The organism is Nostoc sp. (assembly GCF_036918015.1).
Taxonomy (GTDB): domain Bacteria; phylum Cyanobacteriota; class Cyanobacteriia; order Cyanobacteriales; family Nostocaceae; genus Nostoc.
Genome location: NZ_JBALEO010000093.1, coordinates 57,672 through 115,342, shown reverse-complemented (window position 1 = coordinate 115,342; position 57,671 = coordinate 57,672). Strand labels below are relative to the sequence as shown.

Annotated in this window: 22 protein-coding genes and 2 pseudogenes (1 of these 24 only partly in view); 3 read left to right on the top strand and 21 right to left on the bottom strand. The window is 42.6% G+C overall.

The window, feature by feature from the left end:
- A protein-coding gene (psbA, locus tag V7K61_RS29395; RefSeq protein WP_335059108.1) for a photosystem II q(b) protein crosses the window boundary here: on the top strand, positions 1-698 show its 3' portion. It extends 385 nt beyond the left edge of the window; 698 of the gene's 1,083 nt are visible here — the last part of the coding sequence; its start codon lies off the left edge, out of view; the stop codon is at positions 696-698.
- Positions 699-1,079: 381 nt separating this feature from the next.
- On the opposite strand, the gene V7K61_RS29390 is transcribed toward psbA, so the two are convergent.
- On the bottom strand, positions 1,080-1,415 hold the full coding sequence (locus V7K61_RS29390; protein ID WP_335059027.1) for a hypothetical protein: 336 nt from the start codon (positions 1,413-1,415) through the stop codon (positions 1,080-1,082).
- Positions 1,416-2,186: 771 nt separating this feature from the next.
- Between V7K61_RS29390 and V7K61_RS29385 the strand changes: the two genes are divergently transcribed.
- Positions 2,187-3,179, top strand: coding sequence for a metal ABC transporter solute-binding protein, Zn/Mn family (locus V7K61_RS29385; protein WP_335059025.1), 993 nt, complete (start codon positions 2,187-2,189; stop codon positions 3,177-3,179).
- 365 nt (positions 3,180-3,544) lie between these two features.
- Here V7K61_RS29385 and V7K61_RS29380 read toward each other — a convergent pair whose 3' ends face one another.
- From V7K61_RS29380 to V7K61_RS29330, 11 genes and pseudogenes are all read right to left on the bottom strand, one after another.
- The gene (locus V7K61_RS29380) at positions 3,545-4,042 is read right to left on the bottom strand and encodes a DUF427 domain-containing protein (protein WP_335059023.1); all 498 of its coding nucleotides are present in this window, start codon (positions 4,040-4,042) and stop codon (positions 3,545-3,547) included.
- A gap of 109 nt (positions 4,043-4,151) precedes the next feature.
- On the bottom strand, positions 4,152-5,750 hold the full coding sequence (locus V7K61_RS29375) for an HlyD family efflux transporter periplasmic adaptor subunit (protein ID WP_335059021.1): 1,599 nt from the start codon (positions 5,748-5,750) through the stop codon (positions 4,152-4,154).
- 87 nt (positions 5,751-5,837) lie between these two features.
- A complete protein-coding gene (locus tag V7K61_RS29370) occupies positions 5,838-8,849 on the bottom strand; it encodes a peptidase domain-containing ABC transporter (protein WP_335059020.1) in 3,012 nt (1,003 codons plus the stop codon).
- An 825-nt stretch (positions 8,850-9,674) separates the two neighbouring features.
- A complete protein-coding gene (locus V7K61_RS29365; protein WP_335059018.1) occupies positions 9,675-12,113 on the bottom strand; it encodes a beta-propeller fold lactonase family protein in 2,439 nt (812 codons plus the stop codon).
- Between the two features lie 267 nt (positions 12,114-12,380).
- Positions 12,381-16,670 (bottom strand): amino acid adenylation domain-containing protein, encoded by a 4,290-nt coding sequence (locus V7K61_RS29360; RefSeq protein ID WP_335059016.1) that lies wholly within the window; start codon positions 16,668-16,670, stop codon positions 12,381-12,383.
- Positions 16,667-19,933 carry a non-ribosomal peptide synthetase gene (locus tag V7K61_RS29355; protein ID WP_335059014.1) on the bottom strand — a complete coding sequence of 1,089 codons (3,267 nt, stop codon included), beginning with the start codon at positions 19,931-19,933 and terminating at the stop codon, positions 16,667-16,669. The genes V7K61_RS29360 and V7K61_RS29355 overlap by 4 nt, the downstream gene beginning before the upstream one ends.
- Before the next feature lie 66 nt (positions 19,934-19,999).
- Positions 20,000-21,142, bottom strand: coding sequence for an acyltransferase family protein (locus V7K61_RS29350; protein WP_335059012.1), 1,143 nt, complete (start codon positions 21,140-21,142; stop codon positions 20,000-20,002).
- Positions 21,143-21,407: 265 nt separating this feature from the next.
- The gene (locus tag V7K61_RS29345; RefSeq protein WP_335059010.1) at positions 21,408-26,351 is read right to left on the bottom strand and encodes an aminotransferase class III-fold pyridoxal phosphate-dependent enzyme; all 4,944 of its coding nucleotides are present in this window, start codon (positions 26,349-26,351) and stop codon (positions 21,408-21,410) included.
- 12 nt (positions 26,352-26,363) lie between these two features.
- Positions 26,364-28,337 (bottom strand): annotated as a pseudogene (locus V7K61_RS29340) (non-ribosomal peptide synthetase); the annotation flags it as partial.
- A gap of 835 nt (positions 28,338-29,172) precedes the next feature.
- Positions 29,173-31,848, bottom strand: coding sequence for an alkaline phosphatase family protein (locus tag V7K61_RS29335; protein WP_335059008.1), 2,676 nt, complete (start codon positions 31,846-31,848; stop codon positions 29,173-29,175).
- Positions 31,849-32,252: 404 nt separating this feature from the next.
- Positions 32,253-37,025, bottom strand: a complete 4,773-nt coding sequence (locus V7K61_RS29330; protein WP_335059006.1) for an esterase-like activity of phytase family protein — start codon at positions 37,023-37,025, stop codon at positions 32,253-32,255.
- A 566-nt stretch (positions 37,026-37,591) separates the two neighbouring features.
- Here V7K61_RS29330 and V7K61_RS29325 point away from each other — a divergent pair.
- A complete protein-coding gene (locus tag V7K61_RS29325) occupies positions 37,592-40,117 on the top strand; it encodes a molybdopterin-containing oxidoreductase family protein (protein WP_335059004.1) in 2,526 nt (841 codons plus the stop codon).
- Positions 40,118-40,496: 379 nt separating this feature from the next.
- On the opposite strand, the gene V7K61_RS29320 is transcribed toward V7K61_RS29325, so the two are convergent.
- The 9 genes and pseudogenes from V7K61_RS29320 to V7K61_RS29280 form a co-directional block, all read right to left on the bottom strand.
- A complete protein-coding gene (locus tag V7K61_RS29320) occupies positions 40,497-45,965 on the bottom strand; it encodes a phytase (protein ID WP_335059002.1) in 5,469 nt (1,822 codons plus the stop codon).
- Positions 45,966-46,074: 109 nt separating this feature from the next.
- Positions 46,075-50,760 (bottom strand): choice-of-anchor I family protein, encoded by a 4,686-nt coding sequence (locus V7K61_RS29315; RefSeq protein WP_335059000.1) that lies wholly within the window; start codon positions 50,758-50,760, stop codon positions 46,075-46,077.
- A gap of 391 nt (positions 50,761-51,151) precedes the next feature.
- The gene (locus tag V7K61_RS29310; RefSeq protein ID WP_335058998.1) at positions 51,152-51,934 is read right to left on the bottom strand and encodes a COP23 domain-containing protein; all 783 of its coding nucleotides are present in this window, start codon (positions 51,932-51,934) and stop codon (positions 51,152-51,154) included.
- A gap of 236 nt (positions 51,935-52,170) precedes the next feature.
- On the bottom strand, positions 52,171-52,896 hold the full coding sequence (locus tag V7K61_RS29305) for a Uma2 family endonuclease (protein WP_335058996.1): 726 nt from the start codon (positions 52,894-52,896) through the stop codon (positions 52,171-52,173).
- A 206-nt stretch (positions 52,897-53,102) separates the two neighbouring features.
- Entirely contained in the window at positions 53,103-53,273 is a 171-nt protein-coding gene (gene psb34, locus V7K61_RS29300; RefSeq protein WP_334842080.1) for a photosystem II assembly protein Psb34, read from the bottom strand.
- A gap of 419 nt (positions 53,274-53,692) precedes the next feature.
- The gene (locus V7K61_RS29295) at positions 53,693-54,862 is read right to left on the bottom strand and encodes a HetZ-related protein 2 (protein WP_335059104.1); all 1,170 of its coding nucleotides are present in this window, start codon (positions 54,860-54,862) and stop codon (positions 53,693-53,695) included.
- A 123-nt stretch (positions 54,863-54,985) separates the two neighbouring features.
- A pseudogene (locus tag V7K61_RS29290) lies at positions 54,986-55,195 on the bottom strand (hypothetical protein); the annotation flags it as partial.
- 35 nt (positions 55,196-55,230) lie between these two features.
- Entirely contained in the window at positions 55,231-55,809 is a 579-nt protein-coding gene (locus V7K61_RS29285; RefSeq protein WP_335058994.1) for a CHAT domain-containing protein, read from the bottom strand.
- Between the two features lie 119 nt (positions 55,810-55,928).
- Positions 55,929-57,557, bottom strand: a complete 1,629-nt coding sequence (locus V7K61_RS29280; RefSeq protein WP_335058992.1) for a mucoidy inhibitor MuiA family protein — start codon at positions 57,555-57,557, stop codon at positions 55,929-55,931.
- Positions 57,558-57,671: the final 114 nt, after the last annotated feature.

The window sequence follows — 57,671 nt, the reverse complement described above, 5'->3', positions numbered from 1 at the left end:
GTCAGTGGGAACTTTCTTTCCGCTTAGGTATGCGTCCTTGGATCTGCGTAGCTTATAGCGCACCTTTGGCTTCCGCTACCGCAGTATTCTTGATCTACCCAATTGGTCAAGGTTCTTTCTCTGATGGTATGCCTTTGGGTATCTCTGGAACCTTCAACTTCATGATTGTGTTCCAAGCAGAACATAACATCTTGATGCACCCCTTCCACATGTTAGGTGTGGCTGGTGTATTTGGCGGTTCATTGTTCTCAGCAATGCACGGTTCTCTAGTAACTTCTTCCTTGGTGCGTGAAACCACAGAAACCGAATCCCTTAACTACGGTTACAAATTCGGTCAAGAAGAAGAAACCTACAACATCGTTGCAGCCCACGGCTACTTCGGTCGTCTAATCTTCCAATACGCTTCCTTCAACAACAGCCGTTCACTGCACTTCTTCCTAGCAGCATGGCCTGTCGTCGGTATCTGGTTCACCGCTTTGGGTATCAGCACGATGGCATTCAACCTGAACGGTTTCAACTTCAACCAATCAATCATTGATTCCCAAGGTCGCGTTATCAGCACCTGGGCAGATGTAATCAACCGCGCTAACTTGGGTATGGAAGTAATGCACGAGCGTAACGCTCACAACTTCCCCCTAGACTTAGCTGCTGGTGAAGTTACTCCTGTAGCAATGACTGCTCCTGCTATCAACGGCTAATACTTAAGTATTAGCTAAATAAAAAGCGCCCTCCAGAAATGGGGGGCGCTTTTTACGGCTTTTGTGGAACATAGCTTAAATAATAGCGTTTTTATCCCTCCCTTAGAAAGTGGCGATCGCTTAACCTGCCACGAATTTGAGCGTCGTTATACAAAAACCTATCCCACTAATAATATTTTGAATATTTTGTGAATCCAGATGTGGATAGTGATGTTATGTGAACCTGACATAATATCATGTCCGTATAATTAGTTATGATTCCCAAAGTCATTGCACCCCACCCCCAGCCCCTCCCCGCAAGCGGGGAGGGGAGACAAAGCGCAGCTTTGGCGGGGTGGGGTTCTTGGGGTTTAGTAAGTAATCAAGCGGACATGATATAACTCATTTTGCAACTTTTCTTTTCCCAGATATTAACTCTAGCTTCGGAAAATAACGCTGCCAGATTTGCCGCCCTAGCAAAAGTAGACTGATAATTTGCCGCACTTGTTGAATTTGTATTTGTAGCGCTTGATTTCTCTGCCGTAAGTTATAAATATTCTGTTGGCTGAGATAAATATTTTCGGGTGCTTTATTCAGTGCTGCATTGGTACAACTTTCATAGGCGGTTAACCTATCTGCTATATATGCTAGCTGCTGCTTAAGTTGCCACACCCGCCAAGCCACATAGAGTAGTACCAGTGAAATCAGGGTGTTAATTATGACAACTAAAATTACCATTGTTTATCTTGACTAATATTAGCTTTGAGGAATTGTTCTATATACTTGATTTGGCTCTTATTTAATCATGAAGAAATTAAAGGATAAAATTTGTGGCACAAAGTACATCTGTATTCTGGCAATAAAAAGTAGTTAGATAATGCTCTAAGCGATATTGAAAGACTTTACTAGGTGAAAATTAGTGTAACAAAGGCTGATGGCTAAAAAATCGCCAATTTGCCAATTTTGTAACAATGATATGTCCACTCCTCGCAAAACCACAGCTACAATTGCCTTAGATTCACGACTTGGTTTGCGAAATCAACCCGTATGCTCCATAAGCCCCATCATTACTACCTCCCACTCCTTAACCTGATAATCCTAGCCAATTTGAGAGCTTTGTGGGATGTAAGCACAATGGTATAGACCCTTCAACAGATGGTGAGAGAACTACACTACACTCCTTGGAGACTCTCCAGCATTGCCTTTATTATTGTGCTTCTACCTCTACCAGTTTTCCAGTCTGTCGTGTGCAGTTAACTAATATTTTGCCTGCAAAAACCTCACTAGTGGTTCACTAACCAAAAATTGCTGGGTGTGAACTTGGGAAACAGATAAGTGATAGAAGAGAAAGTCTCTTAATTCCTCTTCCCTTAACCTTTACCCCTTTCTTTGCCGAAGGCTTCCCCCTCAGCTATTAACCTCTTCCCTGCTGAAGACTTTCCCCTGGTATTTTACTAATACTTTACCAATAATGATTATCTTTTTTTATACATCCAGTAGGAGTTGAGGATGTCAAAAAAATCACCATTGAATAATTTCTTCCCAGCTATTCTTGCTGCCTTGACAATTGGATTTGTTGGGTGTGGAAATCAAGCTGTAAGAACTACATTCACTCAGACTAACACCCAGGTAAATGAGAATCTTCCCCAAGTTGTAGCGACTACAAGCGTACTGTGTGACTTAACCAGGCAGGTTGCTGGAAATACAGTTAACCTCACCTGCTTAATTTCTCCTACCGCCGACCCCCAATTTTATAAACCAAAACCGGAAGATCGTAAAGCCATTGAACAAGCTAATCTTATTCTTTATAATGGCTACAATTTTGAACCAAATCTGATCAAGTTAATTAAAGCGACTAAAAACCCTACACCAAAAATAGCTGTTGCTCAACTGGCAGTGCCTAAGCCACAAAAATTTCAGGCAGGTGGTAAAAATATAACCGATCCTCATGTTTGGCACAATACCAAAAATGCTATCAGAATGGTGGAGGTAATTAATAGTAATTTGAGAAAATTACAATCTAGTGATGCAGAGGCTTATAGCAGTAATACTAAAAAAATTACCAATGAACTCACTCAGCTAGATAGCTGGATTAAGTCAAGAATTGCCAGTATTCCTACCAAAGAACGTAAATTAGTTACAACCTCTGATGCACTGAGTTATTACGCCAAAGCATACCGTATTTCATTGGCAGGAGGATTGCAAAGTATTAATACTAATGAAAAACTGACGGCAGAACGAGTCAGCAATTTGGCTACCAACATTAAACGGGCTAAAGTATCAACGATTTTTTCTGAGGTGGAAATCAATCCTAATTTGATTCAATCAGTAGCAAGAGTTGCTGAAGTAAACATTTCTAACAGAAAGATATATGCTGAGGGACTTGGTGAACCAGAAAGCGACGCGGACACTTATCAGAAAATGATGATTGCCAATACACGCACAATTGTAGAAGGGCTAGGAGGGACGTATTTGATGTTTGAAACGAAAGCTGCTAGGTAGCTAGAACATCAATTCAGTAATCCTAAAAACTCAGTTTATTAGTAGTAAGTTGGGTTGAGGAACGTAGCTTGCTTCCCGTACCACTTCGTGGAAGCAAGCTACGCGTAGCGTCCCGAAGGGAAGGGTAGGGTAAACCAACATTTAATCCTTGTTTATGTTGGGTTTCATTGCCGTACCCCTACGGGGAAGCAAGCTACAACCCAACCTACATTGATAGATTTTATTATCCAAAATTAAAAATCGTTAGACTCAACGCTCACGACAAGTCCAAAATCTAAAATCGTTCGACTGAGCGTAGCCGTAACCCTCTGGGGAAGCAAGCTACGCGTAGCGTTCCGCAGGAAAATCTAAAATCCAAAATCGATTCACCATCCCCAAGTACCAGGAGCGCCTTTAAATGGCCCTACAATATCACTGGTTATCCAACCACCGTAGAAGTTACCTGGTTGTGGTTGCACCTCTTCGCCATTAACGTAGCATTTATCCATTAAATGAGCATAAAAAGCTACATAGTCCTTGATAGATTCAAAGACTGGTGTGGGTTTGGGGTAGAACCAGGCAGCATTATGGACTTCTTTATCACCAACTCGGATTGTGTAGTAACCAGCACTTCCCTTCCACTCACAAAAGCTAGATTGCGGAGTCATCTGTAGATATTCCATTTTGATATCCGCTGGGGGAATGTAGTAAGAAGGAGGATGACTAGTTTCTAAAACACGTTTGGGGCTGTGAGTATCTACAATTACTACTCCGTTAAAGACTATTTGGATATGTTTGCTTGTGTCCTCCAAAAGAGGAGGACGGGGATAATCCCAAACTGATTCTTGTCCAGGAGCGGGTTCGATGCGTTGAAAATTAACCATTATCAAGAGTGTGGAGTGCTGAGAGAGAAAAAAGTAATCAGTACTGATGTACTCAGTGAAGTAGCAACTCTCCTTGTAGAGTCACTGCGGTCTTTTAACTCAACCCTCTTTATCGTACCTCTTTAAGAGCATCAACTTGCTTGGTAAACAACTCCGTGAATAAACTAAGCACAGTCCGTTCTTCGCGCACTTTTATATTGGCACTGATGGACATACCTGATTGCAAGTTAACTTTTTTGCCCTTAATCACGAGGGATTGTTTATCTAATGAGACTTTTGCCGGAAATCTGTAAAACTGATGGGTTTGGTCTGGCGGTAATGCGTCTGAACCTATGTCATTCACTTTTCCCTTAATATCGCCAAACTCGCTGTAAGGAAAGGAGTCAATTCTGACATCTACTTTCATACCTTTTCGCACAAAGCCAATATCTTTGTTAGTGATGAAAACTTCAGCGATATAGTTTTCCTTGGGGACTATTTGCAACAGTTTTGTCGTTGGAGTTGCGACAAATCCAGGATTTTTTGCTTGCAAATCGAAAACTGTTCCAGCTACAGGTGCGCGGAGTTCTTGATATTTAACGTTTAACTGCGATTGAGATATTTTACTATTGACATCTGCCAAACGCTGCTCATTTTCCAGCACAACTTTCATGAATTGGCTATCGATTGTGGCAATCTGCTGTTTGTTTTGGGCTATCTTATCCAAAATGTTTTTATCAGAAACAGCCACCGTATTGCTTAACTCTTGTTGTCCTTTTTCTATATCAAACTGGAGACGTTTCAGTTCTTCACCTAGTTGCGCTACTTCTGCCGTGCGGTTTTGAACTTCTTGTTGCTGATTGAGATACTGAAGTTGAGAAATCCCACCTTCTTCTGCTAATATCTTCAGCTTAGTTAAAATTCCCTCTTGAATAGCTAAACTTGATTTACTATCTTCCAGCTTAATTTGATTTTGAGTCAGTTGTTTTTTGGTCTTTTCTACTTCTAATCGCGCTGCGGAAGACCGAGAGTCTAATTCCTGTTTGGCAACTCGGAGAAGTTGCTGCTCATCAATTCCTACTCCAGAATCTTGACCAGAATTTTTTAATTGAGTGCGGAATAATTCATTTTCTGCTACTAATGCTGCCCGACTTTTCAACAGAAAAGCAGTTTCTTGTGGCAAATTACCGCGCAAATATAACAGTTCAGAGCCAGTGCCCGTGCTTGCACCCATCAATCGGCGATAAATCTGGTTTTCTTTCATTAATGCAAGGCGAATTTTATTCAAAGAATTTAATTCGGCAACAGAGGCTATGGAATCAAAAGTTAGCAGTAAATCACCTGGCTTCACTTCTTGTCCATCTTTTACATTAACTGTTTTCACCACTCCGCTCACAGGAGCCTGAACTTCTTTGACTGTTCCTTGGGGTTTTAATTGCCCGGTTGCTGGCACTACTTGCTCAATTTTTGCAAAATAAGTCCAAGCAATACCAAAGCAGGCTAGCCCCACTAGTGTAATCATGATTGTACGCGACCAAATTGGAGATTGGCGCAAGACAATAGATTGCTCAAATTCCTGATTGTTTAAGTTAGTGAAAGACTCTTGAGCAGCCTTCTGTTGTTTTGTCAGTACCTGTGAATCGTGCTTCACTCCATTTTTGTGATTGCCGTTTTTGTGATTGCCGTTTTTGTGATTGCCGTTGAGGTGATTCCCATTAAGTTGAGTCATAACGATTTTGGATTTTGGATTTTGACTTTTTTGTAGAGTGGGCAATGTTTCCCGATGCCAAAAATCTTTGCCCTCAAGAATGACTAATTACAAGTTTACATCTTGTTGCTGATACAGGTAATAATAATGACCCTTGGTAGCCATTAATTCTTGATGGCTACCTTGTTCTATAACCCTGCTGTTATCCATCACAACAATCATGTCTGCATTACTGACGGTATTCAGTCGGTGGGTAATAAAAAATACTGTATCACCCTTGAATGCTTTGGCTAAGTTGAGACATATTTGCCGTTCTGTGGGATAGTCTAATGCGCTAGTTGCTTCATCTAAAACTAATAATTTTGGTCGTTGTAAAACTGAACGAGCGATCGCAATTCTTTGTCGTTGTCCACCTGAAAGTGCAGAACCCCGTTCTCCCACCCTCGTGTTGTAACCGTTGGGTAAGTTCATGATAAACTCGTGGGCGCACGCAACCTGAGCCGCTTCAATAATTTCTTCGGTTGTGGCATCGGGATTGGTTAGGGCAATATTTTCCTGAACGCTGCCGTCAAACAATAATGTTTCTTGGGGAACTACGCCAATTTGTCGTCGCAGCGAATAAAGTTCTACTTTGGCGATATCATAACCATCAATTAAAATTCTGCCGGACTCAGTTTCGTAAAGTCTCAGCAGTAATTTCATCATCGTACTTTTACCAGACCCACTTTGTCCGACAATGCCGACAAATTTCCCTGGCTCAAATTCGAGGTTGACATTAGAAAGTTGCAGAGGGCCACTTGTGCCAAAGCGGAAGGAAACATTTTCATATTTCACTGCTCCCTTAATGGTAGGTAAGGGTATATTGTAGCGGTCTGTTTCTCCTTCTTGTGGTGTATCGACAATATCGCTTAAACGCTCTAAAGACAAGGCTGTTTCTTGGAAGCTTTGCCAGAGTTGAGCTAAACGTAATATTGGGCTGGTCACGTAACCCGATATAATCCTAAAAGCAATTAATTCACCTAAAGTTAATTGTTGTTGCAGTACTAAATAAGCTCCTACCCACAAAACAAGTAAGCTGCTAAGTTTGTTGAGAAAGTTGCTCGTAGAGTTAGCGAGAGTAGAAGTCACAACTGTTTTAAAACCAGCGGCGACAAATCGGGCGTAACGCTCTTGCCAGGAAAAGCGCGATCGCAATTCGATATTTTGCGCTTTTACTGTTTGAATACCTGACATCACCTCCACTAAATAAGATTGAGTTTCGGCATTGCGTTCGGCTTTGGCACGTAACTGTCTGCTAATGGTGGGAGAAGCAATTAAGGTAATCACAATAAACACGGGAATTGTGCTTAAGCCGACTAACGTGAGTTGCCAACTATAAATCAGCATCACACCGATATAAACCACCGAGAATAGAGCATCTAACCCCACTGTTAAGGCAGTACCCGTGAGGAATTGGCGGATATTTTCTAGTTCGTTGATGCGAGTGGAAAGTTCACCCACCGGTCGGCGTTCAAAATAGCGCAGTGGTAGACGTAGTAAGTGGTCGATGATTTCCGACCCTAAACCCATATCGATCCGGTTAGTAGTATCGACAAATAGGTAGGTTCGTAAGGTAGTCAGCACTGCTTCAAATAGCCCGACTACTAATAGCAAAACCCCCAAAATATGTAGTGTGCCAATACTATTTTGAGTGATAACTTTATCGATAATTAACTGAACGACTAGCGGATTTGCCAACGCTGCCAACTGCACGAAAAAGGAGGCAATAAAGACCTCTATCAGGACTCGACGGTGCTTTGATAAATAGGGCAGAAACCACCGTAAACTAAAGCGCTCTTGGGGTGTTTGGTTGGTAGCAGTCAGCAGTAATACCCTAACTTTGGGCGGAAAGTCAGTCGGATCGACATCTAATTGTTCAATCAATTGAGCGGGTTTGCAGCGCACAATTCCTTGAGATGGCACACCGACAACCATCGTATTTGCATCCGCTTCATATAAAACGGCAAAATTATCACCGTAGCGAATCAGCGCTGGTGTCGGAATGCGGGTCACTGAAGCGACTGGTAACTCTATCAACTGCGCCTTCAGTCCGATTAACTCTGCCAGGTAAGCAGTAACTTGAAACGATATAGTCCCCTGACGTTTGACTTGCTCAGTTAAGATGCGGCGAACCACCTCTCGACGAAACGGCATTTCTAGGTACTTCGCGATCATTTGGAAGCAGGCGAAGGCTGAATTTAGTTCTCCTTTACCGCCAAAAAATGGGTATTTTTGTTTTGATGAGTTCTTTGAGTTTTGGGGCGCTGTCTGTGGAACTATTTCGTCTGATGCGTAGGGAATAATATCTAGGTCGTCAGCGCTATTTCTATCTACTCTAGTTTCAGTTACTGCAAGTTCTATCTCATCACTATCTTCTAAGATCAAATCTGACGGATGTATACCAAGCAACCGTGCGGGGTTTTGACCGATAACCTGAATCTTATCTCTGTCATCGTCTGATTCTAGGCGATCGCTAGGTGAAAAATTCGTGACTGTACCACCGCCACTCACAAACCAAACGCTTTTGCTATCCAGTTGGTGGAAGGGAGTTTTTCCTGAAGGGAGATAGTGTATTTTCGCCTGGGGTAAGGCTTTTTCTGCCAGTTCTCTGAGATTTAAAGTAGCGATCGCTTGCTTTTGCCAATAGGAACCGAGAATATCGAAAACTTCTACCAAATAACTGCGGTTCTTCCGAGCTTCGGCAAAAGCTGGGTATGAAGCCAGAAAGCTAAAATATGCTGATGCACTCAAGGTTAAACATACTACTTCGGTGGAAGCGATCGCTGTTTCACAAGCGATATCGCGTAACAAACCAATTTCGCCGATAATTTCCCCAGGTTGCAGTAATTTTAGGGTGATTGGCAATTGCGTCTGGGGGTCGTATCCCAACAGGCGCACTTGTCCCTCATAAATGATAGTGATGCGTTCCGGGAGACTTTCTTTACCGATGATTTTCTGGCCTATGCGATAGCGCCAGGCTTGCAGTTGTTCTGATAGATTAGCGATCGCTCCATCTGGCAACTGCTCAAACCCCTCTAGGGTGGTGAGAAATTCGGGAAAAGTGTTCTTAATATAAGTCATATAAAACGAGTTAAAGTGAGTAATTAAGTCGAAAATATTAGGGAGTATCTCTTTTACTAACAGTGGCAGTGTTTGGTTTTATGCCATCAGTGACAAGACTTCTGTGGAATTTAGGTGTTTAAATGTGTAACAGCACAGAGGGAAATTTAGTCTAATTGCAGACCTGTATTTATATCACACGGTTACGATTGTTACGCGTTTTTCAAAATAAAGCATACTGTAAATAGATCGACGACAAGTTATCACTTGGTTAACGCTACATAATTTATACAAAATTAAAATCAATATCAATCAATATTTAGTATTGCAACTATGCAATATGGATACTCATCATCAAACCAAAACACATAAACGTGGTTGTTAAATTTAGCGCTGCATATTTTACTTTATGATGGTCAACATGAAAATATCATGGATGCTTTCCTAAGTAAATACCCTAGTTAAGAATTATGTAATAAAAAAAACTTTAAATTTCTGAATTATTTTTTACAAATTCTTGAATACAGGTATTGACAATATCACTAATGGCGAAAAATAGGAGCTTTCCTCGTTAAACATCACCTATACCTATTTATGAAATAATTCTCCATCAATTTTTTGCTGGCTTAATTTAATAAAAATTAACTGGAAAAGTAAAGCTGAAAATTTTTTGTCACCCTAGATGAATCAACTATTAAATTTATGAAGGAAAGACGACAACTGCCTTCAGTAAAATTACTAGTTTAATTAATAGCGAGTCCATCTAATCGCTATGCATAAAATAACCTCATCCCGCAACCGGGATGAGGTTGTGTTATTTATCCAAGTAATTGCACGTAGTTGATACTAGGCAATATTGACACTCAAATTGATCTGCACAATCATATCGTTATAATCTTTATCACCACCATTGGCTAAATCTTCAAAACCAAAGGTGTTATTTCCCAACAGTCGAATGTGATCTACCTTATCTGAGTTAGCACCCAAAAATGAGAAGTAAATCTTCGGATCGTTATTGGCATTATTATCGAGAAACTTATCCGCTTTACCATTGATAATAATAAAGGGTGCAAATAGCGAATCAGTTCCGAAAGTGCTGGTAGATGTTGCCGAACCTTGATTGCTCACCGTCAAGTCAACGCCTGTAACACGTCCACGTACAGCGGCTTCGGCATAACCTGCTTGTCCAACAAGAATATCTGCTTTCCCATCGCTATTGGTGTCAATGCCACCATTTTCATCAGCCACCTGATAAAAACCGACAAAGTTGTTCAATGCAGCTTCTCTATAAACCTTGAAGTCAGCTTTTACCGATTGTCCTACACCCCGTAAATCAATCAGTTCGCCTTCCTTTTTGCCTTGCAAACTTGTACCCAAAGATATTTCTTGATTTGTTGCCTGAACCGTTACAGCAAAATTTTGGAAGTTGAGAGAAAAGCCTTCTTCTCCTGTGTTGGTATTTGTGGCTGAGGAAAAAACGATACTTGAAAAAGATGCTTTTCCAGACAGTACAGCCTGAGTAGTACTGTTGGATACGCTATAGAATCGGAGTTTGGTATCAGAGTCAAATTCTAAGACGTTATTCACATCGTCATGCTTGAAACCCTTGGGCATATTAGCAAGGGAGAAGAAAATCACCTTGGAGCGTAAAAGAGCAGCTTGTGTATAGCCTTGTGCACCAGGGGCTATGCCATCAATCTTACCTTCATCATCATCAACATTAAATACACACAGTTCATTCACCTCTTTAGAAGTGCTGGTTTTAATTTTGATGGAGATTTTTGCTTTATTGCCTTTAGTCTTCAGCTTAGTCTTGACACTAAAGATATCGCCTGTAATTAATGTGAATAGAGTCGTAGGAGTCTTTTTATCGGCAACCCCAAGCGTAAATATATCACTGGCTTCCTCTCCAGCAATATCTTTAGCAGTGACTTTGATGTTTAGATTACCTACATCCTTATTTTTGGGAGTCCCACTGAAGGTAAGAGTAGCAGGATCAAACTTCAACCAAGTAGGCAGTAGATTATCGTTTTCTAGAGTTGCAGTGTAAGTCAGGGTATCTTCAACATCTACATCGCTGAAGGTGTCAACTGGAAGGGTGAAGTTGAAGACACTATCTTCGGTGGTTTCTTGGTCAAGAATTTCATTTGCCACTTCTGGCGTATGATTGAAAGGCGCACTAAACAACGCCACCGCCGAGTCATCATATCCAGCAGTATAGAGATATTTGCCATCGGAGCTGAGAGTTACAGAAACCGCACCACCAAGTCCATCGACACCATCTGTATCATCTTTTTGAAATTCTACAAAACTTAGTTTGCCTGTGGTTGTATCCCGCTCAAACACCGCCACCGCCGAGTCATCATATCCAGCAGCATAGAGATATTTTCCATCGGGGCTGACAGTAATGGAAGAGACACCACCAAGCCCATCGACACTACTGATACCATCTTTTTGAACTTCGACAAAACTTAGTTTGCCTGTGGTTGTATCCCGCTCAAACACAGCTACAGCCGAGTCATCATATCCAGCAGCATACAGGAATTTGCCATCGGGGCTGACTGTGAGGGATTTAGCACCAGCAAGTCCATCGACACCATTTGTATCATCTTTTTGAACTTCTACGAAACTCAGTGCACCTGTGGTTGTATCCCGCTCAAACACAGCTACAGCCGAGTCATCATATCCAGCAGCATAGAGGAATTTGCCATCGGGGCTGACGGTGAGGAATTCAGCACCAGCAAGCCCATCGACACCATTTGTATTATCTATTTGAACTTCGACAAAACTCAGTGCGCCTGTGGTTGTATCCCGATCAAATACCGCTACAGCTGAGTCATCATATCCAGTAGCATACAGGAATTTTCCATCGGGGCTGACGATGAGAGATTTAGCACCAGCAAGCCCATCGACACCATTTGTACCATCTATTTGAACTTCGACAAAACTCAGTGCGCCTGTGGTTATATCCCGCTCAAATACTGCTATTGCCGAGTCACTATATCCAGATGCATACAGGAATTTTCCATCGGGGCTGACTGTGAGAGATTCAGCACCAGCAAGCCCATCGACACCATTTGTACCATCTATTTGAACTTCGACAAAACTCAGTGCGCCTGTGGTTGTATCCCGCTCAAATACCGCTACAGCCGAGTCATCATATCCAGTAGCATAGAGGAATTTTCCATCGGGGCTGACGGTGAGGGATTTAGCACCAGCAAGTCCATCGACACCATTTGTACCATCTATTTGAACTTCTACAAAATTCAGGATTTTCTGCGTCATATTTCCCTTGAGATTGCAAAATAGTTTGTAAAAGTAATGTTCTTTTCTAGCAAAGTGAAGAATGTACTATATAGCTTATTGTCTGATTTTTATTACAACATCAGTATATATACTAAGCAATTTTCCGCTTCTGACTGATGTAAGGGCTTGAGTGGCAATCGAATTTATACATACATAGTTAAAGTTATTACCCGCAAATAAAACAACCCCATCCCGGAAGCGAGATGAGGTTGAAAGCTATAACTATTTCTGCAAATTAAATGAATTTTAGATGTCTACAATAGCTCGATCTATACAAGCCCTCATCTTTTCAGATAGAGTTCGGACATGAGGTTCTCTAAAAATAGAGTTGTGGTTTCCTGGGACATTTTGAATATCCAAACCTCCTAAGACCATTTCACTCCAACCCATATTGGGATCAACCTCCCGTTTTTCCAATGCAAAGCGCTCTTCTGCTCGGAATACAGTGACTCGACCTGGATAAGCTTGTAGAACGTATTCTCTGGCTGCCTGTTTATTGGCCTCTTCGATTGTTAATTTACGGTAGTTATAAGGTACAGTCCGCCAGATTCTTAAGCAAAACTTAAAGATCAATTTTCGGAACTTTTCTTGAAGTTTATACTTCAGCCAAGAGCTTTTGTTCCTGATTTGCTCAAGCACGTAATTAGTCCCAAGTTTAGTCAGATTGTCCCAATGCTGAGAAACTCGCTTTTCTAATGGCGCTTGTTTAATGTAATTTGGGCCAGTGGTATCAAATAAAACTAACAGAGCTACTTTTTGACCTTGCCTTAGGAGTTGTTGAGCCATTTCCCAAGCTACTAGTCCGCCTAAGGAATAGCCACCCAAAAAATAAGGGCCTTCAGGTTGAATAGTTTGTATCTCTTTGATGTAATGAGCCGCCATTTGTGCAAGCTTGGTAAAGGGAGCGTCTTTCCCATTTAATCCTCGTGCTTGTAGTGCATAAAATGGTTGATTTTCACCCAAATGAAGTGATAAATCTCGGTAGTAGAGAACACTTAAACCAATTGCATGGATGCAAAATATAGGTGGCTTGGAACCATTGGGCTGCATTGGTACTAGTGATGACCAAGGCATCGATTTTTCTGAGTTGATACTACTATTGCTCTCAACCTGATTATGGCTTTCTGGCAAAAATCCTTGCTGGCGAATAATATTAGTTAATTGCTCAATGGTTGAAGATTGCAAGAGAATGGCTAAGGGCAGATTTAAGCCAAATGTCTTTTCAATCTGAGAAAACAGATGTACTGCAAGTAGTGAGTTTCCACCCAAATCAAAAAAGTTGTCTTTTATGCCAATAGGATGAATACCTAAAAGGTTTTCCCAGATTTTAGTTAACTGAAATTGTAATGGTTCTTCTGCTGTGGCAAATATTTTTTCTATTTTAGAATTAGTTGGATTCAGCGCAGATAAGGCTTTGCGATCGACTTGACCATTAGCATTCAATGGCAGAGAATCGACTATAAAAAAGGCAGAAGGCAACAAATATTCAGGTAACTTTTGCTGGAGAAAACTCAGCAGTTGCTCGCTCCCAAAAGTCTCTCCTTGTTTGGGGATAACATAAGCAACTAAACTTTTCTCGCCAAGAACATCTTCTTTGGCAATCACCACAGTTTTTTGTACGCCTGGATATTGACCCAAAATTGTTTCAATTTCAGCCAACTCAATGCGAAAGCCGCGAATTTTTACCTGATTGTCTAAGCGGCCTAAAAACTCAATATTACCGTCACTTAAGTAGCGTCCTAAATCACCAGTTCTGTAAAGGTATGCCCCAGATTCGCTGTTAAAGGGATTCGGGATAAATTTCTCAGATGTTAATTCGGGACGCTTAAAGTAGCCTTGGGTAACACCGATACCGCTGATGTAGATTTCACCAGTTACACCAATAGGGAGGAGTTGCGATCGCCGATCGAGGATGTAGATTTGGGTATTGGCGATCGCTTTTCCTATGGGAATTTCTGACCGAGTGTTACTGGCTTCAGTTGCAGTCTCTGGATCGTAAACCGTGGCTGTTAAAGTTGTTTCTAGCGCTCCATAAGCATTCAGCCAGCGTACTTGCTTGCCAACTTTTTCTACCCAAGTTAGATAAGCCTGGCGTGAGACTTTTTCACCACCAACTATAACTAAGCGCAAGCTGGCTGGTAAAGTTTGTGGAGATATAGATGGCTCTTTAATTAACTCATACCAAAAAGCAGTCGGTAAATTGACAACGGTAATCTGTTGTTGAGCAATGAACGGGAAAAACTGCCCCGTCGATTGCATCTCCTGAGATTGGAGGATTGCGGTAGCACCAGTAATCCAACTGGGAAAAAGTGATTCAATGAAAGTATCGTAGCTGGGTATGAGTAGTAAGCGATCGCTCTGAGTCAACTCCCAAGTTTCGCTAATTGCCAAGCTGTGGCTGACAAGATTATGGTGGGTAATAGCTATACCGTTTGGTTTTCCATTGCAGCCGGACACATACATTACACAGGCGAGAGTCCGATCTGTGCCATAACTTTCTGGATTTTCAGTCACGTGTACGGCAATAACTTCCCAATCACTATCCAAACAGATAGCTTGTGCTTGATGCTCGGAGAGCTTCTCAAGCAATGAGCTTTGGGTTAACACCAAAGATATTTGGGCATCTTCTAAAATGACAGCCAGACGATCTTGCCCAGATGTCGGAGCGATCGGTACGTAAGTTCCACCGACTTTCAAAATACCCAACAGCCCCACAATCATCTCCAGGGAAGGCTCTAGATAAAGACCGATAAGTACCCCCGATTCTACCCCTAAAGTTTGCAAATAGTAGGCTAGTTGATTTGCCCGCTGGTTAAGTTCCTGATAAGTTAGTTGCTGATTTTTAAAACTGACTGCAATATTATTTGGAGTTCTTTTAGCTTGAGTTTCAAACCACTGATGGATACAAGTATGCTGGGGATAATCAGCTTGTTTGCTATTCCACTCAACTAACAATTGATGTTGTTCAGGTGCTGTCAACAGAGGTAATTCAGCAATTGGGCGATTGGGATTAGCAACAATACCTTCGAGTAAAGTTTTGAAGTGTCCCAACATCCGCTCTATGGTACTGGCATCAAACATCTCGGCATTGTAATCAAATACCATACCCAGACCGTTATCCTGTTCTCGCAAGACCAATGTCAGATCGTATTTGGTCTTGCCATGATAGATGTAGCCAAATAGAGAAGTGATAGTCAAATCAGGTAGTTGCACTGATGCCATGCCACGACCATTCGACCAAGGAGGATTGAGGGAGAATTTTACCTGGAACAGAGGTGAGCTATTGCGACTTCGCTGTTCTGGTCTAAGTTCTTCAATTAGCTTTTCAAAGGGTAGGTCTTGATGGGTATAAGCCTCTAAACAATCCTTACGCACTCGGTCTAATAATTCTCGGAAAGTTGGGTTGCCTGCAAAGTTACTCCGCAGTACAAGAGTATTAGAAAAAAATCCAATCAGCCCCTCGGTTTCAACTTGTCCTCGACCTGCACTTGCAAAGTTAATTAGTAAGTCTTCTTGTCCAGAATAACGGTAGAGCAATAGCTCGAATGCTGCCAGTAGAGTCATGAACAGGGTGACACCCCATTTTTGACTCATGTCTGTCAGAGCATGGTTCAGCGCCTTTGATAGCAGCAGGGCGGCGCGATCGCCTCGATAGGTTTGCACACTTTGAGGCCGGGGGCGATCGTAAGGTAACTCAACGATCGGTAAATTGCCTTCTAGCTTTTGCTTCCAGTAGTTGACCTGTGACTCTAAAACTTCTCCCTGGAGCCATTGATATTGCCAATTGGTAAAATCAGCATACTGCACTGGTAAGGGAGTTAAAGGAGAAGCTTTTCCTGCTGATAATGCTTTATAGATGGTAGTGAAGTCTTGATAGAAAAGATCGGACGAAGCTCCATCACAAACTATGCAGTGCATATTCCAAATTAGCAGATGTTCGCGATCGCTCAACCGCAGCAATAACACCCGCAAAATTGGCCCATTGCCTAAATCAAAGGGTTGATGAGCTTCTTTAGTTGCCAGTAGGTGAGCTTCCGCCTCTCGTTGTTCATCTGGTACTTGCCGCAAGTCAATTATTGGCAATGCCAAGGAAACATCGGTGGCGATGACTTGAGTGGCTTTTCCATTCACCGCTGGAAAAGTTGTCCGCAGGACTTCATGGCGACGGACAACTTCTCTTAAACTTTCCTCTAAGACAGCAACATTCAGATTGCCCGTAAAACGCACCACAACTGGCATATTATTTGAGGAACTATCAGGTTCAAACTGATGGAGGAACCATATTCGTTGCTGACCAAAGGAAAGCGGCAAGTTGCCATTCCGTTCACAAGCGACAATTGGGGGAATCTGTGAACTGGCAGCTGTGTTAATTTGTCGGAGAAAGTTGATGATTTCGGCTTTTTGAGTTTTTAACTCGGTCAGCAATTCTGGTGTGAGACTATCTTTTGCCGCCCGATAACGTAAGCGTTCGCCCTCTAGCCAAAGTTTAACATTGCGCTGACGTAGCTCAGATAGTAGTTCATCTAATGTTTTCATAGCTCACCTTCCTCGTAATCATCAGCTGTTTCACTCTCAGCAGCCTGAACACCTTGAGTTGCCCACCGCAGAGTCTCCACTCGTTCAGCCAAATCCGCTACCGTTGGTAATTCAAATAAATTGGACATCAAAATTTCTGCTTGCAAGGCTTGACGGACTCGAGAAACCACTTGAATTCCTAGCAGAGAATATCCACCCAATTCAAAAAAGTTGTCGTTAATTCCAACCTGCTTGACATTAAGAACCTGCGCCCAAATATCTGCAATCTGCTGCTCAATGGGAGTGCGAGGCGCTACATAATTTGCCTCCAGTTCCGGGCGGGAAGCATCTGGCTGTGGCAATGCCTTGCGATCGACTTTGCCATTGGGGGTTAACGGCATAGCTTCTAGTGCCATAAAAATTGTTGGCACCATAAAGTCAGGAAGCTGTTGTTTCAAGAATCGACGCAATTGCGAAATCACTTCCAAGCTATCTTGACCAGTTTCGGCAACAATATAACCGACTAAACTAGTCTCATTAGGAATGTCTTCTCGAACAATTACAACGGCTTCTTTTACTCCTGGATGTTGCAGAAGTGCAGTTTCAATTTCACCCAACTCTATGCGGAAACCACGCAATTTTACCTGATAGTCGATACGACCCAAGTATTCAATATGTCCATCTGGTAAATAACGAGCTAAATCTCCAGTTTTGTATAAGCGCGATTTCGGGTTTGAACTGAAGGGATTAGAAATAAATCTTTCAGCAGTCAGTTCGGGACGATTCAGATATCCCCTTGCTAGTCCTTCGCCACCAATATACAACTCACCTGATATACCAATGGGAACAGGTTGTAAATGGGAGTCTAAAATGTAGATTTGCGTATTAGCTAGAGGGCAACCAATGCCTATTGCTTTATTTGCTGTTGTCACCTTGTAGCCTGTTGACCAAATCGTTGTTTCTGTAGGGCCGTAGAGGTTCCACAGACAAGCTCCCTTCGGTAATAATTGATTGGCGAGGTCTTTAGGTAAGGCTTCACCTGTGGAAATCATCTTCAGTTGAGGACTACCTTGCCATCCGGCTGCCAGTAATAGCCGCCAAGTAACTGGTGTCGGTTGCATAAAGGTTGCCCCGGAGGTGGTTAGGGCTTTTAACAGTTGTGTGCCGTCAGCCGCAACTTCACGGCTTACCAACACTAACTTCGCACCTACAGACAGGGGTAGAAAAATTTCTGAAACGGCAATATCAAAGGATAGGCTAGTAACAGAGAGGAGAGTATCTTCAGCGGTTAAACCGGGTTCTTTAGCGATCGCATTCAGGAGATTAACAGCACTCTGATGTTGAATTTGAACGCCTTTTGGCTGACCTGTGGAGCCAGATGTATAGATGACGTAGGCTAAGTTATGGGAAGTGACGTTAGGTGTGGGGTTATCTAACCCGTAATCTATGGATTGCCAGTTGCTATCAAGGCAAACAATCTCTGCTTGATGGTTAGGTAGCCCCGATTTTAGCTTCTCTTGCGTTAGTAGCACTGACACCTGAGCATCTTGCAGCATGAAAGCTAAACGTTCTTGAGGATAAGCATAATCTAATGGTACGTAGGCTCCCCCAGCTTTGAGAATGCCTAAAACTCCTATAACCATTTCCAAGCTGCGATCAACACACAGACCAACCAGAACTTCTGACCCGACTCCTAAGCTTTGGAGATAATGGGCTAGCTGATTGGCTTGCTGATTGAGTTCGCGGTAGCTAATTTGTCGATCTTCAAAAACTACAGCGATCGCATCTGGAGTCTTCTCCACTTGAGTTTCAAACAACTGGTGAATGCAGATATTTTGGGGATAAGCTGTTTGAGTATTGTTCCATGTTGCTAATAACTGTTGCTCAACTGCTGGCAAAATTGGCAATTTAGCAATAATTTGATTAGGGTTAGCAACTATGCCCAACAACAAAGTTTCAAACTCTGCCATCCGGCGGCGGATAGTATCAGCGTCAAATAAATTAGTGTTGTACTGGCATTCGAGGATAAGTTCACCATGCGATTCTGTAGCATTGATAAACAGTTCAAAATTCTCGAATGCGCGGGGATTGGAGAAAAATTCTACCTCTAACCCGATAAACGGAAGTCGATCGCTGTCTAAGGCTTGATCGACATTAAATATAATTGGTACTAAGGGAATGCGACTAGAATCCCGTGGCAATACTAATTTTTTGACCAGGCTACCAAAGGTAAATTGTTGATGGTCATAAGCATCTAAGACAGCTGAACGCCGCGTTTGCAAGTAGTCGCTGAACGATTTTTCGCCATTAATCTGGCTACGCAACGGTAGTAAATTTACACAATGACCTACAAGATTATATTGCCCTAAAGCAGCTTGTCCGGCGGCTGGAATACCTACAACTAAATCATTTTGTCCTGTCAGACGGTGCAGCCAGACCTCGAATCCTCCCAGGATCGTAGTCATAAAGCTACAACCTAGTTTTGTTCCTAGTTGTTTGAGGTTGACAACTAGTTCGGAATTTAAATGCCAATCTTCGCGGGCGGCGTTAAAGGTTCTGAGTGGGGGACGGGGGCGATCGCTAGGGAAATCTAGTACAGGTACAGAGTCAGCGAATTGTTGCAACCAGTATTGTTCTGTAGCGATCGCTTCTGGACTATCCGCCTCTTCTTCCTGCAAAATCGCATATTCACTTAAGTAATCTGGTTCTTCTAATTCAGGAACAACACCCTGTTGCAAGCCAGAATAAATTTTACCCAAATCTGGCATCAGCACTGCCCAAGACCAACCATCACAAATAATATGATGGGCTGTCAAAATAGCTAGATGTTCATGCAGCTGCAATTTGACAATTTTTGCCCGAAATAGAGGGCCATGTTCCAAATCAAAAGGTTGCTCTACCTCTTGTCGCCAGATACTAGCTAATTTTTCCTGTTGTTCCTGTGGTTCCAGGTTAGATAGTTCAATAATAGGAATTTCAATTTGCCGAGAAGCAACAATGCAGAGTGTATTGCCATCGGTACTAAAAGTTGTTCGTAATGCTTCATGACGTTGTACTAACTTTTCCACCGCAGATTGGAAAAGTTTGGCATCAAGTTCACCTTTTAGTCGCAGAGATTGAGACTCATTATAAGCACAATTAGCAGCATCGCCCATTTGCACAGAAGCCCAAATTTCTTTTTGTGATTCTGTGGCAGGGGCGGTTAGAAGTAATTCTCCATCTGCAAATGGATCAAAATCAACCGCAGTTAATGTCGATTGGTAATCTACAGGTGATAAGGTCATAAAACTCTATTATTTTCTCAGTTTATTGAATGTGGATAAATCTCAATTTTTTTTAGATTCCTGACTTTAAATGCATTGTTTAGCCAAGATTGTAGACTTTAAATAATTACGTGCGGGGACTTCTACAAATCTATATGTCAATGATGCAGCCAATAAGACAATCATAAGAAATACTCCTAAAGATGTCAACGATTGATATTCTGTGAATTCTTTGCCAAAAACATCGTGAAATTTATAAAACCAGAAAAATTTTAACAATTCTTGAACAAACCAATGAACCATATAAATTGAGTAAGATATAGTCCCGATATATAGCATTAACTGTGAATTGAGAAACTTTGATATTAGACTTTTGTTGTTGATAGATACAGATAAAATCAGTAGGGAGAAAGCTGGTAAAATTAGCCAATCATGAATGTTACGAAAATCATGCCAGTAGTAATGCATAATCAAAATTATCCAAGTTATAGCTATAATTCCCAGTACATTAAGATTAAAATACTTTATATAATTACCTCTATGATAAATTTTGTAAGTTATAACACCAAGGATGCATTCTAGCCCACATCTAGCTATCGAAGGTATGCCAATAATAGTATCTAAATTTCCACGGGTAAAGGTAATTAATAGTAATATGCAAAATAGAGTAGAACTATAAATCATCAAATCACTTTTGGAGTTATTTCTTAATAAAAATAATAATAAAATTGGAAATATGCAGTAAATAAAAAACTCTACACTTATTGACCAAGCTGGCTCATTCCAATAGGTATTACACCAAAATAAAGGTGGGCACTTTATGTCAAATGCTTGGAGAAGAAAAATATTGGAAAAAAGAGCCGTTAAGTTAAATTTCCCAGTAAAAGCAGAAGTGTTTAGGAAAATTAATTTTACAACCTCTAATCCAATAAATAGAGAAATAATAAATATATGCAGAGGATAAATTCTAGCAAAACGCGAGAATAAATATGAACGATAGTTTTTTAAACTGACTTTTAAACAAAAAGTCTCTGCATAAACATGGGTCATGATAAAACCACTCAGAATAAAGAAAAAATCAACCCATAAATATCCATTTTGAAAAAAATTAGTATAGGCTGATAAAGTTGAACCTGTTTTCGGTAAACCGTAGTAAGAAAAATGGTGTATAACAACAACCAAGGCTGCAATACCGCGTAAAGAAGTGAGCGATTTGATGTGTTTATACATTGATTTTTTTGGTTTTAGTTTCTATCTATAGCAATCCTATTTAAATTGTGAAAATTATTTTTAAACCTAGATGCGTAGTTGATTTCTGTCGGCTACATAAAGGATGTAACAAGCGCTTGCTCTTGTATAAAAACAAGCTACGCGAAGTGTCTAGAAGAAAAGATTTCACAAATGATTTAGAATTGCTATAGAACACCAATTCAGTATTCAGGCTAATTAATAATTAGTCATTTGATAAAAATTAGCTTTTTTTTTTTTAAGCACTTCATAAAACACTTGCGACTTGTAAATATTTCCCAGGTCGCTCGGTATCGGGGATATACCAAGCGGGGTTTCCTTGGGGATCTCGTCCTAATTTGGCATCAGGTTGCGGAGGACGATTACGTAAACTGTTATTGGTAACTTCGCGGTTTGTTACTTCTATGGGCGGTGCAGATAAGAAGCCAGCAGACTGCATTTCGGCAATACTTTCTTTAAAGGCTGCCATTACGAAAACGAGATCGGCTTCGGAATGAGCTGTCGTCAAGAAGCAAGGACGGTGATCCCAAGTATGCACTCCCTTATCCCGCAGCAAGTAAAACAGTAAATCTCCGTAGGGAAACTCTGGTAAAGACTTCACCATGAAGAGGGAGCCGAAATTATAAGCTGTAAACGGAGCCTGAACTTGCTGGAAATAGCCCATGAGTTCCGCTACAAACTTATCGGTTCTGGCATTGAGATTTTGCTGCAAGCTGGGGCCACTCTGTTTTAAATGCTGAAGTACTGCTTTGGCGGCTGCTAGTGCTAAAGGATGGCGGACGAAAGTGCCAGCGAAGTAAGTCACGCCTACTTCTGGAACGGAGTCATCGCCAAACTGCCAAAACCCACCATCTAAAGCATCCATATATTGTGATTTGCCAGCAATGACTCCAATTGGTAGCCCACCGCCCACAATCTTGCCGTAGGTTGCTATGTCTGCCTTGATACCGAAATGCGCTTGAGCGCCACCTGGATGAATTCTAAATCCGGTAACGATTTCATCAAAAATCAGGGCAATACCAGCTTCTTGTGTGAAATCACGCAATTGCTGGAGGAATTCTTTAGGCTGGTATTCAGGGCGACGGCTTTGCACAGATTCCACCATCACTGCTGCTAACTCATCAGCCCGATTTCTGAGGATTTCTAGAGACTCAGGCGAATCATAGTCTACCACCAAAATGTTCTCTACCATTTCCGGTGGGATACCAGGAGCAGCCGGAATTGACCGGAGTTTCTTTGTACCCCGAACAATTACTTCATCCAAAATACCGTGATAAGCTCCAGAAAAGATGGCGATTAAGTTACGTCCTGTGATGGTGCGTGCCATCCGCATCGCTCCCAGCACCGCTTCCGAACCTGTGTTGCAAAAGGCTGCTCGGTCAAAGTTGGTCAACTCACACATTAGCTTTGCCACTTCTCCAACTAAGGGAGTTTGTGGCCCAATTTCCATGCCGAGTTTGAGTTGTGCTTCAATTGCTTCAGTAATGAAAGGTGGCGACCAACCAAACAAATTCAACCCAAAGCCATTGCTTAAATCGACATATTCATTACCATCAACATCCCAAAGTTTAGAACCTGAAGAACGAGACGCCACGATGGGGTAAACCATCTCTTTCATCATCGGGTTAAACCCGGAAACAGTTCTTGGATCTGCCAAATAAGGGCGATGAGTTTGAGTATATTCTTTGGATTTTTGAGTCCGTTTTGTATATCTTTGGATAATTTTGTCTAGATGAGTGCGTTGTTGTGCTGTGAGAGTTTTAATCTGGGTCTTTTCGATTCGAGCAGCCGCACCAAATGCCTTTTTAGCACCATTTGACTCTGTTTCTACTGATGCTGATTCTTTGCTGGTTTGGGTTGAGGGGACAGATACAGCATTTTGTGGCTTGACACCATTACCATTATTTTGAGATATCGCCGCAGGTACAACTGGGACTGTTACAGATTGACTGCTATTACCCAATAGCGCCAATTGCTGGCTCATAATTTGTAGCTGCTGATTAATCACACCTTCTAGGACGCTACTAGATGCAGCAGGTTGGGTAGAAATCCGAGGTGCAGATCCATTTGTATGAACTTCATGAACTACCAAGGTGGGTGATGTGTTTACAAGTGCAGGTTCTGGCAATGGGGCTTCTGGAACGATATCTGCAACGGTTTCTGTTAATCCTAATGCGGATAAAGTTTCGGGAGATAAAGCTGAATTTATAAAGTCAGCCAGTGTTCCTAAATTGGGGTAAATTTCTAGTAACTGCCTAAGTGTTACTTTGACTTTAAATTTTTTCTTCAAAGCTAACCCGACTTGTGTCAGAGATAAGGAATCTAATCCCATTTCTAAAAATGTTATCGAGTCGTCAACACTAGCAATTTCCAATCCTGAAGTTTCTTCGATAACTTCTTTGAGCAGGGGAATGAGCTTTTGCTGAGGGGATGTTGTCATAGTTTGGGTCTTTTCTAATAACTGGGGATTTGGAAGTTTGGGAGTTGCTGCACGATTGGGATGAGGTGGAGGATCAATCCAGAAGCGTTGGCGTTCAAAGGGATAGGTAGGCAGGGGAATTCGTTGTCGCGTTTCCCTTTGATAAAAGTTGCTCCAGTCAATAGATACTCCTGCTAACCACAGTTGTCCTACTGCCTTGAGTAATGCTGTCCATTCGGCTTCGTTTTCGGCGTTATCACCCAGAGAAGAAATGGCTATCTGTTGTTTAATATCTTTTGCTTGTTGGCGGGCTAAGGTCGTAGTTGTGATTCGCGGCCCCACCTCTAAAAGTAAGCGTTCTGGCTGCTGCCATAAGGTTTGTATACCCTCCGCAAATCGCACAGTCTGACGCAGATGTGTAGCCCAATACATCGGATCAGTTGCTTGCTGGGCTGTAATCCAGTCGGCGGTAACTGTGGATACAAAGGGAATTTGGGGTGGCGATAATTTAACTTTCCCAACTACCTCTGCAAAGGGGTGAATGATGCTATCCATCATTGGGGAGTGGAAAGCGTGGGATGTGTGTAAATGGCGACAGATAACTTCTTCGCTTTCTAATTGTTTTTGCAGAGTCGCGATCGCCTCTATAGGGCCAGAAACTACACACAGAGAAGGGCCATTAATTGCAGCGATCGCTAGTTCTGCACTCAATCGCGGCTCTACCTCTTTGGCTGGTAAACGCACTGAAAGCATTGCCCCTGCTGGTAACTCCCACATTAAGCGACCGCGAGTTGCAACTAACATCAGTGCATCTTCTAAGGTAAATACACCCGCTATACAAGCAGCGACAAATTCACCAATACTGTGGCCAATCATGCCTTGGGGTTTGACTCCCCAACTTTGCCACAGTTGCGCTAAAGCGTATTCAATTACGAATAATGCTGGTTGGGTAAAACAGGTTTGTCGTAGAGAGATAGCCGCAGTTTCGCGTAGGCGTAGCCCGCCGTAGGCATCGCTCGGTGCGGGATAGATGATTTCTCGTAAATCCCTACCCAGTAAAGGCTTAAGGATTTCAGCACATTCATCCACTGCTTCCTGAAATACAGGTTCGCGGTTGTAGAGATTCAGTCCCATGTTCACATATTGCGACCCTTGTCCGGGGAACATGAAGACAACGGCTGGATTGCGAATTTCTGTATGACGGGTATTTACTTGATTTGGATCTAAAGATTGGAGGGCTGCGATCGCATCTGTAATATTGTGACAAACTATACTGCGTCGGTAGTTAAAAGCTTTGCGCCCTCGCTTTAGGGTATAAGCTACATCGGCTAAGTTAATTTCAGCATTGTATTGCAAATGCTGCTGTAAATTAGCTGTTGCAGCCTCTAAAGCTTTACTAGTTTTTGCCGAGAGCAACAATAGCTGCTGTGGACGCGAAGCACCTGAACTTTGGATTTGTGGCGCTTCTTCTAGCACAATATGAGCATTAGTCCCGCCGACACCAAAAGAACTCACACCAGCTCGTCGCGGAGTTTCACCTTCTGACCACTCAGCTAGTTTGGTATTTACATAGAAGGGGCTGTTGGCAAGGTCAATCTTGGGATTGGGAGCCTCAAAATTTAAACTAGGTGGAATCTTTTTATAATGTAGAGCGAGAGCGGTTTTAATTAACCCTGCTACTCCAGCCGCTGCAACTAAATGTCCGACATTGCTTTTAAGAGAACCGATCGCACAAAATTGTTTAGCATCTGTATGCACCCGGAATGCTTGCGTCAGCGCTTCAATTTCAATCGGGTCGCCTAAAGGTGTAGCTGTACCGTGAGCTTCAATATAAGAGATGGTTTCTGGGTGAAAGTTAGCGTAAGCTTGCGCCATTGCAATGGCCTCTGCTTGTCCGTCTACGCTGGGAGCGGTAAAGCTCACCTTATCAGCGCCGTCGTTATTGATACCAGAACCTCGAATTACGGCATAGATGCGATCGCCATCATTGAGTGCATCTTCTAAACGCTTGAGCACAACTACTCCTGCGCCATTGTTGAACATTGTGCCCTGAGCGTTGGCATCAAAGGGACGACAATGCCCATCTCCAGAGAGCATACTGTCTTCTTGTGCCATATAACCACTGTTTTGAGGTGTAGTCATAGATACACCACCAGACAAAGCCAAATCGCACTGATAGCTGGTTAAGGCTTGGCAAGCTTGAATAACTGCTACCAAGGAAGTAGAACAGGCTGTATTGACGCTGACTGCTGGGCCTTTGAGGTTGAGTTTGTAAGCAGCACGGGTGGTTAAAAAGTCTTTTTCATTGGCTAACATCGTCTGGAACTCACCGATGCGATCGACAATTTCCATGCGACCAGAAATGTGGTTAGCAAAATAAGTATTTTGACCACAACCAGCGTATAAACCAATCAAACCCTCAAAAGACTCTGATTCATAACCAGCATTTTCTAGGGCTTCATAAACCAACTCTAGGAATACTCTAGCCTGTGGGTCCATAACCACAGCTTCCAGGGGATTAATGCCAAAGAATGCTGCATCAAAGGTTTCTCCCCCAGAAATTATCCCTCTAGCTTTTACATAGCTAGGATCTTTGCAAAGGTTTGGATCGATACTAGGATCTAGTTCTTCATCTTGAAAGAAAGTCGTTGATTCTAATCCCTCGCACAGATTGCGCCAAAACTCATCGACATTTCCAGCGCCAGGAAATCTTCCCACCATGCCAATAATGGCAACACCATCAATAGGATCTTGGTTCTCGGATGCTTGCATATTTACCATTGCTTAAACACCTTGTTGATGATTACGGCGACGAGTACGAGCTGCTTGTTGGCGTTGGGCGCGATTTTGCAGCTTGTCAGAAGACGGTTGGGTATTCTGGTTTGAATGCAAATAGTTTGCTAAAGAGCCAATCGTTGAATACTGAAATAGCTTCACAGTAGGTAGCTCAATACCAAGTTCTTGTTGTATTCGCACAGCAACTTGCAGAATTGAGATTGAAGTTCCTCCCAAATCAAAGAAATTATCATCAATCCCAACGCGATCGATTTTGAGCAAATCGGACAAAATACCTGCCAGCAGACGCTCTAAATCGCTTTGGGGAGCAATGTACGCTTGTTCAAGTTGCGGACGTTCTCTACTTGGTGCTGGCAATTTCTGTCTATCTAGTTTGCCGTTTACAGTCAAAGGCATTGATTCTAATAACACAAAAGCTGATGGCATCATGTAATCAGGTAGTCGCCGCTCTAAGAAGCTACGCAATTGCTTCGACGTGTAGCTACTGTTTTGATGAGGAACAACATAAGCAACTAACTGCTTTTCGCCTGTTTCTTCTTGACGAGCTAGAACGACTATTTCGCGAACTTCAGGATGTTGAGCAATTTCTCTTTCAATTTCCCCTAGTTCAATTCGGAAGCCACGAATCTTCACCTGATGGTCGATGCGACCGAGATATTCTAAGTCTCCATTGGGTAGATATCTCGCTAAATCACCTGTTTTATAAAGCCGCGCCTTCGGTTCGTTACTTAAAGGATTGGGAATAAAAGCTTTCGCAGTCAAATCGGGACGATTGAGATAGCCACGAGCTAAACCTGCACCTCCCACATAGATTTCACCAGGAACACCAACGCTAACTAACTGTCTATGCTCATCTAGCAGATACAATTGCAAGTCAGGAATTGGACAACCAATCACACTCGCTGCTCCGGCTTTCAAGTCATCTTCTGTAATTGGACGATAGGTAACATGAACGGTAGTTTCTGTAATACCGTACATATTTACCAACCTTGGAAACTCATACCCGTGACGAGTAAACCAAGGTTTTAAACTTTGAATTTCTAATGCTTCCCCACCAAAGATTACCCAGCGCAGAGCTAAGTTTTCAGAATCAGCAATTGTCCGTTCTGTGTGGATTAATTGTTGGAAAGCTGAAGGAGTTTGATTGAGAACTGTAACTTTTTCTTTGCAGAGTAATTCATAGAAGGCTTCGGGAGAACGGCTAACTAAATATGACACTACAACTAACCGTCCACCGTAAATTAATGCACCCCAAATTTCCCATACAGAAAAGTCAAAGGCAAAGGAGTGAAACAGCGTCCACACATCTTCTTGGTTAAAGTGATACCAATGTTCGGTAGCTTTAAATAAACGCACAATATTGGAGTGATTAATTAATACACCTTTGGGTTTACCCGTAGAACCAGAAGTATAAATTATGTAAGCCAGGTTTTCAGCTGTTACTGAACTGGTTGGGTTTTCTGAACTGTATTGAGATAGGATTTCTTTGTCAGAATCAAGGCAGAAAACTTGAGTATGGTTTTGAGGAAGATTATTTAATAAGTGTTTTTGCGTTAGCAATACTGAAACTTGAGCATCTTCTAAGATAAAAGCGAGGCGCTCAACTGGATAATTTGGGTCAAGTGGCGCATAGGCTCCACCCGCCTTGAGAATACCCAACAATCCCACTATCATTTCTAAGGAGCGTTCTACACAGATGCCAACAAGGACATCAGTCCCTACACCTAAATTTTGTAAGTATTGTGCTAGTTTATTTGCTTTGATATTCAACTCACGGTAGGTTAATTGTTGGTCTTCAAACACCACCGCTATAGCTTCAGGTGTAAGTTCTACTTGTGCTTCAAACAAGTGATGAATACACGCTTGCTGAGGATAATCAGTTTGAGTATGATTCCACTCTATTAGTAGGTTTTTTTCGGATTCTTTCAAAATAGGTAATGTTAAATTATCTCGTTCTAAGTTATTTTCTGATAATGAAGATCGATCATTAGTCATAAGTAATTAATTTTTATTTTGAGAGAATGAATTAGTTATTTTTTCATCTTTGACTTGAAGCAAAAATACTGATATTTATTAATGAGTAACAAGGAGTTGAGTGTATTTAAATTTAAGATGATATTGTTATTTTCCGCATTTAGAGAAACAGATAAAATAAAAAGTGAGTAAGCGCTTTTATCGTAAATCAAAGGGTTTAAGACCCCAACAATACAGGTAGCACCAGTTTCAGTCGGGATTTAAATCCCCGTCTGAACGTATAGTGTGCCGTAGGCAAAATGTCTAAAATGCTTGAATTTTGAATTTTGAATTGTTAACTCTTTGAATATTAGTGTTTTCACATAGATTTTATGGTTACATTGTTAGCTTTGAAATTATATTAAAAGACTAATTTGACAAAAAATTATGCCGCAATCGTACAATATTTGTGTGAAAGGGCACTGACTCTAAGATTTAGTTATCTCATTCTGACGTATTTCCTACAAATCGTAGTTATTTCCAATACATCTTCATTGAAAATTAAAACTTTAGAGATGTTTGCAATGAAAATATTAACTATACGTAGGCTTATTTTGATATAACAAGAAGAATTAATACCTTGAAGAACAAGGAATACTGCGATTTTAGCAACTAATAAGTAATGTAAACTCTTCGAGGTAGGTTGGACTCCAGCGAAACGAGAATAGGGTGAGCATTGTAATGCCCACCCCCACAATAACGAACTATTTGCTGTAGTCTACGTAATTGAAAACCGCTGTTTCAACTGATAGTTATTTCTGCCGTGCTGCACTAGGCGAACACACTAAGACACAACACTAGCAGAGAAAACGAAGTCATTTGCAGTCAAGCTAGTTGCGGTAATTTGCAGTAATGAAGCCAACTCTGTATTTCCGGTTTTTACGATAGTGTCAGCACCCTGTTGCAATAGGGTTAGGGCACTAAACTGAGTGACGCCAATCCCGCCCAGCCCAATTTTATCAATACCGATCGCAAAATCAGTCACGATGTTTTTACTAGTTGGCAGACTGGCGTTAGCAATCCAGAACTGGTCAATACCAGCACCACCAGTCAGGCTATTACTACCCCCTTGACTAGCAAATAGCACATCATCACCATCGCCACCAAAGAGTGAATCGTTCACACCGGAGAAGAGTTTATCATCCCCAGAGCCACCGTAGAGACGGTTATTGCTACCGTTACTGGTAAGGGTGTCATTGCCTGAGCCACCGAAAGATAATTGACGAGAACCTTCAACTACTGTCAAAGTATCATTTCCTGCTGCCCCAAACAAATTATTACTACCATTAGCTTCAACTACGGTAACTTCATCATCACCAGCACCACCATCAGCACTAGTGTTGTTAGCAGGGCCATTTGCGCCAATTAAGACTTGATCGTTTCCGTCTCCTGTGGACACTGAGGAGTTACTGCCGACCACCACCGTATCATCACCGCTTCCAGTCTGGATTTTGTTACCTTTATCACCTGCTACAAAATCTGCTCCGTCACCTGTAAATAAGGTTTGATTTGGCTTAAGGGTGACATCATCACTACTGGTAGAACCAAATTGAAGGTCTAGTGTTGTTAATCCAACAGTGCGACTATCAAACCCTCCGGCTGTAAAGTAATGAGTATTGCCTACACTTTGAGAATCGAGAATTGTTGCTTGACCATTAGTAGTTTCTTCCGAAGTCAAGACTTCTTTTGTGGAGGAAACTGTATCCGGGCCTCCCACCAGTGCTTCTGTAATGGCACGACCTTTCAAATCGCCATTACTGGGAATGTTTAACCCCAGAATCCGAGCAAGTGTAGGCGTTACATCAGCATTACTGACGGGCGCATAATCCACATAGCCTTGTTTAAAGTCAGGGCCAATAGCCTCCATATTATTGAAGGTATCACCTCGGCCAAAGCTGCCATGCATCCCCTGCCCTTGCTGCAAAGTTGTATCAGCAATTTCTACTTGAGCTTGAGGGTTGTTTGGGTTGGTTGGGTCGGTGCTAAAGGTTTTGAAGTTGATAACTATAGATGGAACTGGTGTTTGAGCATCACCTTTTAGCCCGATCGCACTCAGAGGTAAAGCACCTGGGATATTTCCATAAGCATCGTCTACAAAAATACCACTGATGTAGTCTTTCTCTGAGAGCAAATTCACTACCTGTTTAGCGAAGTCAGCATTGCCATTGGGCAGATAAATTAGGTCAGATCCACCGTTAGCAGCTACAACTATCTTTGTACCTAGATCGAGTTGGCCATTAATTACCTCACCTGTACCACCAATTACACCATTCCCAGAAATAGGACGTTGACCTTGTGTAGCATCAACAGTCGTATATTGGATGTGGTTGAGGTCTGGGGGGAGAGTCGTAGGATTAGGATCGTATAGGGGTAGACCGAGATCGTGAGCCAAATCAATCGCCACAAAGCCTGCTGGTAGAAATCCCGGATTTACACCTGCATAAGTTTGGGTGGCAGCATAACTTGTAGTTTTTGTCCCTTGGCTATCAATAGCTTGTTTGCTGATGGTAGAAAAACCGTGGTCGGAAGTAATAAAGACATCAGTAGTCTTGTCTAAGCCTGTACTCTTGAGATAGTCAAGAAGTTGCTTTAAATTATCATCAGCATTTTTGACCCCAGCTTTGGAAGTAGGGCCATTAATACCTGGTGTCAAAGTGTTTAGGCTATCACCTTGATTGTGTTGACTACCATCGGGATCTCTTGACCAGTACACCAATGCAAATGGTTTAGCATCTTCCTGAAACTTGGGTAAAATTACTTTGGTAGTGGCATCTGCAAAGTATTGTTGTTGAGCCACGTTGGCATCCAGTGTGCCTGGAGTTGTATTGTTACCAGCTGGCTGGACTCGCGTTGTCGGTTTGACATCTAAACCCGCAGCTTGTAAACGAGCAACAATATCTGGATCGAGTGGAACAGCAGAAGGTGAACCAGCAGTTGTAGTCGGCGGTGTTGCACCATTCGTACTGTCATCAATAATTATTGTATCGGGAGTAGGAATAGTACCGGTAGTACCACCTTCTCGGTTAACTTGTGTGACATCTTGGATGGCAACAGGCCCTAATTTACCAACTGCTGCTGTGTTGAAACCCTGCGATCGCGCGTAAGCTAGAAGTGACTCTTCATCTAAAAAGTTGTTACCGGGAAATTTTTCATCAATATCCCCCAAAACCGCATCATTTTCGATGAATGGCGTAACACTACCATTGGCATTAGCACTGGGAAAACCAGTGTAGATAGTGTTGCTAAAGTCACCTGTATCACCAAGATAATGCCCTGTGGCGATCGCAGAAGCATTCGGAGTGGTAAATGTCGGAAACAGTGAATGACTATTAGCGAAACTAACGCCCTGCTGACGGACATTATATAAAGTTGGCGTATCAGTGGGGTTTACAGAACCGTTACGCAATCCATCTGCAACAAAAATAATGACATTTCTACCGTTGCCATTTGTATCAGCCATGCTTACTATTCCTTAAGTATTGTGAGCTACGATTAATCGCAGCGATTGTGTATCTGTATGAGCAATTAATTACGCTCAACCCAAGCAAAAAATTCTTGGCTACAGAAACCTAAATAGTATTTGGCGACAAAATGCTTAGTGTCCACAAAAAATAGTGCAGACAATTAAATGAACTTAACTTTGGTTACTGTCTCAAAAGATAGTTGTTCAATGTTTAAGGAAAGTTATAAACAAGTTAAGATTTTGGACAAAAAGATCCCCGATTTCTTCAAGAAATCGGGGATCTAATCCTTTAGATAGAGAGCAAATCAAAATCTGATTGCAATATCACTCTTTAGAGTTAGCAAAATCGCTACAGCTTAATTCATTTTGAACATTGAACCTAAGCTGTAATCATTTTTGAGCTAAACGGCACTAGCAGAAAAAACGAAATCATTTGCTGTGAGACTAGTTGAAGTAATTCCAACTAATGAAACCAACTCTGTATTTCCGGTTTTCACGATAGTGTCACTACCCTGTTGCAACAGTGTTAAAGCACTAAATTGTGCGATACCAACACCGCCAAGCCCGATTTTATCAATGGCGATCGCAAAATCAGTCACAATATTCTTGCTAGTTGGCAAACTGGCGTTAGCAATCCAGAATTGGTCAGCACCAGCACCACCACTCAAGCGATTACCGCCCTCTTGACCAGCAAATAGCACATCATCGCCATCGCCACCAAACAGGGAATCATTAACATTAGAGAAGAGTTTATCATCGCCAGAACCACCGTTGAGGCGGTTATTGCTACCGCTACTGCTAAGGGTATCGTTACCTAAGCCACCAAATAATAATTGACGAGAACCTTCAACTACAGAGAGAGTATCATCACCTGCCGCCCCAAGTAAATTATTACTTCCACTGGCTTCCACTACGGTAATAACATCATTACCATTGCCACCATCAGCAGTAATATTTTGAACCGGGCCATTTTGACCAATAAATATCCGATCGTTATCCTCTCCTGTGGATACTGAAGAGTCACTGCCGACTACCACCGTGTCTTCACCGTTTCCAGTCTGGATTGTGTTACCTTGAGTACCCTCTACAAAATCTGCTCCGTCACCTGTGAATAAAGTTTGATTTGGCTGAACGGTAATATCATTGCTGGTAGTGGAGCCAAAATTAATTTCTTCAGCTTGAGGTTGACCTAAGCCAGGAGCAAGATTAAGGGGCTTCTCTAACTTCAGTTGTAGAATCTCATTGTTGTCTATAACTGGATTTTGAGGATCGTTTCCAGGACGACCTGTAGAGAAAGGATAATTGTTGTCATTAGCTACCAAAATGGTATTTTTGTCAACAACCAGAACGTTTTCAATGGTTTGGAATGGGAAGTCGAAGGTGGTCTTACCATCCCCATTCAGGTCGTTGGGGTCTTGGATATTTAACAAGTCCGCAACTTCTTCTTTAGCGACATAGCCATTAGAATCTGTCTTTGACAAATCTATTTTGTAGATCCTCTTAAATTTAGCTGCATCCCCTTGATTATTATCCCGTTCAATGACTAGGTACTCATTATCATTAATGACTGCTAAATCCCCTATAGAATTTGACGGATTATCTAATCTGTAGTAGCGTAGTTGATCGCTGTATTTGTGGCTGGCTAAATCAAATTCGTTAATCCGCAAAGCACTGGGAGTATCGCCTTGAACCGTACCTTCTAATAGGAAATAAAGCTTGGTTTTGCTGGCGTTAATTGCTCCACCTTCAAAACCTTTGGAACCAGCCAAGTTAGCAAAAGCATCTCCTGAGAGAACATCGGGATTTTGTGGCGATCGCACTACATTATACTGAGGATCGTCTCTGAGTTTATCCCGTACTTCATCCGCGATATCTGGGAAATCACTAAATAGCGCGTCTACACCTAATTGATAGAACTGCTGAATTTCTAGTGCTAGCTTGCCTTTGTAATCTGCTGCTAAATACTGATCTTCCGCACGGAAGGTATAGGGGTGAACCTGTAAACCTGCGTTGTGAGCATCTTGAATTAAGGTAGAGGGAGGTAATGTAGTCTTATCAGCATCATTAATTGCTCCATCCCCATTCACATCATCGGCTTTGCCATCACCATTAGCATCAGTACCTTTGACACTAACAATCATCCGCTTCCAAGGGCCAATGCCATCAGCATAAGTAGCAACTTCAGCCAAGCCTTCTGGAGTTCGCAAGTCGCCATAGGTGCGAGTGTCACCACTGACTTTCAAATCATAAGGCTGACTTTCGATGATTTTGCCGTTGATATCAATGTCACTTGCATCTAGCAATTGGACTAGGGGAATATCCACTCCAGCCGCAGGCATGATGGTATCATGTAGTTCTTTGAGGTTGCCCACTTCAAAGGACTGGATGAAAATGCGACTGGGGTCAGTGAAGTTATTTGCCTTGAGCGTATCGATTAGTAACTGGCTGATGTTTCTGTTGATTTTGTCCGTGGTGCCTACATAGGTGGCTTCATCGGCCAAATAGGTTGGATGCTTAGTTTCAGGATAGATGCCAATCTTTTTACCTGTCTCGGTTTCTACTTGTTTAACTAAATTGATGACTTCCGTGAGTGTAGGAATCTCAAATTGACCGTCAAAGGAGTGATCTCGGAAAGGTAGACGCTCTTCTGCCCGTAAAGTCTTGATTTCAGCTAAAGTGAAGTCTTCAGCAAACCAACCTGTAAGTGTGTTTCCATCTAAACTTACCGTTTTCTTGCGATCGGCAAACTCTGGATGTTTGTAAACATCTGTGGTTGTATTGTTGAAATTGACAGTACCATCAGCATTCAAAACTGCTAAAGCTGGCTCATGGCGGGCAATTAGCACACCATCTTTTGTGACTACCAAATCAGGCTCAATGAAGTCAGCGCCTCGCTCAATTGCTTGCTTATAAGACTCTAAGGTGTGTTCTGGACGATAGCCACTTGCACCTCTGTGACCAATAACTTTGGGTGCTTCTCCATCTAAAGTTTTGAATTGGTCGGGTGTAGCAATGGGAGCCTCTAATAACTTACCAGTGGCATCAAAATGCAGCAGGTAAGGCCCAAACTCGTCTCCAACCCAAATTGTCCCGTCTTTATCAAAGACGAATGACTCTACATCAAAGTCTGCACCAGTCAGTAATCTTCCGGTAGTTCCCTCATTCACAATTTCAAAAGGAACTTTGTTGTTAGGGTCAGACAGTTGGATGTAGTCTAAAACTTTAACGCTGCCGTCTCCATTCTCTGTTCCCTTAAAATTCGGGTCTAGACGATTGATTCGCAATAGAAAGTCTGCACTATTATCTTTGCTACCGTAACCGTTATCTGACAGGAAGTACAAAGAGTTACTGTTAGCAAATTGGACACCACTAAAACCTTGTATTGGCTGTCCTGGGAAAGGCCCGGTTCTGCCGTTAGCTGAAATGTCTGCACCAGAAGTTGGCCCATTACTAAAGGTATCAGCAGGTAAAGAGGCAAAACCTACTAACTCAACTTTTGGCACTATTGAAGCAAACATCGTTTGATAGATGTGGGTTTGATCGTTTAAACCCGCAATTCCAGGAATCTCAGAACCGTAGGCGTTATAACCTTTACCTACCAAGCTATTTAGCACTTCCGAACCAGCACCTTGGTAGTAAACAGGTACGGGACGGTTGGTGTGAGTTCCCCAACTATACTTGACATTGGGATCAGACCCCCAGTAATGTCCAACTTCTGCTGGAGTATCCAAATTGGTTAATGCTTCAGCACCTTGATTTTTTACTAAAGTCGGAAAATTACCGTCGAGAGTCAGGTAGTGATCGTGGTCAGCCGTAACGATCAGTTGGTTTTCTTCCCAACCACCATTTTTTTCAATCCAGTCAATGGTAGATCCAACTGCCTTATCGAAATCCAATGTGGTGCCAATCAAGTTGTCTATGTTGTTATCATGAGCAGACCAATCAATATCGCCACCCTCAACCATTAACCAGAAACCATCCGGGTCTTTACCTAATACATCTAATGCAGCATTTGTCAAGTCATTGAGGGTTGGGTTTTCGTTAACCTCTTTGGCGATGAAAGATGCATCCGTCTCACCGGGAAGCAATGGACGTGTGGTGTCCACTTTGGCGTTATCACCTTGGTTAGCGAAAACGCTGAACATATCTAAACCAGTAGTGCTGTAATCACCGTTGGCAGAACTGACAGGCAAGTTACCATTTTGACCGCGCGCACCGTATAGACCGAAGAGGCGATCGCCTTTTTCTGGATCGATTGTCGCCGCAGTTTCAGCTAGTTTCTGGGCGGCATTCTCACCCCGCTCCAAAAAGGTGTAATCGTAGAGGTTGTTTGTTGGTTTAGTGCTAAGTTCTGTGTAGGTAGATTGGCTAATGTATTCATTGCTCGTATTCGGCTCAACCCCTGCTGGTAATAAGTCTCCAGGAGCAGAGAGTGGGTGTCCACCACCAAGTAATACTGTTGGTTGATAGACACGGAGTTGCTGTTGCAAGATGTTGTCTAATGCCGGATAGTCAGCATCATACTTGCTGCGACGGTTAACGTTGGCAGCAGCAGCAGCAGGTGTTGCATGATCAATGGGAACTGAAGTTACCAAACCAGTAGATTTACCAACTTCGTTTGCAGTTTTGAGAATTGTTTCTAAAGGATTCTCGAAAATATCAACGCCAACAGCGTTATTGTAGCTTTTTACGCCAGTGTACAGAGTTGTTGCGGTGTTTGCAGAGTCAGGATAACTGTACTTAATATATTCAGGATCGTTACCGGGAGTCCAAGGATTAACACCACCTTTGGTAGGGTCATAACCTACTAGGTTCCCAACAGCACCATCACTGACTTTTGCACCACCTGTTGGGGTATTACCTTGGTTAAAAGTTGGATCGAAGGTGAAACCAGGGCGAACTGGGCTTTCTCCTGTGATGGGGTTAGTACCGTCAAGAGCGGAATTACCAGTATTAAAAACTCCATTACTATCAGCGATCGTTGTCCCATAAGTGGTTGCCAAACTGTAGCCTTGGAGTGTTTGAAAGTTGAGTCCTTGACCCTTACCTTGGGTATAAAAATCACTTAGATTAGCACCTGTCTTACCATTTTGAATCTCTTTATAGATGGATGCTGCACGAGCCATTTGCCAGCCCATACCATCCCCAATCATAATGATGACGTTCTTAGCCATAAAAGAGAATCTCCCTGTGTTTAATTGTTGAGATGGTCTTTGCTCTAGTGGAATCAAAAAAGTAATACAGCAGAATTCAGAATGGGCTGCGCCCCGCTGCACTAGGCGTAAAATACGCTTTATACCTGGGTAACAGATTTAGCTTGTCTACCTTACTTTCCTTGAAATCTGCTGTATTGTTAGGGCAAAATTTGTAGTTCTAGACATCTAGAGATGTACTTGAGTTGTAAACTTGTTGAGTCTGAACTATTAAATATCAACCACTATAATTGACATCTCACTAGAGGATTAAGGTATCAAAATTAACAAAATTAATTGCATATTAATTAACATACATAGCAAAAGTTGTGAAAAAATTGTGGACTGGTTAAGAAATGTTGTATTGCAATCTTTTGCTTAATGTGTTGTCAAAAATTTTGTGCATATTTCTGATGATATAAATAATTTTTTTGCACTTCTGTGTTAGTGATAAAATTGCCCAAGTATTTAGTTTTTAATAAAAAGCCGACTTTGCTATGTTTTTGTGAAAAGCTGTAGTCAGTGCGAAATATAAGGAGACTATCTCCATGACATCAAAGGGCAGGAAAAAGACCTCACGACGTAGTTTCCTCCAAGGAGTAGCCATTAGCACAGCTGCGGTTACTGGAGTTGAGTTACTAAAAAAAGATGTGGCAGATGCAGCAGATGCTACAAGTGAAGGGCAGTGCGGGGAGATTCCTTCTCAAAGCACTGAATTTGACTTGACCGAGAAATCAGCAGCCTTACAGCCAGACAAGATTGTTAATAGTGCTTGCCAATTTTGTAATTCTCTGTGTCGTCTGAAAGTTCATGTCAAAGACGGACGGATCGTAGATGTCTTAGGTGAACCGGACGATCCAGTACAGGCTGGTGGGTTTTGCATCAAGGGGCCAATGATGACTGAGCTAGTCTACAATCGCTTTCGGCTAAAATACCCGATGAAGCGAGTTGCAGGAGAGAAAGGTTCGCCAGATTCACAATTTGAGCAGATTTCTTGGGATGAAGCTCTTTCAATTATTGCGGGCAGGTTTTTGGCACTTAGAGATGCAGGAGAAGCTAGAGCGATCGCGAATAAAACTTCTGGTAGATTACCACGAGGTACAGGTTCTTTGGTCGGACGCTATTTCAATTTGTTGGGCAGTCCCAACGATACTGATGTCGGGCCTGTATGCAACGATGCCGGTGGCAATGCCTTAGCCTGGACATTTGGATTAGGCAATTTTACCAACGGTTACGGGATTGATGGTGCGACTAAAAAAGAAGACTTAGGCTCGGCTAAATTCTTGCTGTTTTTGGGTACGAATCAAGCAGAAACTCATCCTGTTACCTTTACTTACCTTTTGAGAAGCCGAGCGAAAACCAAAGCCAAATTAATAGTCATCGACCCACGCTTAACTCCCACTGGAGCGCAAGCTGATGAGTGGATTGCACCCAAACCACACACAGACTTGGCTTTAGTCTTAGCAATGCTTTACCACATAGTTACTCAGAACTTATATGATGCTGCTTTTGTACAAAAGTGGGTGCTGGGTTTTGAAGAACTTAAACAACTTCTTAAGAGCAATAATTACACACCAGAATGGGCGGCAGAAATTACGGATGTTCCAGTATCAAAAATCAAATTTCTAGCTGAAACTTATGCTCAAACCAAGCCTGCTGCTATTTTCTGCAATGCAGGTATTTCTCATCAACTGAATGCTTTTGATACTTACCGCTGTCTAGCATTCTTAGCGGCGATTACAGGCAATATTGGTATTCCTGGTGGTGGCTGCAATTTCATGCACAATACTTGGCCTGGGGGATTAAATCTACCACCGATTCAAGGCAAGATTCCTCAAAAAGATATAGCTTTACCAGTTGGGCCAGATTATTTTGCCGAAGCTATCATCTCAGGTCAACCTTATCGACTCAAAGCACTCATAACTCAAGGCAATCCTCTGCTAGCTTGTTCCAACACAACTAAAGTACAACAGGCTTACCGCCAATTAGAATTTTATGTTTACACGGGATTATTTATGGAGGAATCGGCTTATTATGCCGACATCATCTTGCCCGTCACTAGTGGTTTTGAGATGGAAACTGTCTATATGCGACGAGATGACAGGGCGATTCGTTGGCAACAACAAGTAGTTCCTCCTGTAGGCGAATCGAAACCAGATTGGCACATTTGGATTGAATTAGCACACGCCACAGCTAAATTAGACAAACGTAATCCACCACAATACTGGCAGGACAACTTTCCTTTTTCTTGGAAAGACTACCGCCATCTGTGGGCAACTTTTGTGGCAAACACTCCAGGAATGGCTGGTATGACTCAACAAAGGCTGAGTGAACGCACCGAACCCTTACGTTGGCCTTGCCCAACAGTAGCTCATCCAGGTGTCAGCACTCTTTATCTGGATCATCCCTCTTGGTATCAGGCCGCAGAAAGCCTCAATGTTGATAATATTGGTAAGCGATTTCTAACTCCTAGTGGAAAAGTGGAAATCTACACTTCACAGTTACAAAAGCAGTTGACCAAAGCAGGACACTCTGCATTACCTATTTTCTATACCCACCCTGAAGTTACAGGTAGAAATCCGACAATCGAGTATCTAGCAGAACTAGTAAAAAATCCGGTGAATCCCCACGCACTGACTCACAATGTGAAGTTGGGAAAACTTTCGACTAGTGAAATACATAAAAAGTACCCACTAATGGGGACGACTGGTAGATCTAGCGTAGTTCATTTTCATTCCGTTACTCACTGGACTTACACAGGCAAGCAAAAAAATGGTGTTCGCTTAGTACAAATTCACCCAAAAACCGCGCAAACTGCTGGTATTGAAAATGGTGATGAGATTATTGTCGAAAGTCCCAGAGGATCGATCAAAGGCACAGCATTGCTTTGGCAGGGAATTCGAGAAGATACTATTTTTGTGCCTAATTGGTTTGGTTCCCAACAAAAAATGGCTCAAGATTTAGGCACACCATACTATGAAGCAGCTAATGTCTTGATTGACCAAAAGTACTATGACAATCTTTCAGGACAGCAAGCTTTTAAATGTTTTGCGTGCCGAATACAAAAAGCATAATCGAAACTGAGAAGCGCCAATCGAAGGATTTTTAAAATTAGGACTTACGCAAAAACCCTCTCAAACTCTCATTCCTCCGTGAACTCTGCGCCCTCTGTGGTTCGTTTTCCGTTACCCGTGCGTAAGTCCTAGAAATGTTTGGGAGAGTTGAAGCGATCGCATTTGACCCCGTTTGAAAACAGACTGTTGAGTTTGATTGAGCAGAAATATGGGATGATAGACTAAATAAAAATTGAGTAATTACGCCAAAGGCGAACGCGTCTACGCATCCGTAGGTTGCGGGAGAACTTTATAAATAAGGGTTTTTGCAATCATTTAGTACAGCTTCATTAACTTTTGCTGTGTAATGAAGCTGTAACAATCAGACTAGGCGAACAAATTAACCTACAACACTGCCAGAGAAAACAAAGTCATTTGCTGTGAGAGTATTTGATGTAATTCCTAGGAATGAGACTAACTCGGCATTTCCGATTTTCACGATGGTATCATCACCCTGTTGCAATAGTGTCAGGGCATTAAACTGAGTAACACCAATACCGCCCAGCCCGATTTTATCAATGCCAACTGTAAAATCAGTCACAATGTTCTTGCTAGTTGGCAAACTGGCGTTAGCAATCCAGAATTGATCGACACCAGTACCACCACTGAGGCGATCGCCACCCTGTTGCCCAGCAAATAGCACATCATCACCATCGCCACCAAACAGGGAGTCATTGACATTAGAGAAGAGTTTGTCATCTCCAGAACCGCCGTAAAGACGGTTATTGCTACCATTACTCGTCAAGGTGTCGTTACCTGAGCCACCGAATAATGATTGACGAGAACCTTCAATTACTGTGAGATTATCATCACCTGCCGCCCCAAATAAATTATTATTACTACCACTAGCTTCCACTACGGTAATAACATCATTACCATTGCCACCATCAGCATTAGTATTTTCAGCCGGGCCATTTTGACCAATTACAACTTGATCGTCACCGTCTCCCCCAGATACTGAGGAGTTACTGCCTACAAGCACAGTGTCATAACCGTTCCCAGCCTCGATTGTGTTGTCTTCAGTACCCTCTACAAAATCTGCTCCGTCACCTGCAAAGAATGTTTTTCCTGGCTGAACTGTAACATTATCGCTGTTACTAGAACCAAAGCTATCGGGGAAAGTAGGCTGTGCAGTTGTCAGATTATTGGGTAGTTCAAGAATGCCGAGTTTTTCCGCAGCCGTATTACCTGTAATGTTGAAGTCATTGTCATTAATCAAGGCTAGAGTATTGGGTGCTACCAATGCTAGACCTTCTAATTTTTCCACCCCGGTGTAACCCAACTGAGCAGCATTAGCAACCAAACTCTTGCTGACAAGCGTAATATTAGCAGCAGCTAACTCCGCAGAGGTAAGTTGTTCAATAGTTTTACCAACTGGCAAGGTAAAGTTAGCAGGGTTGTTGATGTTGGTCGCGCCAGCTAAATCAATTTGGTAAATTAGTTTATTGCCAGCAGATGTACCATTGTCATCTCGCTCAACTACTGCAAATTTGCCGTTACCCAAAGAAACTGCATCGCCAATCTTATCGGTTCCTGGTAAACCTTCTAGGCGATATAAATATTCTCCTGTTACCTGTTTGCTGACAATATCAAACTCTAGAATTCGGAGATTGAGAGAAGCTTTGGAAGTCGCATCATTGGCGACATCTGGATTATCAATTGGACTCTGGATAAAGGCATATAATTTGTTACCTTCTAAGGCTACAGCTTCAAATCCTCGGTTATTGCGGCGTTGGGCATAAACTGCTGGCAATACCTCAGTGCCAAAAGTTCCCGAAGGTTGATCTGGGTTGGGTGCTGTGGCAGTTCCTTTGGGAATAAAGCGGTCAATCAACTTACCATTAGTGTCAAAGTGGTAAATCGCCGGACGGTACTCATCCACCAACCAGTAATCTCCATTTTCTGCAACTACAATTCCTTCTAAGTCAGCACCTAAAGGATCGTTAGCTAGAACCTTGTTGTCTAAGTCAACAGCAATTTCATCTGTGTAGGCTAAACCGTTTCCTACAGCTTGCAAGTTAGGCAGTCCCGTTAATGGGGTCGTTCCATCTTGGCGGAATAGTTCTGTTCTGTTGGTAATGCTGATTTCGCCTGTGGTGCGGTTGAGTTCAAAACTGACTATTTCTGGTTGGAAGTCGGGTAATAAAAATGGTCTTTTAACACCATCAGGTTCTCCATTGGGGCCACGATCTGTGTTGGTGACAAATTTCAGGTTTCCATTTGCTGCAAACCCTTGGAAATACAACCCAGAAAAACCACCCAAGAAAATATCTTGATTTTCAGAGGTTGTTCCTAACTTGGGTAGGTTTTCAAATTCATAGATAGTCAGCTTGGGTTGAGCAACAGGATTGCGCGGATCGTAACTAGTAGTGTCGATATTTAGAGAATTGGGGAAGGCATTGGCTATATTTTCCCAAGGCACCAGCTTAAAGTTAGAACTGACATTTTCGCCATCGATGGTCTTGGCAGGTTCATTGGAGCCATCTTGGGTAACAAATAAACCAAATGGAAAGTTAGGCCCCAGTGGTACGTTAATGACATCAGCACCATCTGACTCTTGTACGCTGTCAATTGGCCCATTATTACCAATGGCAAAGTTACCCACGTATTCGTTGTTACCTTCACGAGTGTAGGCTACAAAGGTGCTATCGCCTTGGCTGGATGCTAGTAAGTAGCCTGTGCCGTTTTTGCCATAGTAGATGGTCAATCCTTCGGCATCATCGGTGAGGTGAGAACCACCCTCAAAACGAACGCGATCAATCAGCTTGCCTGTTGTGCCACCGTCCGGTTCTGCCTGGAATTTCCAGATGCCTACATCTTCTTGGGCTATGTAGAGAAAGCCTGTTTCTTGGTCAACCACCATACCCTCTGTTTGGGGGGAACGTTCTGCTGTGGTGGGTGAAGGGATGGTGAACTCCCGCACCAGTTCCGCGCCAATTGTGCCATTACCTTTGTCAATCAGTTTAAACTGAGCTATATCTCCAGTTTCTCGCCGACTGGTAAAGACATAGTAATCATTAGTTACGGGGCTACGGTATAAGGTAAGCCCGTAAGAACTGCGAGTTGATGCAGAATAGGGAGGTTCAAAAGGTGATGTTTGGAAGATAGTAGCAATATTGCTATCGGTGATATCTTCCAAGTATTGTCCGGGGGTGGTGGGGTTGGGGTTAATTTTGAAGATTGCTAGTTTATCATTTTGGCGATCGCTAGCTACGGCAATATCAATAGATTGATTGCCTAATTTAAAACCGTATTGTAGGTCAATGTTGTTGTAGCGAATGTCACCAGGATTAACTGTTTGCAACAAATTACCAGACAAATCATAAACTCGCAATCCAGCATTTTTAACTGAGGTTAGTACTAGACTGTCGGCAGAATTTGTGGCATTAACATAAATAGCAGGGTCATCAGCATCAGCATTTTGATCTACAGCAGGTAGTGCTGGATCTTCATCGTCAAATAAAGCAGGACGAGTTTCTAATGTGGGTGCAGCCGTCGGAACTAAGTCTGCACCCAAGGTAAGAATTTGGGTATATTGGGTGCTACCAAAGTTGTTGTCACTCACCAGCACAATCGACTGACGACCATCTGCTAGTTTGGGGCCGAAGGCAATACCCTCAATGTTATCCACTCCTGTAATCGGGTGGTTTGCATCAGTAGGCAGATTCAGGTCAGTTAAATTCAACAGTAAGCGCTTTTGAGCGGGTTTGATCGCTGCTAATTGTTCAGCACTCAAATTATTTAGAGAATCGTAGAAACTAATGTCAGTTGCACCTTGCAAAGAAACTTCGTAGATTTTGATGGTGTTGCCTACACCTTGAGCAAAAGAACGTTCTAACGCTAGGAAAGTGCCACGATTATCTATTGCTAATAAGTCTGCCAAACCATTGTCAGCTGAACCGGTGCTAGGGTTGGGCGCTTTGGGAATCGCATCGGTGATATAGAGGTATTCTTTTTCTGGTTGTCCAGTAACCAGATTGTATTGCAGAATCCGGGAAGGGCTACCACTGGTGAGCGAAGCCTTTAATCCATCTTGAGACAAAGCGTTTTCGGTGGCGGTGAATAGGGTTTTCTGGTCGGGTGTAATGGTGAGGCTTTCAAAGGCTAAGTTATTGTAAACACCTGATGTCTGCGTGTCACCTGCATCAACAATATTGTTGTTGTTGGTATCTTCAACTACTGGTAGGAATTTGCTGGGGACAGGTAGCGATCGCACTTCTTGCCCTGTTGTCAAGGAAAATTCTTTAATAAAAGGATTGCTAACGCGACCTGCACCAGGATTAACTTCGCCCTCTGAAGATATAAAGACTGTCCCATTATTGGTTAAAGCAATGCCTTCTGGGTCAAGGCTATTGAGTGCAAAGAATTTGCCACTGGTATCTTTCAGAGGTGTGACATTGGTAAAAGTCACTCCCGTCGTAGAAATAGTACTTGGGTCGGTGGTGAAGGTATAAAAGCGGGCAGGGGCAACTTGGGAGCGATCGTCTGAGATTGCGTAGTAGCGGTTATTCGCAGCATCATAGGTGACACCAGATAATCCACCCACTGGAGTTTGTACCCCATTTACCGTTCCCGCCGCACCAGTAGGAATAAAGCCAGTGACAAAGGTAGTTTGTCCCAAAAATCCTAGATTAGGAATGGTTTTACCTGCTTCAGTTGGCCCAGCTTGCACATCTGCGAACACTAAGCGATGGTCAGAACTGGGGAATGGAAAAGTACCAACTGGGGAAAATGTTGGATCGGTATTCAGTGGCCAAAATACTCCTGAATTGGCAATTGTCAAGTTAGCGGAAGGTAGCACATAGTCAGTCCGCAGGTTTCCGGGAGTCGTATCAGCAAAGTCTGCGGTGTCAAAGCTAGGATTACCATTTTGGCTAATGTTTGCACCAGCTTGTAAGTCTGCTTGTTGGCGCGCACCCAGACTGGTAGGAATAACATTAGTATTGATATTGGGATTTTGCAACAGTTGGCGAATAGCGTTGTCAAAACTATCACCATCTAACGGATCTGCATTTTGATCGCCCACAATCACAAAGCTGGACCCAGCAGCAATACCGCCTGTTTTATCCTCATCATCATAAATGTAATTACCATTACCAGGGGTAATATAGTCTGCCCAAAAACGGATCTCGTCGTGGTTGCGCTTACCGTTGCGGTCTTCTGCACCATCAAAGGTTGGGGGTGTGGGATGGCTGGCGAGGATGTGAATTGTCTCACCGTTTACTTGGATGGGTATATCCCAGTGACTTTTAGAAGAAAGGCGTAGAACTGCCAATTCCTCCTGAGAATACCAATCATTTGGCTGTGGTGTTGTCGGATCGTCAGGAAGCAAAGCATTGGGCATATCCTTCCACAGAAAATTTTGGAAGGTGCGGATGTTGGCTGTGTCGATGGGATATTTGGACAACAGCAACATCCCGTATTGACCAGGGAAATTCCCGAATCCGAAAGCATCATCGCCGTATCCTGCTGCACCTGGGGTTGTAACTGCTGTACCATTGTTGTTCAAGTCAAAACCAGAGGCAATACCTGTATTTGAAGGAGCGATGTAGAAGTAGGGGTAGTCAACGGGTGTTGTACCATTCTGGCTAACGGCTAGGTAATTTTGCCGGAATAGTTGAACTGCCTCCGGGGAGTAGTCAAACTCGTTAATTAGCAACACATCCGGGTTATTACGCTGGATAATTTCTGCAACAGCCTTTGCTTGAGCGTTGTCAGGGGTAGACAAATCGCTGACTAACTGACCTTCGGCATTACGATTCAAAGAAGCGTTGAATTGAGAAAAGCGAATTGTATTAGTTGTTACCATGTTTAATTCTGAGATAGATTCTAGACATGAGACTGCTTTGAAAATTGGGAATAGGGAACCGCAGAGGCGCAGAGTACACAAGAGTTGTCGGAGTTCGATTAAATCTGCGTTAAATAAAGACGAAATGAGTATCTGTTGCCAAATTTGTATTGCGGTTTAACCCGTTTTCCACAACAGCAATTAATTCCGTTCCATTGTTGGTGAAAATGCCTACAGCCGATCTAACTGACCCTAGTGAGTAATTGTTAGCAACTCCCTTAAGTTGAATCCGATCGCTTGCTTGAAAGTTGAGAATATCGGCATAATCATTGTTGCGAGAACTGGTATAGAAAGCTGAAGTGGCATCACCTAAAACGTAAGTATCTGTACCTTGTTCGCCGTTGAGGAGATCGATTTCGTTTGTGCCACCGCCCCAACCAACTAAGCGGTCATTGCCATTACCCCCAGAAAGTCCGTCACTGCCAAGTCCACCTAAGATGGTGTCATTGCCATCGCCGCCCAGAAGTACATCTATGCCTCCCTTGCCATCCAGGTAATCATTGCCTGCTCCACCGTCGATTAATTCACTGGTATTAGTGCCGATGACGCGATCGCTCCCTGCTAGAGCATTGACTATGTATTTGTTCAAACCAGTAAGTTCGCTGACAAAGATGATGTCGTTGCCAGATGTTGCCTTGTTATTGGCAACAGTCAAGTCAAAGGTATCGCTAACATTACCACCTTTACCATCAGCAGCGGTAACTGTGACTGCGAAAATGCCGATTTGGGAGATAGTGCCGGATATCACACCTGTGTTGGCAACGATACTAGAACCAGTAGGTAAACCTGTAGCACTGTAAGTCAGGGTGTCACCTGGATCTACATCAGCAAATTTGTTACTGATATTGAAAGAAAAAGCTTTATTAGTAGAGATAATTTGGTCGTCAATCGGTTGTACTACCGTAGGAGCATTGTTTTTAGGGAGATTAAACCGAGCCACGCTAGGGTCATGATCGCTATCCTGGTCGGCAAACTCTGAGTTGATGTGAACTACATCATAACCATCCAGCTTATTGAGCAAGTTGTTACTAACTAAAACGTGGTCAAGGGTTTGGGCGTTACCTTCAAAGTTGTAGGTGTAACGCTCATTTTGCGGCAGAGTTTCAATTAAGGAATTTAGCCCAGCACTTTCTAGGGTGCTGACGGGGTTGGAAAACTCAAAGTCATTTAAGTCACCCGCCACTACGACATTGGCATTGGGAGCGATCGCTAAAATACTCTCAACAAAGTTTTTCACCAGGGTAGCTTGTTGCTGGCGCTGGGTTTCACTACTGAGAGTTGGTGGTTGATTCGGCCCAAATAATGGTTGGTCGCCACCTTTAGAATTAAAGTGGTTGCCAATTACATAAACAGTTTCACCATTGAAAGTAAATTCACCTACTAACGGCTTACGACTGCTGGTAAAGGCGGAGTTGGTGGGGTCGATTAAACCAGGACTATTAGAAACTGTAGGAACACCAGAGACATTGGTAACTGTGGTGCTGGTGGTGGAAGTACCGCCAGGGCGATCTACAAAGTTGACACGATTGGGATTAAATAAGAAACCCACCCGGATATTTCCCCCAGGTTCACCGCCGTTCGTATCGTCTACTGGGTTAATTTGGCGATATTGATAGGTGGGGCCACCAGCAGCAGTAATTGTATCAATTAACTTTTGGAAGGTAGTGCTGGCATCAACGACGCTATCATTTGTTGCACCGTTATTGTCCTGAATTTCTTCGAGACTAATGATATCTGGTGATTTGAGATTATTAACAATGCGGTTAGCCAGGTTGTTAAATTTGGTTGGATCGTCACCTGGATCGAGGTTTTCGACGTTGTAGGTAGCGATCGTCAGTTGGTTAGTGCTGGGAGTTAGGTTAGTGACTTCTTTTTGAATGTTACTGTTCTGTACTACTGTGGGAGCAGCCGATACTAAAACTTCATAGTTGTTAAAGCTGTAGTCAACTACACCGACAATATTGCTAAGTTGCGTACCAACATTAACTTCAGGTAACACTAAGGAATTGTTGAGATCGTCAATTTGAATCCGTTCAGGATTGAAGTCTGAAGCACTAATCAGGCTACCACCGCGAACCGTTCTACCTGTGGCATTTGCGCCATTGTCTGCTAATACCCAAATTTCCTCTGATGTGCCAAAGTTTGCAGTGGGTGAAGTGGTAATTGGGTTATTCACCTGTACCAGCATTCCTTCTAAGCTTTCATAGAAGTCGATGCCATCCTGGACAGGATCGAAGGTGGTTGTTCCAGTTTCAATATTAGCGATCGTGTCGTTATCGATTACTGTTGTCGGGATTGTTCTACCACCATTACCAAGGATTGTAGTAGTGGGTAGGGCATTGCCACTAGAAACGTTAACAATTGTGGGAGTGGTGATTTGTGTTTTGGTTAAATTATTGACATCGTTGCCAGGACGAAACTCTGTAACTGTTCCACTGACTAATACCGAATCGCCGACGGATACGGTTGGCGCTGATGAGGTGAAGATGAAAATACCTTCAGAAGTGCGATCGTCGCTGTCTGGAGTGGGGTCTTGCAAGTAAAAACCGTTACTCGCTTTCACTGTGACAATTCCCGCTATATTGCTGACAGTCTGATTTCTAAAGGATGAGATATGTCCCGTTCCCTGAATGTCGCTAATCCGAACAGATGGAGTTACTTCAAACACCGCAACCGTCTTGCTGACTTCGGCTGTAGTAACTAACAAAGGCTTGCCTGTGGGACTGTCAGCCGCCGAGACAAAGGTTAACCCTTCGATCGCAGTATCTTCGGGAGTGTTAATATATTGAACAAAACTTGGCTTGTCGGGATTTGTCACTTCGTAAACGATGACATCGCCAGTGCGTTCTAAACCAATAAAAGCATAGGTGCGGTTGTTGATGACTCCGATCGCCACGCCTTCCGGTTCAGGGCCTTTGTTATCACTGCGGGTGTCAAAGGTGTCAGCCGCACCATCTGAGTTAAACAGGGTTGGTACTTTGGTTGCGGTGATTTGTTCAAATTGGTCGCCACTGTCGAATATCTGATTGCCGCTGGCATTCCAAATCGAAAAGGAACGTCCCCCAAATGCTTCAATGCGATCGAAATCTCCGTCTCCGTCCGTGTCTCCTGTGGCATTTGTAACGGTTAATCGCCCCAGGTTGGTATTTTGCTTTAGGGTAGCCGCATTCGGGAAAACTGTTGGATCTAAAACATATCCATTTGCGCCTACCCGGATTTCCTCGCTAAAACCAGTGTAGTCGCGGGAATCTCCTTCGTTGGCGGTGATGTAGTAAGTCTGTCCGTTGGCGGTGAAGCTAGCGATCGCATCGGGTTGATATAACCCAAACACCGGCCAATTCTGAATGTTAATTTTACCACTACTGCTGGTTAGGTCGCGATCGCTAGCATCCAATCCGTTACCTGGAAGATTGTAATTTTTCGCACCCAGAGGCAAAATGGCAGTGATGGTGGCGCTGGCAATATCCAGAATAGCGATCGCATTATTTTCTTGCAAGGTAATCCGTGCAGTTTGACCGTCTGGAGATACAGCAATGTACTCTGGTTCTAAGTCTTGTGCCACCGTCGAGCCGGGGCCAGTAATCCGTACACCTGCGGCTTTGAGTGTAGCGATCTGGCTATTGAAGCTCGTAAATGAGGCTTGGGCAACAGTTGCATTCGCCACGCCACCAGCAATGTTAATAATACTGACTGAACCTTCAGGATCTACTGAATTTACTTGCCCGTAGCTGTTGGGTTCTCCCTCATTTGCTACTAATACCTTCGTGCCATCGGGCGTAAAGGTAAGCATATCGGGTAATGCACCCACTTCAACCGAGTTCAAGAATGTGCCGGCGGCATTGTAGAAACTCACCTGTCCTGTCTGTTGGGCGTTTGTACTGGTATTTTGGATGGCGTAGGCGACTGCGACAATACCATTTTTCACCGCAACGCTGTTGGGAATAGCTTGTGTCCCTGCGGGAGGGGTAAATCCTGTTGTCAAAGAACCAGCTAAGGTTAGCGTCCCTGTATTGCTGACATTATAAATTTCAACTATGCTGCCAGCAACGACAAATAAGCGATCGCTTCCTGAATCAAAGGCGGATATTTCGGCTCCATTAGTACTGGTGAAGCTGCCAATTTTCTGCAAAATGCTAGAGTTATTGTTGGTCGCAATATCGTTATCAGCGATCGCCAAGTTTGTGGTGTTAGGAATTACCGTCGCCCCGTCCCCTCCGACATCAACTGTCCAATTAGCACTGTTGTTAACCAACGCTTTATAGTTGACAAAACTGGCTTCTCCAGTACGGGAACCAGTATACTGACCATAATCAGTGCTACTGGTAAGTTTGATCGCATTAACTCCATCAGTTAGCCCAACAGTAGCCAAACTGTTGTTATTCGCCTCACTGGAGACGGCAGTCAGGATTGTAGTTGGGGCAGTGCTACTATTTCCCAAAAACGCATAAACAGTTTCAGCAGTTGCACTGAGTCCCAGGTTGCTGGAGTTAACAACTGTAAATGTACCAATAGATGATGCGCGACTCGTGCTGTCAATTGCACTAAAGCGAACTACAGTACCAGCGGCAATTGTCTGAGATCCGGTATTCCATACAAACGAAGATTCAGTGCTACCAATGGCGGTTGGACTCGAAGCTGTGCCGTCACTGAAATAAATAGTTGTATTCGGATCTATATCTACAAATGTGACAATAGACCAGCCATCTTCATCGGCATTGAAAGAGATAAAAGCAATATCGCCTTGTGTCAAAGCCATTAATAACGTCTCCTTCAATTTATTTTGTATTGTTTGAAAATCGCCTGAAAAGCTGATGTTCAGCAATAATTTGCATACATAATCAAGTCACATTGACAATCGCAATATCACTATCAATAAAAACTATTTTGTAGTCAAAAAAACTACGTATTTTACTAGTATTAATCCATATTCAACAACCTCAAGTTATCTCAGCAACGTTAAGAAACTGCTAGCAAAAGGTTAAAAGAATAAATAATATACAGCTGGATTTAGATCCTCGACATCTCGAAGAAGTCCAGGAGGCAGCAATTTTATGCCCATAAAAAAAGACGGACAAGATGTCCGCCCCACAATAAGTAATTGGATATTTTTTATTTGAAAGTCATTTTGTATTAAAAGCCACTCTTGCTTACCGGAACTTACCAGGGCTGAGACGAACACTGTTAGGTTGAGACTGACGACGAATTGCTACTCCACTCCGCAAATTGTTTCCAGTACCACCATCTTGACGATCGAGGAAAGGTTTCAAATTAATCCCACTTCTAGATGAACTAACCCGATTATTGCTACCGCCTAGAAGTGTGCGTCCTAAATTATATAATTCGTTGCCTCCACTACTGCGATCGCCATAAGTGTTAACGGCTATAGTCTGTTGTCCACTATCAGCAGTAGTCAAGTTCTGAAAAATGCTATTGCGGATAACAACAGGATCTTTTCCACGGGGGACTGTCAGCACAATTCTACAGGTTGCATTAGCTTCAGTTGTGACGCAGACAGTATTTTCGTTATTTTCTACGGATGTCTGAAGTTCTTGTAAACCATCTGGGCGATAAAGTTCCAAGCGACTGGCAATTGCTGTACAACGCCTTTGTGCGTCCCAACCACCACCTAAAGCCGCAGGTGCTGCCCAAGGAAAGAATTGTCCTGGTTGACTTTGTGGCTGATACATGACAGTGTACTGTCCATTATAAGTTTGACAGGTAAACCGAGTTGTACCATCAGCCGAGGGTGAAGGTGGTACACCTGTCGATGTGTCTATTGGAACTGGTGCTGATGTGCCACCTGATGGTACTGTTGGTACTACTACACCATCGCTAGTAGAATCATATTGCGCCATTGCTGCCGAATTGCCCAGACACAAAGATAAGCCAAGACTGCCCAAAGATATCAACCGCAGCATTTGTGATGACATAAATCATCCTCCAGGAGAAATTAAGTAGGGAATTGATAGTTTAAATGACGAATAATTCTAGTTTTTGATTCAGCAAAAACCTATTTTTTTCCTCTCGTGCTTTTTCTTTGCGAGTAGCTTTTTCACCTGTACTTGAATTTCTGTATGATGCCCCACTCCTTAATAGACGTAACGGTTGTAGCACTTATTTGCTTAAACTGAGTCACTCAAATACTTGAAAATTTTATTTGTATATGCTAAGGCAAATTATTTGGATCGATACCTTGAGATTGTAGATAGGCAATTAGCCGTTCTTTTTGCTGGCGTTCCTGTTCAATTTGTTCCACTGCCCAAAGTAACAAATTACCTCCCTCATCCCACCAGCGCAACCAATAACCAGTTCTGGCTTCTTTTGTTCCTTGCCAAGTTCCCAGAAATAAACCCATTGAATCAATCCAATGACGACCATTTTCATCAGGTTGCTTTAACTCGTAGCGCCTGTTTTCGAGTTGGTAAAATTCTAACAAACCGCCATTTGGGTCAAAAATTACATAAATTGGGACTTGAAGAATCTGCTCGTAAAAAAACCATTTTCCTGGTGGATAGGTTCGCTTAAAAGAGTATTCTCCACCCTCAGTATCAGATAGAAATTCCATCACAATTGCTGGAATATCTCCATCTAAATTAGGTGTATAGCTTTTGCGTTCTCCTAAAACCTGATTTACCGATGGCACATAAACCCAGTCGGGTGCTTTAGCTATAAATTGCCCGTTTATCGTCGCACAAAGTCCAAAATTTGAAGCTATTAACATCTGCGGTTGGATGAAACCACTTATTTCAAGGCTTTCGCGCAAAGCACCAGCCAATAGTGGCTGACCTATATTTTCCACTGGTTCATCCTCTAGGTGAAAATCTGCGGGTAATGCTTCCCAAGATATTACCAGTTCTATTGAAGATTTAGCTTCACCGAGTTGGGTTGCCATAAACACCCCTTTTTATTGATTTGTCCTTATTTTATGGCTGACCACTGGTTTGTTGTCAGGCGTAATGCTGTTATTTTAAAACGCAATATACAACTCGCACTTTGGAATGCATAAAACACACACAAAAAACCCCGGCTAAATTAGCCGAGGTAAAGTCGAGAAGTGAGATTAACCATGAGATACAGCGATACCGAAATCAAAAAATCTTAGCTAACACTCAAACCAACCAAAACTAAAGCGGTGACGATTAAAGTTGCAAAAAGACCCTGTAAAACGTATTTACGTTGTTCCCAAATTGCTGGGTACTCAGCGTAGTACATCTTGGGTTCTGCTGCGTAGTTGTTGAGAATGCCTTCTTCGTTAGTGGTGGTGTACATAGTTTTTTCTTTTCTTTGTTTTGTTATTTTATGTAACTAAATATAACGGTTTTGTTACAAATCGTCAATAAGACTTGACAAAAAAATACTGATGGTAAATATAAAACTGACTTATCTGCGATCGCAGATTCTGGCAAAGTGATTCGAGTCTGCCAAAGCCAGATACCCCTCAAGATTTGTCGGTTAAGGGACAATACGCTTGGGTTAAGGCTAAAATCTTTTGTTTGTCAAAGTCAATTTTTTTAACGTAGATGCAAAGCGGATTGCCGCAGACTACCACAGAGGTGCAGAGAAGACTGAGAGAAGAAAAAATGCTTAACTCAGCTGTATTGGGTTAAGGGGAAAAGGAAAGAAAAAACCTTTAGCCAAGCTTGTATATAATAATTTGACAAAAAGTGTCAATAAGTGCTGGCTTACTTTTAGCTTCTTAAAGCTTGGGCTGTCAGATAGACTTTCGTCCATTCGCCTAGCACTTGATGGGTTTTGAGTTTTAACTGTTGAGCTATGGCTTCTATTGAGTTACCCGCTTTCCGCAAAGCTAAAATCTGCCGCCCCAGAGGAGTCAATTTTTCATCAAGTTGCTCCCATTGGTTTTGTGTTAACCCCAAGTTATGTTCTTGCAAGGAAATTGAGAGCCAACTTTCCACGAGTTCTGGTTTACCTTTGAGGGCAAAAACACGCACAGCATGATAACTAATTTTTTCTCGTAGTCGATATACCTCTTTAGTCTGCTTATTCAGTTTCTGGGCGATATCTTCCTGGGACTTACCTTGCAGATAGAGTCGTAGCCATTCCACTGCATCTGTTCCCAGATTTTCTTGTAAATAATCTTCAAATTCTTTTTGTACTGACTGGCGCAGCCCTTGTTGTTCCTCTAGTTGTTGTGCTTCAATATATTCTGCGATCACCTGACTATCGACTAAGTTAACTCGATTGTCACTGTCGTCTGTGAGAACTTCTTCTGAGACTAGTCGAACCAAATCACGCCCTGGCACTTGGGTTAAACCACCGCGCTGAGTGCGACGCAAATAATTCACAAATCGGTAAGCTAATAGAGGTTGATTCCGTACTGGCCGCAAACAATATTCTTCTAAACTGGCAAATAGCAGAGCATCTCCCAATCTTCTATCGGTTGTATATTTGGCAATATCAGCCATTTGCTGTTGCATCTGGCTGTCGTTTTGGAGTAATTCTTGGAGTACTTCTTGTAACACATCCATCACACTGCGCTGGCGATCGCGGCTGAGGGAAACCCAAGTCTGAATCTTATTCCGTAATGTTACTAAACTCCCCAATCGGGTTATCAAGTTGCGATAAGCACGTTCTCGCCCCAGCCCCAAGTAGCGTTGACATAAAATCCTCCAGCGATATTCCATCGCTTGTTTGGCGATATCAAGTTCCTTTGGGTTAAATACATCAAACCATTTTGAGTCAGATCCCAACAGCCAGAGAATAATGCTTTGCCTCGCGGCTTCATTGTAGTCTGGACATTCGACAGCCAAGCGCTTTTGCCAATCTAGAGCCAGTTTTTCTACATCCGTTGTTATAACAAGATTGCCCTCCCTGGAACCCTGTTTGAGAGTGGTGATTTCCTGGCTCCTCGAGCCTGCATACTCTACAATAGTTTCCTTTTGCTCTAAGTTTGTGGTGAATACTCTAAATTGTGGGGTAGCAGTTTCCTGCTTTGAAGAACCTACAACCTGCACATTCTGGACAGGAATACCCAATATTTCAGTCAGTTTCCCTTCTCTGAACAGAGCCAAAATCTTCTCCATTCCTTCTTGGGAGCCTTCCAAAACTAACTTTACGCTGCCTGTCTCAATTCTCTGTAGTGTCAAAGATGCATCTCCGGAAATTTGACGCAAATGGGCAATAATAGCTTCTGCTAGTGGCTTGTTAACTTCATCAATAGTGGCGCTCAATACAAATATATATTTAACAGGTTCTGGGTTATTCTTTACCTGTTTTTTTTTTCGTAAAGAACTGGGGTTAAATGTTCTGGAATACCTTCTATTTGAATCTCTACACAGCCAAACTTGTAAGCTTTATCAATTGAGCGGTTTGCAGCAAGTGCTTTGTAAAATCCAACAGCAAATGCGATCGCAGCCTTATCCCCAATTGCTTGATTCATACCAATAATGAAATTGATGTGCTGAGAAATTGCTTTTGCCTGAGTTTCTGAATGACAAGCATTCAAGACTACACAATTGACTTGTTCATCTACAAGTGCAAACAATGCTGCTAAAGCATCGGGTGGCACAGACTGAATTTTTCCTAATTCATCTTCCAAACAAAGCTCACCAGTGTTTGTACCATGACCAGAAAAATGTACAATATGAGGCTCAAAATCCAGTAGTGCTTGACTGATATCGCGTGGACGCAGTGACATTCGTTGCTCTAGTAAAAACTTCTCTCGGTATTTTCCAAGTTGCAGTCTTTCCTGAATATCTCGCAACTCTTGCCCCAAGCGTAGGCGGGAAGCATCACTAGGATCGGATGCTAAAAACAATATTTTAATTGGATGATCGCTGTTCATGCAGAGGCATCACACAAGTTCAATTGCTTATAATATAGCTTCCAAAGGTTCTTGAAGGCGCAGCATATTCTCGTCAGACATCCCATTCAGCTATCTCTCCGATTTAAAATATCTATAATTTAAATTTCTAACCCAATTACCATTAAGTCGGGCGGGTGTTCAACATTAAACTGATAATATATCTCTCGTCGCTCTTGGGCTGGAAGAGTTAACAGCCATTCTAAAATCCCCATTTCACCGAGTTGAATTTGTGGGTTGCTGCGACTGAGACGTACTTTAATTTGCTCGTTGCGGCTAACTGGCAATTGTTCAGTTAATTTTAGATTTACTTCTTTCTCTAGTAAGTTAGTAACAATCAACCGATAACTATAAGTAATCCGGCGCTGGTTGCTAATTAATCTTTTATCTACCAGGCGCTCAACTAAGTCGCGCTCAATTTTTAAACCTTCGTCAATTCCTAAGTTCAGTTTGAATTCTTGCCCTGGTGCAATATTTTCTAACTGAGTTGTCCCAATAAAAACGTTGTCGCGGAAAATATTCGCTTCGCCTGATAACAAAGTTGCACCGTTGGGACTATTTTTCACATTCGCTTGTAGATAAGCAAAACTTACCAAGCGCGGCATTGCTACATAATCGAAGCTACAAGGATAATCATCATTGAAAATCGTAGTTTTATGAGGTGCGCCATCACTAGGAATGTTACCACCACTATTCAGTTTAAAGGTAACTACACTCCCTTCTTTGGATACTTCTGCTGTAACGGTTTCTGCTGCGATTAGACTATCCTCTGCACCTTCGTCTTGTTCTTGCCAATCTGCTCTGGCAGCAGAAGCAGGTGGTTCTGGTATGCTAGGCAGTAGTGGTGGCTGGGCACCAAATCGTTGTCGCACTCTTTGGGGAAGTGGGGTATCAATATACCAGGGTTCAAGTTTGGGTGGAAGTGTACCTAATCCTGGTTTAGCGGTAGAAAGGGTGAGATTTGCACCAATCCAATCTTCGCCAGTGCTTTGAGTGATTTCTGCAAGGTAGCTCAGATGCACAATCTCGCTGGTAGTGCTAAAGCGCAAGTCATAAAGGGGATTCCAGCTAGCACGATTTACGATGTAAGACACCTCTAATTCAAATTCACCTTCACCCGCGACTTCAACTGCTACAACTAAGCTAAAACTTTCTTTAGGATGGGGTGTTTGGATTATTTGCAATGAGGTGTGGAGTGCTTGCAGTTGTTTGTCTAACTCCTGCTGTTGAGTTTTGCACTCTCCAGATGCGATCGCATATTCACTATACTGGCTTCCAAGAAAGTTCAAAAAATCCAAAGTTTCGCTGAGGCTGAGATTTTTCCGAGACAAACTCTGTGAAAAGGGTTCTTCTGTTTTTTCACGTAAGCCAGCGATAAAACTAGATTGCAATGCTAAAGCATCTACTTGAGCTTGCAGGTGGCGTTTTTCTGCTTCTAATTGCTGAATTTGCCTTGTCAAATGTGCTACTCGCTCCACTACAGGTTCAGTAGTGTAGATGCGATCGCTACTAACTCCCATCAAGCGTACCCCTACTGTACCTGTACCGCTAACCCTGATAGACTCAGTTTCTAGAGTCATTGGCACTGGGGTAATTACTAATTCCTGTTCAATTCCTGTTAAATCAACTACACCTCGCCGTGTAACCAATGCTCTGTCAGCATACACGGTAACAGCTACAATCTCGCTTTGTACTGTTTTGCGCCAAGATGGTATTTCCGGGTTAACCACTGCCAGTTTTCCCCCATTTTTAATGATTCTGCTGGTTAATTGTCAATGTTTATCGGTCTAACAGTCAACCCCTTTAGAAAATTCGTAATTTGTAATTCGTAATTCGTAATTACA

Excerpts from the sequence above, each read along its gene's own strand:
- V7K61_RS29390 (WP_335059027.1), bottom strand. The coding sequence starts at position 1,415 with ATGGTAATTTTAGTTGTCATAATTAACACCCTGATTTCACTGGTACTA.
- V7K61_RS29385 (WP_335059025.1), top strand. The coding sequence starts at position 2,187 with ATGTCAAAAAAATCACCATTGAATAATTTCTTCCCAGCTATTCTTGCT.
- V7K61_RS29380 (WP_335059023.1), bottom strand. The coding sequence starts at position 4,042 with ATGGTTAATTTTCAACGCATCGAACCCGCTCCTGGACAAGAATCAGTT.
- V7K61_RS29375 (WP_335059021.1), bottom strand. The coding sequence starts at position 5,750 with ATGACTCAACTTAATGGGAATCACCTCAACGGCAATCACAAAAACGGC.
- V7K61_RS29370 (WP_335059020.1), bottom strand. The coding sequence starts at position 8,849 with ATGACTTATATTAAGAACACTTTTCCCGAATTTCTCACCACCCTAGAG.
- V7K61_RS29365 (WP_335059018.1), bottom strand. The coding sequence starts at position 12,113 with ATGACGCAGAAAATCCTGAATTTTGTAGAAGTTCAAATAGATGGTACA.
- V7K61_RS29360 (WP_335059016.1), bottom strand. The coding sequence starts at position 16,670 with ATGAAAACATTAGATGAACTACTATCTGAGCTACGTCAGCGCAATGTT.
- V7K61_RS29355 (WP_335059014.1), bottom strand. The coding sequence starts at position 19,933 with ATGACCTTATCACCTGTAGATTACCAATCGACATTAACTGCGGTTGAT.
- V7K61_RS29350 (WP_335059012.1), bottom strand. The coding sequence starts at position 21,142 with ATGTATAAACACATCAAATCGCTCACTTCTTTACGCGGTATTGCAGCC.
- V7K61_RS29345 (WP_335059010.1), bottom strand. The coding sequence starts at position 26,351 with ATGCAAGCATCCGAGAACCAAGATCCTATTGATGGTGTTGCCATTATT.
- V7K61_RS29335 (WP_335059008.1), bottom strand. The coding sequence starts at position 31,848 with ATGGCTGATACAAATGGCAACGGTAGAAATGTCATTATTTTTGTTGCA.
- V7K61_RS29330 (WP_335059006.1), bottom strand. The coding sequence starts at position 37,025 with ATGGCTAAGAACGTCATCATTATGATTGGGGATGGTATGGGCTGGCAA.
- V7K61_RS29325 (WP_335059004.1), top strand. The coding sequence starts at position 37,592 with ATGACATCAAAGGGCAGGAAAAAGACCTCACGACGTAGTTTCCTCCAA.
- V7K61_RS29320 (WP_335059002.1), bottom strand. The coding sequence starts at position 45,965 with ATGGTAACAACTAATACAATTCGCTTTTCTCAATTCAACGCTTCTTTG.
- V7K61_RS29315 (WP_335059000.1), bottom strand. The coding sequence starts at position 50,760 with ATGGCTTTGACACAAGGCGATATTGCTTTTATCTCTTTCAATGCCGAT.
- V7K61_RS29310 (WP_335058998.1), bottom strand. The coding sequence starts at position 51,934 with ATGTCATCACAAATGCTGCGGTTGATATCTTTGGGCAGTCTTGGCTTA.
- V7K61_RS29305 (WP_335058996.1), bottom strand. The coding sequence starts at position 52,896 with ATGGCAACCCAACTCGGTGAAGCTAAATCTTCAATAGAACTGGTAATA.
- psb34 (WP_334842080.1), bottom strand. The coding sequence starts at position 53,273 with ATGTACACCACCACTAACGAAGAAGGCATTCTCAACAACTACGCAGCA.
- V7K61_RS29285 (WP_335058994.1), bottom strand. The coding sequence starts at position 55,809 with ATGAACAGCGATCATCCAATTAAAATATTGTTTTTAGCATCCGATCCT.